This window comes from Streptomyces sp. NPDC059452 (genome assembly GCF_042750035.1).
GTDB lineage: Bacteria > Actinomycetota > Actinomycetes > Streptomycetales > Streptomycetaceae > Streptomyces.
This window is the reverse complement of record NZ_JBHYVE010000015.1, coordinates 111,307-168,719: the sequence shown is the minus strand read 5'-3', so window position 1 is coordinate 168,719 and position 57,413 is coordinate 111,307. Positions and strand designations below refer to the sequence as shown.

The 57,413-nt window shown below is 71.9% G+C and carries 46 protein-coding genes (1 of these 46 running past the window's edge); 18 read left to right on the top strand and 28 right to left on the bottom strand.

What is annotated here, in order from left to right:
- From gap to ACFW9Z_RS21040, 7 genes are all read right to left on the bottom strand, one after another.
- Positions 1 to 748, bottom strand: partial view of a type I glyceraldehyde-3-phosphate dehydrogenase gene (gap, locus tag ACFW9Z_RS21070; RefSeq protein WP_015607849.1) — the 5' portion only. It extends 263 nt beyond the left edge of the window; the window shows 748 of its 1,011 coding nt (coding positions 1-748); it begins with the start codon at positions 746 to 748; the stop codon falls past the left edge of the window.
- A gap of 239 nt (positions 749 to 987) precedes the next feature.
- A complete protein-coding gene (whiA, locus tag ACFW9Z_RS21065; protein ID WP_084745309.1) occupies positions 988 to 1,977 on the bottom strand; it encodes a DNA-binding protein WhiA in 990 nt (329 codons plus the stop codon).
- Positions 1,968 to 3,002 (bottom strand): uridine diphosphate-N-acetylglucosamine-binding protein YvcK, encoded by a 1,035-nt coding sequence (yvcK, locus tag ACFW9Z_RS21060; protein WP_384642957.1) that lies wholly within the window; start codon positions 3,000 to 3,002, stop codon positions 1,968 to 1,970. The genes whiA and yvcK overlap by 10 nt, the downstream gene beginning before the upstream one ends.
- Positions 2,999 to 4,009, bottom strand: coding sequence for an RNase adapter RapZ (gene rapZ, locus ACFW9Z_RS21055; protein WP_384642954.1), 1,011 nt, complete (start codon positions 4,007 to 4,009; stop codon positions 2,999 to 3,001). Before rapZ ends, yvcK begins: the two co-directional genes overlap by 4 nt.
- A complete protein-coding gene (gene uvrC, locus ACFW9Z_RS21050; RefSeq protein WP_384642951.1) occupies positions 4,006 to 6,036 on the bottom strand; it encodes an excinuclease ABC subunit UvrC in 2,031 nt (676 codons plus the stop codon). Before uvrC ends, rapZ begins: the two co-directional genes overlap by 4 nt.
- Positions 6,037 to 6,218: 182 nt before the next feature.
- Positions 6,219 to 7,130, bottom strand: a complete 912-nt coding sequence (locus tag ACFW9Z_RS21045) for a hypothetical protein (protein WP_384642948.1) — start codon at positions 7,128 to 7,130, stop codon at positions 6,219 to 6,221.
- A gap of 4 nt (positions 7,131 to 7,134) precedes the next feature.
- Positions 7,135 to 7,749 carry a papain-like cysteine protease family protein gene (locus tag ACFW9Z_RS21040; protein ID WP_384642945.1) on the bottom strand — a complete coding sequence of 205 codons (615 nt, stop codon included), beginning with the start codon at positions 7,747 to 7,749 and terminating at the stop codon, positions 7,135 to 7,137.
- A gap of 228 nt (positions 7,750 to 7,977) precedes the next feature.
- On the opposite strand from ACFW9Z_RS21040, the gene ACFW9Z_RS21035 reads away from it, so the two are divergent.
- Positions 7,978 to 8,907: a hypothetical protein gene (locus tag ACFW9Z_RS21035; protein ID WP_384642942.1), complete on the top strand. Its 930-nt coding sequence runs from the start codon at positions 7,978 to 7,980 to the stop codon at positions 8,905 to 8,907.
- A 42-nt stretch (positions 8,908 to 8,949) separates the two neighbouring features.
- Here the strand turns inward: ACFW9Z_RS21035 and ACFW9Z_RS21030 are convergent, their stop codons facing one another.
- The gene (locus ACFW9Z_RS21030) at positions 8,950 to 9,378 is read right to left on the bottom strand and encodes a Rieske (2Fe-2S) protein (RefSeq protein WP_384642939.1); all 429 of its coding nucleotides are present in this window, start codon (positions 9,376 to 9,378) and stop codon (positions 8,950 to 8,952) included.
- 222 nt (positions 9,379 to 9,600) lie between these two features.
- Positions 9,601 to 12,678: an excinuclease ABC subunit UvrA gene (gene uvrA / locus ACFW9Z_RS21025; protein ID WP_384642936.1), complete on the bottom strand. Its 3,078-nt coding sequence runs from the start codon at positions 12,676 to 12,678 to the stop codon at positions 9,601 to 9,603.
- A gap of 177 nt (positions 12,679 to 12,855) precedes the next feature.
- Between uvrA and ACFW9Z_RS21020 the strand changes: the two genes are divergently transcribed.
- The 3 genes from ACFW9Z_RS21020 to ACFW9Z_RS21010 all read left to right on the top strand — a co-directional run bounded on the left by ACFW9Z_RS21020 (position 12,856) and on the right by ACFW9Z_RS21010 (position 15,157).
- Positions 12,856 to 13,545 carry a maleylpyruvate isomerase family mycothiol-dependent enzyme gene (locus tag ACFW9Z_RS21020; RefSeq protein WP_384642933.1) on the top strand — a complete coding sequence of 230 codons (690 nt, stop codon included), beginning with the start codon at positions 12,856 to 12,858 and terminating at the stop codon, positions 13,543 to 13,545.
- A gap of 65 nt (positions 13,546 to 13,610) precedes the next feature.
- On the top strand, positions 13,611 to 14,267 hold the full coding sequence (locus ACFW9Z_RS21015; RefSeq protein ID WP_384642930.1) for an MBL fold metallo-hydrolase: 657 nt from the start codon (positions 13,611 to 13,613) through the stop codon (positions 14,265 to 14,267).
- A 92-nt stretch (positions 14,268 to 14,359) separates the two neighbouring features.
- A complete protein-coding gene (locus ACFW9Z_RS21010; protein ID WP_384642927.1) occupies positions 14,360 to 15,157 on the top strand; it encodes an alpha/beta fold hydrolase in 798 nt (265 codons plus the stop codon).
- A 134-nt stretch (positions 15,158 to 15,291) separates the two neighbouring features.
- On the opposite strand, the gene ACFW9Z_RS21005 is transcribed toward ACFW9Z_RS21010, so the two are convergent.
- The 5 genes from ACFW9Z_RS21005 to ACFW9Z_RS20985 form a co-directional block, all read right to left on the bottom strand.
- The gene (locus ACFW9Z_RS21005; RefSeq protein WP_384642924.1) at positions 15,292 to 16,311 is read right to left on the bottom strand and encodes a TerC family protein; all 1,020 of its coding nucleotides are present in this window, start codon (positions 16,309 to 16,311) and stop codon (positions 15,292 to 15,294) included.
- A 241-nt stretch (positions 16,312 to 16,552) separates the two neighbouring features.
- Positions 16,553 to 18,538 (bottom strand): TerD family protein, encoded by a 1,986-nt coding sequence (locus tag ACFW9Z_RS21000; RefSeq protein ID WP_384642921.1) that lies wholly within the window; start codon positions 18,536 to 18,538, stop codon positions 16,553 to 16,555.
- Positions 18,539 to 18,650: 112 nt separating this feature from the next.
- Entirely contained in the window at positions 18,651 to 19,229 is a 579-nt protein-coding gene (locus ACFW9Z_RS20995) for a TerD family protein (RefSeq protein ID WP_128847639.1), read from the bottom strand.
- Positions 19,230 to 19,383: 154 nt separating this feature from the next.
- Positions 19,384 to 21,513, bottom strand: a complete 2,130-nt coding sequence (uvrB, locus tag ACFW9Z_RS20990; RefSeq protein WP_384642918.1) for an excinuclease ABC subunit UvrB — start codon at positions 21,511 to 21,513, stop codon at positions 19,384 to 19,386.
- Between the two features lie 86 nt (positions 21,514 to 21,599).
- Entirely contained in the window at positions 21,600 to 22,247 is a 648-nt protein-coding gene (locus ACFW9Z_RS20985; protein ID WP_384642915.1) for an MHYT domain-containing protein, read from the bottom strand.
- A gap of 247 nt (positions 22,248 to 22,494) precedes the next feature.
- On the opposite strand from ACFW9Z_RS20985, the gene ACFW9Z_RS20980 reads away from it, so the two are divergent.
- From ACFW9Z_RS20980 to ACFW9Z_RS20970, 3 genes are all read left to right on the top strand, one after another.
- A complete protein-coding gene (locus tag ACFW9Z_RS20980; RefSeq protein WP_384642912.1) occupies positions 22,495 to 23,385 on the top strand; it encodes a glycerophosphodiester phosphodiesterase family protein in 891 nt (296 codons plus the stop codon).
- A gap of 142 nt (positions 23,386 to 23,527) precedes the next feature.
- Positions 23,528 to 24,085: a methylated-DNA--[protein]-cysteine S-methyltransferase gene (locus ACFW9Z_RS20975; protein ID WP_384642909.1), complete on the top strand. Its 558-nt coding sequence runs from the start codon at positions 23,528 to 23,530 to the stop codon at positions 24,083 to 24,085.
- A gap of 136 nt (positions 24,086 to 24,221) precedes the next feature.
- Complete coding sequence (locus ACFW9Z_RS20970; protein WP_384643072.1) at positions 24,222 to 25,424, top strand: MFS transporter; 1,203 nt, start codon at positions 24,222 to 24,224, stop codon at positions 25,422 to 25,424.
- 105 nt (positions 25,425 to 25,529) lie between these two features.
- Here the strand turns inward: ACFW9Z_RS20970 and ACFW9Z_RS20965 are convergent, their stop codons facing one another.
- Positions 25,530 to 25,892 (bottom strand): cupin domain-containing protein, encoded by a 363-nt coding sequence (locus tag ACFW9Z_RS20965; RefSeq protein WP_384642906.1) that lies wholly within the window; start codon positions 25,890 to 25,892, stop codon positions 25,530 to 25,532.
- Positions 25,893 to 25,996: 104 nt separating this feature from the next.
- Here ACFW9Z_RS20965 and ACFW9Z_RS20960 point away from each other — a divergent pair, with 104 nt between their 5' ends.
- Both ACFW9Z_RS20960 and ACFW9Z_RS20955 read left to right on the top strand, forming a co-directional pair.
- Entirely contained in the window at positions 25,997 to 26,926 is a 930-nt protein-coding gene (locus ACFW9Z_RS20960; RefSeq protein WP_384642903.1) for a pseudouridine-5'-phosphate glycosidase, read from the top strand.
- The gene (locus ACFW9Z_RS20955; protein ID WP_384642900.1) at positions 26,923 to 27,855 is read left to right on the top strand and encodes a carbohydrate kinase family protein; all 933 of its coding nucleotides are present in this window, start codon (positions 26,923 to 26,925) and stop codon (positions 27,853 to 27,855) included. Before ACFW9Z_RS20960 ends, ACFW9Z_RS20955 begins: the two co-directional genes overlap by 4 nt.
- Here the strand turns inward: ACFW9Z_RS20955 and ACFW9Z_RS20950 are convergent.
- A complete protein-coding gene (locus ACFW9Z_RS20950; RefSeq protein ID WP_384642897.1) occupies positions 27,852 to 28,496 on the bottom strand; it encodes a uridine kinase in 645 nt (214 codons plus the stop codon). The genes ACFW9Z_RS20955 and ACFW9Z_RS20950 overlap by 4 nt on opposite strands.
- A gap of 36 nt (positions 28,497 to 28,532) precedes the next feature.
- Positions 28,533 to 29,210, bottom strand: coding sequence for a winged helix-turn-helix transcriptional regulator (locus tag ACFW9Z_RS20945; protein WP_384642894.1), 678 nt, complete (start codon positions 29,208 to 29,210; stop codon positions 28,533 to 28,535).
- A gap of 86 nt (positions 29,211 to 29,296) precedes the next feature.
- On the opposite strand from ACFW9Z_RS20945, the gene ACFW9Z_RS20940 reads away from it, so the two are divergent.
- The gene (locus tag ACFW9Z_RS20940; protein WP_384642891.1) at positions 29,297 to 30,508 is read left to right on the top strand and encodes a pyridoxal phosphate-dependent aminotransferase; all 1,212 of its coding nucleotides are present in this window, start codon (positions 29,297 to 29,299) and stop codon (positions 30,506 to 30,508) included.
- A 426-nt stretch (positions 30,509 to 30,934) separates the two neighbouring features.
- Here ACFW9Z_RS20940 and ACFW9Z_RS20935 read toward each other — a convergent pair whose 3' ends face one another.
- From ACFW9Z_RS20935 to ACFW9Z_RS20925, 3 genes are all read right to left on the bottom strand, one after another.
- Positions 30,935 to 31,666: a hypothetical protein gene (locus tag ACFW9Z_RS20935; RefSeq protein ID WP_384642888.1), complete on the bottom strand. Its 732-nt coding sequence runs from the start codon at positions 31,664 to 31,666 to the stop codon at positions 30,935 to 30,937.
- An 85-nt stretch (positions 31,667 to 31,751) separates the two neighbouring features.
- Positions 31,752 to 33,008 (bottom strand): SWIM zinc finger family protein, encoded by a 1,257-nt coding sequence (locus ACFW9Z_RS20930; protein WP_384642885.1) that lies wholly within the window; start codon positions 33,006 to 33,008, stop codon positions 31,752 to 31,754.
- A 188-nt stretch (positions 33,009 to 33,196) separates the two neighbouring features.
- Positions 33,197 to 36,355 (bottom strand): DEAD/DEAH box helicase, encoded by a 3,159-nt coding sequence (locus tag ACFW9Z_RS20925; protein WP_384642882.1) that lies wholly within the window; start codon positions 36,353 to 36,355, stop codon positions 33,197 to 33,199.
- Between the two features lie 368 nt (positions 36,356 to 36,723).
- Between ACFW9Z_RS20925 and ACFW9Z_RS20920 the strand changes: the two genes are divergently transcribed.
- Together ACFW9Z_RS20920 and ACFW9Z_RS20915 are read left to right on the top strand one after the other, a co-directional pair.
- Complete coding sequence (locus ACFW9Z_RS20920) at positions 36,724 to 37,080, top strand: hypothetical protein (RefSeq protein ID WP_384642879.1); 357 nt, start codon at positions 36,724 to 36,726, stop codon at positions 37,078 to 37,080.
- A 107-nt stretch (positions 37,081 to 37,187) separates the two neighbouring features.
- Entirely contained in the window at positions 37,188 to 37,520 is a 333-nt protein-coding gene (locus tag ACFW9Z_RS20915) for a DUF6343 family protein (protein ID WP_384642876.1), read from the top strand.
- 44 nt (positions 37,521 to 37,564) lie between these two features.
- Here ACFW9Z_RS20915 and ACFW9Z_RS20910 read toward each other — a convergent pair whose 3' ends face one another.
- From ACFW9Z_RS20910 to rpsA, 4 genes are all read right to left on the bottom strand, one after another.
- Positions 37,565 to 37,933 (bottom strand): tetratricopeptide repeat protein, encoded by a 369-nt coding sequence (locus ACFW9Z_RS20910; protein WP_384642873.1) that lies wholly within the window; start codon positions 37,931 to 37,933, stop codon positions 37,565 to 37,567.
- A 78-nt stretch (positions 37,934 to 38,011) separates the two neighbouring features.
- The gene (coaE, locus tag ACFW9Z_RS20905; RefSeq protein ID WP_384642871.1) at positions 38,012 to 38,620 is read right to left on the bottom strand and encodes a dephospho-CoA kinase; all 609 of its coding nucleotides are present in this window, start codon (positions 38,618 to 38,620) and stop codon (positions 38,012 to 38,014) included.
- A gap of 93 nt (positions 38,621 to 38,713) precedes the next feature.
- A complete protein-coding gene (locus ACFW9Z_RS20900) occupies positions 38,714 to 39,652 on the bottom strand; it encodes a PAC2 family protein (RefSeq protein ID WP_384642868.1) in 939 nt (312 codons plus the stop codon).
- 292 nt (positions 39,653 to 39,944) lie between these two features.
- Complete coding sequence (gene rpsA, locus ACFW9Z_RS20895; protein ID WP_018512105.1) at positions 39,945 to 41,456, bottom strand: 30S ribosomal protein S1; 1,512 nt, start codon at positions 41,454 to 41,456, stop codon at positions 39,945 to 39,947.
- Between the two features lie 440 nt (positions 41,457 to 41,896).
- On the opposite strand from rpsA, the gene ACFW9Z_RS20890 reads away from it, so the two are divergent.
- The gene (locus ACFW9Z_RS20890) at positions 41,897 to 42,727 is read left to right on the top strand and encodes a class I SAM-dependent methyltransferase (protein WP_384642864.1); all 831 of its coding nucleotides are present in this window, start codon (positions 41,897 to 41,899) and stop codon (positions 42,725 to 42,727) included.
- 38 nt (positions 42,728 to 42,765) lie between these two features.
- Positions 42,766 to 45,348, top strand: coding sequence for an ATP-dependent helicase HrpB (hrpB, locus tag ACFW9Z_RS20885; RefSeq protein ID WP_384642861.1), 2,583 nt, complete (start codon positions 42,766 to 42,768; stop codon positions 45,346 to 45,348).
- A 45-nt stretch (positions 45,349 to 45,393) separates the two neighbouring features.
- Here the strand turns inward: hrpB and ACFW9Z_RS20880 are convergent, their stop codons facing one another.
- The 3 genes from ACFW9Z_RS20880 to ACFW9Z_RS20870 form a co-directional block, all read right to left on the bottom strand.
- Positions 45,394 to 46,368, bottom strand: coding sequence for a DUF3068 domain-containing protein (locus ACFW9Z_RS20880; RefSeq protein WP_384642858.1), 975 nt, complete (start codon positions 46,366 to 46,368; stop codon positions 45,394 to 45,396).
- A 65-nt stretch (positions 46,369 to 46,433) separates the two neighbouring features.
- Positions 46,434 to 46,571 (bottom strand): SPW_0924 family protein, encoded by a 138-nt coding sequence (locus ACFW9Z_RS20875; protein WP_384642855.1) that lies wholly within the window; start codon positions 46,569 to 46,571, stop codon positions 46,434 to 46,436.
- Between the two features lie 172 nt (positions 46,572 to 46,743).
- Complete coding sequence (locus ACFW9Z_RS20870; protein WP_384642852.1) at positions 46,744 to 48,492, bottom strand: lytic transglycosylase domain-containing protein; 1,749 nt, start codon at positions 48,490 to 48,492, stop codon at positions 46,744 to 46,746.
- Between the two features lie 189 nt (positions 48,493 to 48,681).
- On the opposite strand from ACFW9Z_RS20870, the gene ACFW9Z_RS20865 reads away from it, so the two are divergent.
- Positions 48,682 to 49,554 (top strand): DUF4184 family protein, encoded by an 873-nt coding sequence (locus tag ACFW9Z_RS20865; RefSeq protein WP_384642849.1) that lies wholly within the window; start codon positions 48,682 to 48,684, stop codon positions 49,552 to 49,554.
- A gap of 63 nt (positions 49,555 to 49,617) precedes the next feature.
- On the opposite strand, the gene polA is transcribed toward ACFW9Z_RS20865, so the two are convergent.
- The gene (gene polA, locus ACFW9Z_RS20860) at positions 49,618 to 52,329 is read right to left on the bottom strand and encodes a DNA polymerase I (protein ID WP_384642846.1); all 2,712 of its coding nucleotides are present in this window, start codon (positions 52,327 to 52,329) and stop codon (positions 49,618 to 49,620) included.
- A gap of 213 nt (positions 52,330 to 52,542) precedes the next feature.
- Here polA and ACFW9Z_RS20855 point away from each other — a divergent pair, with 213 nt between their 5' ends.
- The 3 genes from ACFW9Z_RS20855 (at position 52,543) to ACFW9Z_RS20845 (ending at position 57,269) form a co-directional block, all read left to right on the top strand.
- On the top strand, positions 52,543 to 54,843 hold the full coding sequence (locus tag ACFW9Z_RS20855) for an FdhF/YdeP family oxidoreductase (protein ID WP_384642843.1): 2,301 nt from the start codon (positions 52,543 to 52,545) through the stop codon (positions 54,841 to 54,843).
- 89 nt (positions 54,844 to 54,932) lie between these two features.
- Positions 54,933 to 55,403: a PaaI family thioesterase gene (locus ACFW9Z_RS20850; protein ID WP_384642840.1), complete on the top strand. Its 471-nt coding sequence runs from the start codon at positions 54,933 to 54,935 to the stop codon at positions 55,401 to 55,403.
- Between the two features lie 630 nt (positions 55,404 to 56,033).
- Positions 56,034 to 57,269: an ABC transporter substrate-binding protein gene (locus ACFW9Z_RS20845; RefSeq protein WP_384642837.1), complete on the top strand. Its 1,236-nt coding sequence runs from the start codon at positions 56,034 to 56,036 to the stop codon at positions 57,267 to 57,269.
- Positions 57,270 to 57,413 lie beyond the last annotated feature (144 nt).

Genomic DNA, 57,413 nt, shown 5'->3' with positions numbered 1-57,413 from the left:
CCAGGGTGACGACGAGGTCGGTGGCGGAGCCGGTCGGGACCGGGACGCGCATCGCGATGCCGTCGAGCTTGCCCTTGAGCTGCGGGAGGACCAGAGCGGTGGCCTTGGCGGCACCGGTCGTGGTCGGGATGATGTTCTCGGCGGCGGCGCGGGCGCGGCGCAGGTCCGAGTGCGGGAAGTCCAGGATGCGCTGGTCGTTGGTGTACGCGTGGACCGTCGTCATCAGGCCCTTGACGATGCCGAAGTTCTCGTCGAGAACCTTGGCCATCGGCGCCACACAGTTGGTGGTGCAGGAGGCGTTGGAGATGACGTGGTGGTTGGCCGCGTCGTACTTGTCCTGGTTGACGCCCATCACGATGGTGATGTCCTCGTCCTTGGCCGGAGCCGAGATGAGGACCTTCTTGGCGCCGCCGGCGATGTGCTTCTCGGCGTCGGCCTTCTTGGTGAAGATGCCGGTCGACTCGATGACGATGTCGACGCCCAGCTCACCCCAGGGGATGTCGGCCGGGTTGCGCTCGGAGAGCACCTTGATCGTGTGACCATCGACGGTGATGGTGTCGGCGGTGTGGCTGACCTCTGCCTTGAGACGACCCAGGATGGTGTCGTACTTCAGCAGGTGGGCCGTGGTCGCAGTGTCACCCAGGTCGTTGACAGCCACGATCTCGATGTCCGCACCCTGCTCAAGCAGCGCGCGGAAGTAGTTGCGACCGATGCGGCCGAAGCCGTTGATGCCTACGCGGATCGTCACGAACCGATCTCCTCGTATAGGTACGCCGGTTTCTGAAGCCGACGAGGTGTATAGGGATGTCCCCGACCGCTATCGACCCTACCTCTCCGAGGGCCCCGGGGTGACATCGACAGGGGCCGTACGCGCCACCGGAATACGGCGGGAGGCCCGTACTCCCCAGTAGGGTCACGGGCCTCCGTTCGCGCTTCGGGACGTTGGTCCCGATGACCGGGGACCAACGTCCCCTGTCCGTGGCCGAGTCAGCCGACCAGGCCGTCCGCAAGCTCCTCGCTGAGCGTGGCCTCCGTGCCGGGGATGCCGAGATCCTGGGCGCGCTTGTCGGCCATGGCGAGCAGGCGGCGGATCCGGCCGGCGACCGCGTCCTTGGTCAGCGGCGGGTCGGCGAGCGCGCCCAGCTCCTCCAGGGATGCCTGCTTGTGCTCCATGCGCAGCCGCCCGGCCGCCGCGAGGTGCTCGGGGACCTCCTCGCCGAGGATCTCCAGCGCGCGCCCCACCCGGGCCCCGGCGGCCACCGCCGCGCGGGCCGAGCGGCGCAGGTTCGCGTCGTCGAAGTTGGCGAGCCGGTTGGCCGTGGCGCGGACCTCGCGCCGCATCCGGCGCTCCTCCCAGGCCAGCACCGACTCATGGGCGCCGAGCCGGGTGAGCAGGGCGCCGATCGCGTCGCCGTCGCGGACGACGACCCGGTCCACGCCGCGCACCTCGCGGGCCTTGGCCGCGATGGAGAGCCGGCGGGCCGCGCCGACCAGGGCGAGGGCCGCCTCCGGGCCGGGGCAGGTGACCTCCAGCGAGGAGGAGCGGCCGGGCTCGGTGAGCGAGCCGTGCGCGAGGAACGCCCCGCGCCAGGCGGCCTCGGCGTCGCAGGTGGCCCCCGAGACCACCTGCGGGGGCAGTCCGCGGATGGGGCGGCCGCGGCCGTCCACCAGACCGGTCTGCCGGGCCAGCTGGTCGCCGCCCGCCACCACCCGGACGACATAGCGCGAGCCGCGCCGCAGCCCGCCGGGGGCCATCACGATCAGCTCCGAGCTGTGCCCGAAGATTTCGAGGATGTCGCGCTTGAGCCGGCGCGCCGCCATCGCGGTGTCCAGCTCCGCCTCGATCACAATGCGGCCGCTCACCAGGTGCAGCCCGCCCGCGAACCGAAGAATCGCCGAGACCTCTGCCTTCCTGCAGCAGGTCCGGGTGACGGGAAGCCGAGAGATTTCGTCCTTCACCGCTGGCGTCATCGCCATGGGCCGATCCTTCCATGCATCCGAAAAATACGGTCGTACGCGGCGGCCAACAGCTCCTGATCATGGACCGGAACGCCGTCGGGCGATGCCACCGGCGCCAGCTCGACCGCGGCTCCGAGCCGCTTGGCGGCGTCGTCGAGCGATTCGCGGTCGGGCACGGCTGCCTCGTCGGCCAGCACCACGTCCAAGGCGAGTTTAGGGGCGTGTCGTCCCAAAACCTCCAAATGACGCTGCGGTGAGAACCCCTCGGTTTCACCGGGCTGTGGTGCGAGATTCAACGACAGGACCTTGCGGGCCTTCGTGGTGACCAGTGCGTCGAGCAGTTCCGGCACCAGCAGATGCGGGATCACCGAGGAGAACCAGGAGCCGGGGCCGAGCACCACCCAGTCCGCGTCGAGCACCGCCTCGACGGCCTCCGGGACGGCCGGCGGGTCGGGCGGGACGACGTGCACGGACTGCACCTCGCCCGGGGTGAGCGCGACGGTGGCCTGGCCGCGCACGGTGACGATCGCGTCGGGCAGCTCGGGGTCGTGGCCCTTGACCAGCGCCTGGAGCTCCAGCGGCACGGCGGACATCGGCAGCACCCGGCCGTGCGCGCCCAGCAGCTTGCCGACCAGGTCCAGGGCCTGGACATGGTCGCCGAGCTGCTCCCACAGGGCCACGATCAGCAGGTTGCCGACCGCGTGCTCGTGGAGGTCGCCCTTGGACTCGAAGCGGTGCTGGATGACCCGGGACCAGGTGCGGCCCCAGTCGTCGTCCCCGCAGAGCGCGGCGAGCGCCTTGCGCAGGTCCCCGGGCGGCAGGACGCCCAGCTCCTCGCGCAGCCGGCCGCTGGAGCCGCCGTCGTCGGCGACGGTGACCACGGCCGTGAGGTCGCCGGTGATCCGGCGCAGCGCCGCCAGGGACGCCGAGAGGCCCATGCCGCCGCCGAGCGCGACGACCTTGGGCTGTCCACCGCGTTTGCGGCCGGAGAGCGCCGAGGTGGCCCGGCTCAGCCGCCGCATCCGCAGATTGCGACCGGTCACTCTCGCCCCATGTCCCGGTGGACGAGGACGGTCTCGATGCCTTCGGCGGCGAGGCGGGCCGAGAGCTTCTCCGACATGGCGACGGAGCGGTGCTTGCCGCCCGTGCAGCCCACGGCGATGGTCACGTACCGCTTGCCCTCGCGGCGGTAGCCGGCGGCGATCAGCTGGAGCAGCTCCGTGTACTGGTTGAGGAACTCCTTGGCGCCCGGCTGGTTGAAGACGTAGTCGGACACCTCCTCGTTGACGCCGGTGAAGGGGCGCAGCTCCGGGACCCAGTGCGGGTTGGGCAGGAAGCGGCAGTCCACGACCAGGTCGGCGTCGACGGGCAGGCCGTACTTGTAGCCGAAGGACATCACCGTGGCGCGCAGCTCCGGCTCGGACTCGCCCGCGAACTGGGCGTCCATCTTGGCGCGCAGCTCGTGCACGTTGAGGCTGGAGGTGTCGATGACCAGGTCGGCGTCGCCGCGCAGCTCGCGCAGCAGGTCGCGCTCGGCGGCGATGCCGTCGACGATGCGGCCGTCGCCCTGGAGGGGGTGCGGGCGGCGGACGGACTCGAAGCGGCGCACCAGGGCGTCGTCGGAGGACTCCAGGAAGACGATCCGCCGGGTGACGTGCTTGGCCTCCAGGTCCGCGAGGGATTCGCGGAGGTTGTCGAAGAAGCGCCGGCCGCGTACGTCGACGACGACGGCGATCCGCGCCACGTTGCCCTGTGAGCGGGCGCCGAGCTCCACCATGGTGGGGATCAGCGCGGGCGGCAGGTTGTCGACGACGAACCAGCCGAGGTCCTCCAGACACTTGGCGGCGGTGCTGCGGCCAGCGCCGGACATGCCGGAGATGATCACCAGCTCGGGGATGGCCGGCGCCACTGCCTCGCCCGTCTCGTTCGTGGTGTTCGTACTCACGTCTGCTGCTCCGTCTGCTCGGTCTGTTCGTTCGTGCTGCTGGTCGCCTGGGCGCTCGCTGCCGTCGCCTGCGTGGCCGTCGGCCCGGCGGGTGTGCTCGGTCATGACGTGCCCCCGTCGTCGTCTTCCATGATCTCTCCTGTGGCCGTGTTCACGGCAGGGGCCGCGGGAGCGGCCGAGGCGAGGGCGGCCGCCACCGCCTCGGCCGTCCTGCGCCCTATCCCGGGGACCTCGCAGATCTCCTCGATTGTCGCCTGCCGGAGCTTCTTCACGGAGCCGAAATGCTTGATCAGGGCCTGTTTGCGGGTCTCGCCGAGGCCCGCCACGTCGTCCAGGGGGCTGGAGCGGATGCGCTTGGCCCGCTTGGCGCGCTGGTAGGTGATGGCGAAGCGGTGGGCCTCGTCGCGAACGCGCTGGAGGAGGTAGAGGCCCTCGCTGGAGCGGGGCAGGACCACGGGGTCGTCGTCATCGGGGAGCCAGACCTCCTCCAGCCGCTTGGCCAGGCCGCAGACGGCGATGTCGTCGATGCCCAGCTCGTCCAGGGCGCGTTTCGCGGCGGCGACCTGGGGTTGTCCGCCGTCGACCACGACGAGCTGCGGCGGGTAGGCGAACCGCTTGGGGCGGCCGTCGTCCTCCCGGGGCTCGGTCCCGTCGGCCGGGACCGGGGAGACCTGTGCGGCGTCCGGGGCCTCCCCGGAGGCCTCCGGTGCCTGCTCCCACTCCCCCGTACGCTCCTTGTCCTGGAGGTAGCGCCGGAAGCGGCGGCCGATCACCTCGTGCATCGAGCGGACGTCGTCCTGGCCCTCGAAGCCCTTGATCTGGAAGCGGCGGTACTCGCTCTTGCGGGCGAGGCCGTCCTCGAAGACCACCATGGAGGCGACCACGTCGTCCCCCTGGAGGTGGGAGATGTCGTAGCACTCGATGCGCAGCGGGGCCGTGTCCAGGCCGAGCGCCTCCGCGATCTCCTCCAGGGCACGGGAGCGGGTGGTCAGGTCGGAGGCGCGCTTGGTCTTGTGCAGCCCGAGCGCCTGCTGGGCGTTGCGCTGGACCGTCGTCATGAGGTCCTTCTTGTCGCCGCGCTGCGGGATGCGCAGGCTGACCTGGGAGCCCCGGCGCTCGGCGAGCCACTGGGAGACCGCTTCGGTGTCCTCGGGCAGGGCGGGGACCAGGACCTCCTTGGGGACGGCGTCGCCGCGCTCCTCCCCGTACAGCTGCTGGAGGGCGTGCTCGACGAGGCCGGAAGTGTCGACCGCCTCGACCTTGTCGGTGACCCAGCCGCGCTGGCCGCGGACCCGGCCGCCGCGCACGTGGAAGATCTGGAGGGCGGCCTCCAGCTCGTCCTCGGCGACGGCGATCAGGTCGGCGTCGGTGGCGTCGGCGAGGACGACGGCGCTCTTCTCCATGGCCCGCCTGAGGGCCCCGGCGTCGTCCCGGAGCCGGGCGGCGCGCTCGTACTCCATCTCCTCGGCCGCCTGTGTCATGTCCTTCTCCAGGCGGCGGATGTAGGTGCCCGTGCGCCCGGCCATGAAGTCGCAGAAGTCCTCGGCCAGCTCCCGGTGTTCCTCGGGGGTGACCCGGCCGACGCAGGGGGCCGAGCACTTGCCGATGTAGCCCAGCAGGCAGGGGCGGCCGGTGCGGGCGGCGTTCTTGAAGACCCCGGCGGAGCAGGTGCGGACGGGGAAGACGCGGAGCATCAGGTCGACGGTCTCGCGGATCGCCCACGCGTGCCCGTACGGACCGAAGTAGCGCACGCCCTTCTTCTTGGCGCCGCGCATCACCTGGACGCGGGGGAACTCCTCGTTCAGCGTGACGGCGAGGTAGGGGTAGCTCTTGTCGTCCCGGTACTTGACGTTGAACCGGGGGTCGAACTCCTTGATCCAGGAGTACTCCAGCTGGAGCGCCTCGACCTCGGTGGAGACGACCGTCCACTCCACGGATGCGGCGGTCGTGACCATCGTGCGCGTACGCGGGTGGAGATTGGCCAGGTCCTGGAAGTAGTTGGCCACGCGCTGGCGGAGGTTCTTGGCCTTCCCGACGTAGATCACCCGGCGGTGCTCGTCGCGGAACTTGTAGACCCCCGGGGAGTCGGGGATCTGCCCCGGGCTGGGGCGGTAGCTGGAGGGGTCTGCCATGTCTCACACCCTACTTGCGGGGTGTGACAGTGCGTCGTCGTCCGGGGTACGGGGCGGTGTGCTCCGGGTACGCGGTGTGCTCCGGGGCGCCGGGGGGTGTCGGCGGCCCGGAGCACGGGTTCACGGCTCACATCGGGGGCGCTCCGGGTGCGTACCTGGCGTACGGCCCCGGAGCGCCCGGCTCAGGCGTCCGGCGCGGGGCGGTGCCGGGTACGGCTCCGGTGGCGTACGGCGGCGGCGCCGCAGAGGGCGAGGGCGAGCAGGGCCCCGGCGCCGGCCACCGCGGAGACGGCTCCCAGGGCGGTGCCGGGGGTGCCCGTTCCCGTACCCGCCGCGTTCGCGAGGGCGGGGGCGTTCTCCGGGGCCGGGGCGGGTGCCTCGGCCGCTGTGCCTGCCGCCGCCCCCGGGCCGTAGCCTCCCGCCCGGCCGGACCTCGCGTAGCCGGAGCCGGGCAGCTTGTCGCCGTACGCCTCCTTCACCCGGGCCCGGTAGGCGTTCAGAGTCGTCCCCTTCGCGCCCACGGCGACGCGCGCGTCCTCGTCCAGCGGGAGCACCCGGGAGGCGTCGTGGACGTACCAGGCGTCGATCTGCGGTTCGCGGAAGACCGTGCCGCCGGGAAGCGCGCGGGCCCCCTGTGCGGTGTAGCGGGCCTCGTCGTCGCCGGTCGCGATGTTCACGACCTGCCACTCCCCGCTCCCTCCCGCCCCGGGGACGGTCCACAGGGAGGCCTTCTGGCCGTCGGAGGAGACGGCGGTGGCGGCGAGGTAGTCCAGGGTGCTCGGCGCGGCCCCCTGCTTCCCGGCGACGAACGCGGCCGAGAGCGTGCGTACGGGGACGGTCCTCGCCTCGATGCGCGGTGCCGCCGCCGTACGGGCCACCGCTCCCTCCCGGGCGAAGAAGCGGGACAGGGTGTCCAGGGTGGCAGGTGCGGAGGCGGCCTCGTGGGCGGCTTCGAGCGTTGCTGCGGTCAGCTTCGGCGGGGCGGGCGTCCCGTCGGCGGGGGTTCCGTCGGCGGAGGCGACGGGCGCGGTGGCGAGCAGGGCGGTGGCGGCGAGAGCGGTGGCGACGGCGAGACGCCGGGTGGTCGCGGTCATGTCCTCACGCCCCGATCCGGTAGAGCGAGTGGGTCCAGGAGAACTGGTTGTTGTTCACGTACCAGGAGTGGGAGGCCCAGTTGTAGCGGTCGCTGGAGGGCCACGGGTCGCCCCAGTAGACCCAGCTGTTGGCGTCGTCGTACCCGTAGATGACGTGCATGTGCCCGCCGCCGGACGACCACTGGATACGGGTCTCGATGGGCCGCCGGGCCGATATCTCGCTCTGCACGGTCGGGTAGCGCAGCCAGCCGGTGACGTAACTGCCGGGCCGGACGCCGGTCCAGGAGAGGCCGGTCTGGACGTTGCCGAGGGTGGCCTGCGAGTTGGGGCACTCGGTGTTCTGGTTCCGGTTGAAGGAGGCGTTGCAGAACTGGTTCTGCGAGTAGTTGCGGCCGAACCAGGCGGCGATGGTGTTGCCGCCGGCCGCCCAGCACCAGTTGCTCTTCTGCTGGGCCTGCATGGTGATGTTGAGCCGCTGGGCGGCGGCGACGGTCTGGGACGCGGGCTCCGCTGTCGTGGCGGTGGCGGTGGCCGCGGGGACGGCGAGGAGGGCAGCGGCCAGCAGGGCCGTGAACGAGAACCTGCCGGACCTTCGGGGCCTGATTCTTCGGTTGCGCATGGCGTTCCTCCCAAGGCGGGGGGGGCGGGGATCGGAGGAGCGCGTCCGGACGCTGAGGAAAAGGATCGATCGTTGTCCGGAACAGGTCAACACGCTTCAATACGGAGTGACATCGCGGTGTGAACGGCACGGCGCCCGTGTGAACGGCGCGGCCCGGTCACCTGCTCCCCCGCATCCCCCGGGGGCGGTGTCGCCCCTCCCCCACGTGAACGTTCACCGGAGGCCCGCATGCGGCAGACCGAGACCGAACTGACGCAAGTACTGCACACCGGCCCCTTCCATCTGGCCCTGCGCACCGCCCTCTCGGTGCGCGGGCTGCCGCTCCACCGGGTGCAGCACCATCTGGCGCACCGGGGCGTCAAGCTCGGGGTGACCAGCCTGAGTTACTGGCAGCAGGGCGTACGCCGGCCCCGCCGCCCCGAGTCCCTGCGGGCCGTCCGCGCGCTGGAGGACGTGCTGGCGCTGCCGGACGACTCGCTCCTGCGGCTGCTGCGGAGCGACGACCGCGGTGCCGCGGACGGGGAGCGTCCGGTGGCGCGCTCGTACCGCTCGCTGCTGGAGTCCTCGGGGGCGGTGGAACGGCTGCTGGCGGCGATGGAGTCACCGGTGGACGGCGGGCTGCACACCGTGGACCACCAGGAGCGGGTACGGATCGGGGCGCGGCGCGAGCTGGCGGGCCGCACCTCGCTCCAGGTCGTCCGCGCGCACCGGGACGGGGTGGACCGCTATCTGGCCATCCACCGCGGTGATCCGGGGTGCGACCCGTCGCGGATCTCCGTACGGGCCGGGGAGAACTGCCGGACCGGGCGGGTCCGCTGGGACGCGGACGCGGGGGTGCTGGTGGCGGAGCTGCTCTTCGACACCCGGCTGCGGTCGGGCGAGACGTACCTCTTCGGTTACGGCTTCGAGGACGGTACGGGCGGGGCCGGCGGCGAGTATGTGCGCGGCTTCACCTTCGGCGGCGGGCAGTACGTGCTCCAGGTCGGCTTCGACGAGGCCGCGCTGCCGGTCCGCTGCCGCCGGTTCGAGCAGTCCTCGGCGGGCGCGGCGCGCGCGGCCCGCCGGGACCTCACGCTGACCGGCCGCCACCGGACGGTGCACGTGGTGGAGGAGGGGGTGCGGCCGGGGCTCGTGGGCATCGACTGGGACTGGGAGTGACGGCCCCGGGGACGGGGTGGCGTGGGCCGGGGGTGGGCGGGCTCAGGCTCCCGGGCCCGCGACGAGCTTTCCGCCCTCGGCCGTGACCGGGACGGCGGGCAGCGGCACGGTGGCCGGGCCCTGGACGACCTTGCCGGTGGTCGTGTCGAAGCGGCTGCCGTGGCAGGCGCAGTGGCCCTCGGTGCCCTCGATCTTGGTCAGGACGCAGCCGCCGTGGGTGCACTGGGCGCTGAACGCCTTGTACTCGCCCTTCGCCGGGCAGCTGACGACGAGGCGCTGCTCGCGGTAGAGCTTGGCGCCGCCGACGGGCACCTCGGAGGCTTCGCCGAGGTCGACGGGGGCGGTGGGGACGGGCGACTTGGCGTGACCGAGCTTGGACTCGGTCGAGCAGGCGGCCGCTCCCAGCCCGGCGGCACCGGCGAGCGCGGCGCCCTTCAGCACGGTACGGCGGGCGGCGGGCAGGCCGGGCATGCGGACTCCACGGATCGTTGTTCGGGGTGGCTCGGGCGTCGCCGGGCAGGCAGGGAGGAGGCGACGAGGGCCGTGGCCGCCCGTTTCCCCACTCGTTCCCCCCGGTGACGGAACCGACGATACCGGCGGGGAACGGACGGCCTGCGGGCGGGCCCGTCACCGCCGACGGCCGCCCCTCCGGAGCTGGGAGGGACGACCGTCGGCGGCTCTGTGCGGCCGAACTCACGCCTTGCGGGCGCGGGTCGCCTTCTTCGCGGCGGCGGCCTTGGTGGCGGTCGCCTTCGTGGTGCTCGCCTTCTTGGCCGTGGCCTTGGTGGCCGTGGCCTTCTTGGCTGCCGCCGCCGTGGCCTTCTTCGGCGCCGCCGTCTTCTTCGCCGCGGTCTTCCGGGCGGCGGTGGCGGTCTTACGAGCCGTCCCCGTCCCCCGCCCCGACGGCACCGCGGCCTCGCTGATCCGGTCCGCGTCCAGGATCCCCTGGAGGAACTTCCCGGTGTGGCTGGCGGGGACCGAGGCGACCTGCTCCGGCGTGCCTTCCGCCACGACCAGGCCGCCGCCGTTGCCGCCCTCGGGGCCCATGTCGATGACCCAGTCGGCGGTCTTGATGACGTCCAGGTTGTGCTCGATGACGATCACCGAGTTGCCCTTGTCGACCAGTCCGGAGAGGACCGTGATCAGCTTGCTGATGTCCTCGAAGTGGAGGCCGGTGGTCGGCTCGTCCAGGACGTAGACCGTACGTCCGGTGGAGCGCTTCTGGAGCTCGCTGGCCAGCTTGACGCGCTGCGCCTCTCCGCCGGAGAGGGTCGGCGCGGACTGCCCGAGCCGTACGTAGCCGAGGCCCACCTCGTTGAGCGTACGGAGGTGGCGCGCGATCGTCGGGACGGCTTCGAAGAACTCCAGGCCCTCCTCGATCGGCATGTCCAGCACCTCGGCGATGGACTTGCCCTTGTAGTGGACCTCCAGGGTCTCCCGGTTGTAGCGCGCACCGTGGCAGACCTCGCACGGAACGTACACATCGGGAAGGAAGTTCATCTCGATCTTGATCGTGCCGTCGCCGGAGCAGTTCTCGCAGCGGCCGCCCTTGACGTTGAAGGAGAAGCGGCCCGGCAGATAGCCGCGCACCTTCGCCTCCATCGTCTCGGCGAAGAGCCTGCGGACGTGGTCGAAGACCCCGGTGTACGTCGCCGGGTTGGACCGGGGCGTCCGGCCGATCGGCGACTGGTCGACGTGGACCACCTTGTCGACGAGGTCGTCGCCGTCGACGCGGGTGTGGCGGCCGGGGACCGACTTGGCGCCGTTCAGCTCACGGGCCAGGTGGGTGTAGAGGATGTCGTTGACCAGGGTCGACTTCCCGGAGCCGGAGACGCCGGTGACGGCGGTGAGCACGCCGAGCGGGAAGGAGACGTCGATGTCGTGGAGGTTGTTCTCCCGGGCCCCGTGCACCGTGAGGCTGCGGGCCGGGTCGACCGGGCGGCGGACGTCCGGCGTCGGGATGGCCCGCTTGCCCGACAGATACTGGCCGGTGATCGACTCCTTGTTGGCCAGCAGCTCCTTGAGCGAGCCGGAGTGGACGACCTTGCCGCCGTGCTCACCGGCACCGGGGCCGATGTCGACGACCCAGTCCGCGACCTTGATGGTGTCCTCGTCGTGCTCGACAACGATGAGCGTGTTGCCCATGTCGCGGAGGCGGACCAGGGTCTCGATCAGGCGGTGGTTGTCGCGCTGGTGCAGCCCGATGGACGGCTCGTCCAGGACGTACAGCACGCCGACCAGGCCGGAGCCGATCTGGGTGGCCAGCCGGATGCGCTGGGCCTCGCCGCCGGAGAGGGTGCCCGCCGCGCGGTTGAGCGAGAGGTAGTCCAGGCCGACGTCCACCAGGAACTTCAGCCGCTCGTTGACCTCCTTGAGGACCCGCTCGGCGATCTTCTTGTCGCGGGCGTTCAGCTTGAGGCGGCCGAGGAACTCGGCGCACTCGCTGATCGACATCGCGGAGACCTCGGCGATGGACTTCTCCATCACCGTCACCGCGAGAACGATCGGCTTGAGCCGGGTGCCCTCACAGGTGGGGCAGGGCACCTCGCGCATATAGCCCTCGAACCGCTCCCGGCTGGAGTCGCTCTCGGCCTCGGTGTGGCGCCGCTTGACGAACTGCACCGCGCCCTCGAAGGCGGGCGTGGTGTAGGCGCGCTCGCGCCCGTAACGGTTGCGGTAGCGGACCTCGGTCTGGATCTTGTGGCCGTACAGCAGGGCCTTCTTGGCGCGCTGGGGCAGTCCGGCCCAGGGGATGTCCGTACGGAAGCCGAGGGCCTTGGCGAGGGCGCCGATCAGCCGGCCGAAGTACTCCTTGGTGTGGCCGTGGGACCAGGGGTGGATGGCCCCCTCGTCGAGCGACTTCTCCTCGTCCGGAACGATCAGCTCCGGGTCGACCTCCATGCGCGTACCGATGCCCGTGCAGTCGGGGCAGGCACCGAAGGGCGAGTTGAAGGAGAAGGAGCGCGGCTCCAGCTCCTCGAAGGAGAGGTCGTCGTAGGCGCAGTAGAGGTGCTCGGAATACATCCGCTCGCGCTCGGGGTCGTCCTCGGGGAGGTCGACGAAGTCGAGCACGACCATGCCGCCGGAGAGGCCGAGGGCGGTCTCGACCGAGTCGGTGAGCCGGCGCTTGGCGCTGTCCTTGACGGTGAGGCGGTCGATGACCACCTCGATGGTGTGCTTCTCCTGCTTCTTGAGCGTGGGCGGCTCGGAGAGCTGGATGGTGGTGCCGTCGACCCTGGCCCGGCTGTACCCCTTGGTCTGGAGGTCGGCGAAGAGGTCGACGAACTCGCCCTTGCGCTCGCGCACCAGCGGCGAGAGCACCTGGAAACGGCTGCCCTCGGGCAGGCCGAGGACCTTGTCCACGATGGCCTGCGGCGACTGGCGGGCGATGGGCCGCCCGCACTCGGGACAGTGCGGCTTGCCGATCCGGGCGAAGAGCAGCCGGAGGTAGTCGTAGACCTCCGTGATGGTGCCGACCGTCGAGCGCGGGTTGCGCGAGGTCGACTTCTGGTCAATGGAGACGGCGGGGGAGAGACCCTCGATGAAGTCGACGTCCGGCTTGTCCATCTGGCCGAGGAACTGCCGGGCGTACGAGGAGAGGGACTCCACATAGCGCCGCTGGCCCTCGGCGAAGATCGTGTCGAACGCGAGGGACGACTTGCCCGACCCGGAGAGCCCGGTGAAGACGATGAGGGAGTCACGGGGGAGATCGAGCGAGACGTTTTTCAGGTTGTGCTCGCGCGCGCCACGGACGATGAGACGGTCGGCCACGCCGGTCCGCACCTTTCTGGAGAGAAACGGGGGAACTGAGCCCCCGTTCCAGGTTATGGGGGGCGCCACAGCGATGTGGGAAGCTTGGTCTCCTCCGAGCGTATAGCACGCACATTCGATTTACGGCCGTGCTCGGACACCTTCACCCGAATGAGTGGCGGAGCTAGGCTCGGCCGCATGATTGATCATGCGCACGACCTGGAAGCTGTACGCGAAGCGACCGATCGGCTGCTCAGCGAAGTGGGCAAGTGGGACAACGCCGCACTCGCCGAGCCGTCACGGCTGCCCGGATGGAGCCGGGGCCATGTTCTGGCCCACCTGTCACGTAACGCCGACGCGATCGGAAACGTTCTCCGGGGGCTGCCGATGTACGCGAGCAGCGAAACCCGGGACGCCGACATCGAGGCGGGCGCCGCGCGCCCCCTGGCCGAGCAGCTGGCCGACTTCCGGGAGAGCGCGGACGGCCTCCAGGCGGTGGCGGCGGAACCGGCGGACTGGTCCCGTACGGTCGCCCTCCGCAACGGCGTGACGGACTCCGCCTCCCGGGTCCCCTTCCGCCGCCTGATCGAGCTGGAGATCCACCACGTCGACCTGGACGTCGGCTACGAGCTGGAGGACCTGCCGGCCGACTTCACCGAGCGGGAGATCGTCTTCCTCACCGACCGCTTCACCGGCCACCCGGCCGTCCCCGCCACCACCCTGACCGATGAGGCGGGCCGCACCTGGACCACGGGCGGCGGGGCGGACGGTCCCGCCGTGTCGGTACGGGGAACGGCCGCCGACCTGCTCGGCTGGCTGGCGGGCCGCCGCGACGGCTCCGCGCTGGCCGTGACCGGAGGCGCGCTGCCCGCGCTGCCCCCGCTGTAGAAGGGTCCCTGCCGGGGTTCGGGACACCCCTCCGGCCCCGGCGGGAACGGATTAGGGTGAGCCGTATGACGTACAGCGGAGCGGTGAAGGTCGGCGGACCGGCGAGCGTGCACGAACTGGCGGATCTGATGATCTCCAAGGTCGCCGTGGGTGCCATGGACAACAACGCCTATCTGCTGCGCTGCCGGGCCACCGGCGAGCAGCTCCTGATCGACGCGGCGGCCGAGCCCGCCACCCTGCTGACGCTGATCGGTGACGACTCCATCGCGTCCGTCGTCACCACCCACCGCCACGGCGACCACTGGCAGGCCCTGGCCGAGGTGGTGGCGGCCACCGGCGCCCGGACGTACGCGGGCCGGTACGACGCCGAGGGCATCCCGGTCGCCACGGACGTCCTCGTGGAGGACGGCGACACGATCACCGTGGGCCGGGTCGAGCTGACCGCCCGCCACCTGACCGGCCACACGCCCGGCTCGATCGCCCTGGTCTACGACGACCCGCACGGGGCCCCGCACCTGTTCACCGGGGACTGCCTCTTCCCCGGCGGGATCGGCAACACGCGTCAGGACCCGGAGGCGTTCGCGAGCCTCCTGCACGACGTCGAGACGAAGCTGTTCGACCGGCTGCCCGACGAGACCTGGGTCTACCCGGGCCACGGCAACGACACGACCCTGGGCGCCGAGCGGCCGCATCTGCCGGAGTGGCGCGCGCGGGGCTGGTAGGCAGCGGACCGGGCACACGGCGGCCCGGGGGGGGTACGGCCCGGAGGCTGCGGCCCGGGGGCTGTGTCAGACCCGGGTACTAGGGTCCCGGCATGACCTTCACCAGCGCCTCCGCCGCCGCCCCGGAAGCGACCCGGGTCGATCTGGACCTCGACGGGCGCCGCCTGTCCTACCTCGACTTCGGGGGGCCCGGCCGGCCCCTGCTGGCCCTGCACGGCCACTTCTCGGAAGGGCGGACCTTCGCCCGGCTAGCCCAAGCGCTGGCCTCCGACTGGCGGGTCGTCGCCCCCGACCAGCGCGGCCACGGGGAGTCGGACCGCCCGGCGGACTACCACCGCCGGGGCTACCTCGCGGACGCGGTCGCGGTCCTCGACCATCTCGGCCTCGGCCGGGTCGTCGTCCTCGGCCATTCGCTGGGCGGTGTCAACGCCTATCAGCTCGCCGCACTCCACCCGGACCGGGTCCTCGCCCTGGTCGTCGAGGACATCGGGGCCGTCGTCGATGACGACCTGTCCTTCTGCCTCTCCTGGCCCCACCGGGCACCGGACCGCGCGGCCCTGATCGAGGGGCTGGGCGCCTCCGCCCCCTATCTGGCCGAGGCGATACGCGCGTACGACGACGGCTGGGGGCTGGCCTTCCGCCCGGAGGACATGGTCGCCTCGCAGCGCCTGCTCCAGGGCGACCACTGGGACGACTGGCTGGCCACGGACTGTCCGGCCCTCCTCGTCCACGGGGCCCGCAGCGGAACCCTCTCCGCCGGGCACGCCGAGGCCATGGCGGAGCGCCGCCCGCACACCCGCCTGGTGCGCCTGCCCACAGGCCATACGGTCCACGAGACCGATCCCGAGGGCTTCGCCGCCGCTGTCCGCGCGTTCCTCGCGGAGCTGTGACGACGGACCTTCGACAGGGGTGGACGGACCTTTGACGGGGGTATACGTACAGCGGCCGGGACGGACGGCTCCCGCCGTTCCGTCCCGGCCGCTGCCGGTGGTGGAGTCCCTGTACCGCCCGGGGCGGCCCCGGGTCAGCTGCTGACGCTCTCCGGCTGCTCGTCGGCCGCGTCGACGCTCTTGGCCTTCGCGGCCGCCTCGGCCTCCGCCGCCTCCTGCTTCTTGTTGGCGATCAGGCTGGTGATCGTGGTGACCACCAGGACGCCGCAGATGACGGTGAGGGAGAACGGGATGGAGATCTCCGGGACGTGCACCCCGGACTCGTGCAGGGCGTGCAGCACGAGCTTGACGCCGATGAAGCCGAGGATCACCGACAGGCCGTAGCTGAGGTGGACCAGCTTCTTCAGCAGACCGCCGATGAGGAAGTACAGCTGGCGCAGGCCCATCAGCGCGAACGCGTTGGCGGTGAAGACGATGTACGGGTCCTGGGTCAGGCCGAAGATCGCCGGGATCGAGTCCAGCGCGAAGAGCACGTCGGTGGTGCCGATGGCGAGCATGACCACCATCAGCGGGGTCAGGATCCGCTTGCCGTTGCGCTGGATGAAGAGCTTCGTGCCGTGGTACTGGTCGGCGACGCCGAAGCGCTGCTCGATCTTCTTGAGGAGACGGTTCTCCTCGAACTCCTCTTCCTCCTCACCGGCCCGCGCCTCCTGGATGAGCTTCCAGGCGGTGTAGATCAGGAACGCGCCGAAGATGTAGAACACCCACGAGAAGTTCGCGATCACGGCGGCACCGGCGGCGATGAAGACCGCCCGGAGCACCAGGGCGATCAGCACACCGATGAGCAGCACCCGCTGTTGGAGGTGGGAGGGCACCGAGAACTTCGCCATGATGAGGACGAAGACGAAGAGGTTGTCGACGCTCAGCGACTTCTCGGTGATGAAGCCCGCGAAGAACTCTCCGGACGCCTGGCTGTTGCCGAACACCAGCAGGCCGAGGCCGAAGAGGACGGCCAGCGCGATCCAGACGACCGTCCAGATACCGGCTTCCTTGGTCGACACGTCATGAGGCTTGCGCCCGATGAAGAAGTCGACGGCGATCAGGGCTGACAGACCAATGATGGTCACAGCCCAAAGGGTCCATGAAACGTCCACTGCGCCTCCGGCAGTTCGCTACGGCTACTGATCAGCGTCGTCGCTGCCGGAGGTCTCTTCCGCCCTGGCACACGGGATGTGTGCCGGGCCGACGCCCCGGGACCGGTCACGGTCCGTACTGACGGGAACGTCGCGTAAGGAGTACTCCCCTCCGTGGACCGAACAGTACAGGCAACACCAAGGATAGGTAAAGATAATAGTAAAGAGATAGTAAAATCTGCAGGTCAGAGGGCAGTTTCGGTCAGCGGCCGGCGGCTCTGCGGGCGGCCGTGACCGCCGCGAGGATCTGTTCCAGGACGCGGCTGCCCGGTGGGATCGTGAGCGGCTCGTACGTCCAGGCGTGACCGACCCAGGGGTCGGCGAGGTGGTTGTCGGCGACCGGGGTGATCCGCAGCAGCGAACGCCACAGCGGGTCGAGCACCGGCCCGTACGCACTCGCGTCCTCGCGGTCCGCGACCATCAGCAGGTGCACGCCGACCGAGGGGCCCTCGTCGGCCAGGTAGCGGAGCTGGGTGACGGCCCGGTCGTCGAAGCCGTGCGGGAAGTCGTTGACGATCAGGAGCTGTTCGCCGGTGTCCAGGTCGGGCGGGAGCGAGTCGGCCGCACCGGCCCGTACCGCCATCTGCACCAGGTCCACCCGGCGGGTGAGATGAGCGAGGACCGAGGCCACTCCCCCGGGCCCGGCGGCGGGCGGTCCGGCGAGGACGCCCGCGTCGACCAGCGGCGCGAGCGGGCCCGCCGCCGCGCCCGCCGGATCGATGACATGTACCGAGAACTCGCCGGGCGGATACACGGCGAGCAGCCGGGCCGCGTGCAGGACGGCGGTCTCCATCGCGAGGCGGCGCAGCCGGTCGCTGTCCATGAGGGCGGCGGCCTCGGAGGCCGTACGCCCGCTGTCCACCCACATCCCCCGCTCCAGCGGCAGCCGGACCAGCAGCGGGATGCGCAGGTCGGTGCGCTCGGGCAGATGGAGGTCACCGATGCGCAGGGCCATCGGCAGCTCCATCGGGATGCGGTGGGCGTGCCAGACGGGGTTGTCCCAGCCCGCGTACGCGGCGGGGAGCGCGGGCTCGACGACGGCCGCCTCGGCGGCCAGCTGGGCGAGGTCGCGGTCCAGCGCCTCCCGGGCCCGGGCGGTCAGCTCGTCGCGTTTGGCTCGGGCCTCCTCGCGGGCGCGGTCGCCCGCGCCGCCGATCCGGTTGCGCGGGTCGGAGAGGGAGCGGTCGAGCTCCTGGCCCATCCGGGACTCGGCGAAGTCCACGGCGCTGCGGTAGGCCGCGGCGGCGCGTGCCAGGTCCTCGAACATGCCCCAGATCTGGTTGTAGAGCCGCTCATCCATCGACCAGCCGGTCGCGTCCCCGGCCACCGGCTGCGCGGGCTGCCCGGGCTGGGCGGGAGGCGGGGTGGGCGGGGGTGAGGGCGGGGCGGCGTGCTGGCGACGGGGGTGCGCGTAGTTGATGGGGCCGCCGGGGGTGGAGGTGGAGGTGGAGGCCGTGGCGGGGTTCGGGCCAGTGCCGGGGGTGGTGCCCGGGGTGGGAGTGGTGCCTGAAGTGGTGCCTGCGCCGGGAGTGGTGCCGGAGGCGGCGCTCGGACCGGGGTGGTCCGGGCGGCCGGAGGTGTGGCGTACGCGGTCGCCTTCGGGGGTGCGGGGCGGCGGCGGGGCCACCGAGCGGGCCAGGGAGCGGGCGACGGCCTCCTGGATGGCGGCGGCCAGCTCGGCCGCCCCGGCCAGGCCCTGGTCGGCGAGCATCTCGGCCAGCCCGGCCGCGTACCCCTGTCCGACGGCCCGGACCTTCCAGGCGCCCTGGCGGCGGTAGAGCTCCAGGGCGCTGACCGCCGACTCGGCGTCCAGGCCGGTGAGCGTGAAGGTGGCGATCTCGGTGCCGTCGAGCCCGGTGACGGCGACGAAGGGCGCGGCGGTGGCGCCGAACCTGGCCGGTCCGCCGACGCCCACCGGGAGGGCGAGGAGCACGGTGACCCGGTGCACCTCCTCGGGGAGGGCTTCCAGGTCGACGGCGAGGCGGTGGTCGGCCGCGGCCTGCCGGGAGACCTCCAGCCCGGGGAGCTGGTGCGAGCCGGGGTGGGCGATCCACTCGACGCCGCGCACCGTGCCGCGCTCGTCGCCGAGGGTAGCCCCGGCCACGACGGGTGAACCCGCCGATACGCGGATCTCCAGACGGGTCTGGGGCAAGGTGTGGTTCTGCCCCCGGACCAGTTCGGCCGTCATGTGCGCTGTCCCCCTCGACGATGTGTGCTGCTTTGGGCCCCGCGCGGTGCGGCTCCCGGAGGCGGGTGCCCCCGGGAGCCGCACGTGCCGGTGCCGGCCTGATCCGGTCCGCCTACAGGTGGGGCAGGATGGACGGCATCAGGTCCTGGAACGTGCGGCCGTTGGCCGGGTTCCCGAGGGCCGTCATCTGCCATCCGCTGCCCGCACGGTGGACCTTCGCCATGATCTGGGCGGTGTACTGGCCGCCGCCGTCCAGCGTGTACCGGGCGAGCTCCTGGCCGTTGGTCTCGTCGACGATGCGACAGAAGGCGTTCTGGACCTCCTGGAACGTCTGCCCGGTGAAGGAGTTCACCGTGAAGACGATCTGGTCGATGTGGACCGGGACGCGCTGGAGGTCGACGAGGATCGCCTCGTCGTCGCCGCCGGAACCGGCACCGCCGACCAGGTTGTCCCCGGTGTGCTTGACCGAGCCGTCGTCACTGACGAGGTGGCGGAAGAAGACGACGTCGACCGGCTGCTTGTCGGCGAAGAGCACCGCCGAGGCGTCCAGGTCGATCTCCCGGGTGCGCGAGCCGAACAGACCGCGGCGCGGAGCCGCCTGCCAACCGAGCCCCATCCGTACCGCGGTCAGGGTCCCCCCGTCGCTCTTCTGCAGGTTGATGGCCTGACCCTTGGTCATATTGACCGTCACGCGCTGTCCCCTCTCGGCATTGCCCCGCAACCGTCCGTGTGCGGTTTCCCCGCACCCTACGCATTCCCCCCGGGACGGCAGCAGGTTCGGTCCGTTTTTGTGTCGGTCTTGCAACACACCGGGGTGGTGGAACCCGGCGCGGCCCCCGCCGGAATCAGGCGAGGCCCGCCTCCTTCATCTGGCGCAGCTCCTTCTTCAGCTCGCCCACCTCGTCGCGGAGCCGGGCGGCCACCTCGAACTGCAGGTCGGCGGCGGCGGCCCGCATCCGGTCCGTCATCTCCTCGATGATCCCGGCCAGTTCGGTCGCGGGACGGTTGCCGACCACCGCGCCGGGCGACGCCCCCCGGCCCTTCGCCCCGCCCTTGGCCGCCTTGACCCCGAGCGTCGGCACGGGGGCCTTGGCCTCCTTGCCCTGCCGGTAGCCGGTGCCGAGGAGCTGCTCGGTGTCGACCTCCTCGCGGTGGATGGTCGCGACGATGTCGTTGATCTTCTTGCGCAGCGGCTGCGGGTCGATGCCGCGCTCGGTGTTGTACGCGATCTGCTTCTCACGGCGGCGGTTCGTCTCGTCGATGGCCTGCGCCATCGCCGGGGTGACCTTGTCCGCGTACATATGGACCTGGCCGGACACGTTACGGGCGGCGCGTCCGATGGTCTGGATCAGGGAGGTGCCGGAGCGCAGAAAGCCCTGTTTGTCGGCGTCGAGAATGGCCACGAGGGACACCTCGGGCAGGTCCAGGCCCTCCCGCAGCAGGTTGATGCCGACCAGGACGTCGTACTCGCCGGAGCGCAGCTCGCGCAGCAGCTCGATGCGGCGCAGGGTGTCGACGTCGCTGTGCAGATACCTGACCTGGATGCCCAGCTCCAGGAAGTAGTCGGTGAGGTCCTCCGACATCTTCTTGGTGAGGGTGGTGACCAGGACCCGCTCGTCGCGCTCGGTGCGCTTGCGGATCTCGTGGACCAGATCGTCGATCTGCCCCTCGGTGGGCTTGACGACGATCTCGGGGTCGACCAGGCCGGTGGGGCGGATGATCTGCTCGACGAAGCCGTCGCCGCGCGAGAGCTCGTACTTGCCCGGGGTGGCGGAGAGGTAGACCGTCTGGCCGATCCGCTTCAGGAACTCCTCCCACTTCAGCGGGCGGTTGTCCATCGCGGACGGCAGCCGGAAGCCGTGGTCGACGAGCGTCCGCTTGCGGGAGGCGTCGCCCTCGTACATCGCGCCGATCTGCGGCACGGTGACGTGCGACTCGTCCAGGACGAGCAGGAAGTCCTCGGGGAAGTAGTCGAGGAGGGTGTTGGGAGCGGTGCCCGGGGACCGCTCGTCGAAGTGCATCGAGTAGTTCTCGACACCGGAGCAGCTGCCGATCTGGTGGAGCATCTCGATGTCGTACGTGGTGCGCATGCGCAGCCGCTGGGCCTCCAGCATCTTGCCCTGCTTCTCCAGCTCGGCCAGCCGCTCCTGGAGCTCCTCCTCGATGCCCCGGACGGCCTTCTGCAGCCGCTCGGGTCCGGCCACGTAGTGGCTGGCGGGGAAGACGTGCAGGGACCGGTCCTCGCTGATGACCTCGCCGGTCAGCGGGTGGAGGGTGGAGAGCGCCTCGATCTCGTCGCCGAACATCTCGATGCGGACGGCGAGCTCCTCGTAGACCGGGAAGATCTCGATGGTGTCGCCGCGGACCCGGAAGGTGCCCCGGGTGAACGCGAGGTCGTTGCGCGTGTACTGCATCTCCACGAACCGGCGCAGCAACTGGTCGCGGTCGGTCTCCTCGCCGACCTTGAGCTGGACCATGCGGTCCACGTACTCCTGGGGCGTACCGAGGCCGTAGATGCAGGAGACGGAGGCGACCACGACGACGTCACGCCGGGTGAGCAGCGAGTTCGTCGCCGAGTGGCGCAGCCGCTCGACCTCCTCGTTGATGGAGGAGTCCTTCTCGATGTAGGTGTCCGACTGGGGGACGTACGCCTCGGGCTGGTAGTAGTCGTAGTAGGAGACGAAATACTCCACCGCGTTGTTCGGCAGGAGCTCGCGGAACTCGTTGGCCAGCTGGGCGGCGAGGGTCTTGTTCGGCGCCATCACCAGCGTGGGGCGCTGCAGCTTCTCGATCATCCAGGCCGTGGTCGCCGACTTGCCGGTGCCGGTCGCACCGAGCAGGACGACATCCTTCTCACCTGCGCGGATGCGCCGCTCCAGCTCGGCGATGGCCGCCGGCTGGTCGCCGCTGGGCTGGTAGGGACTGACGACCTCGAAGGGCGCCACCGTACGTTCGATCTGGGAAACGGGCCGCATGGAACCACCGTACGGCCCCCCACTGACAACGGCCTCGGATCGGCGCCACCCGGACGGCCCCGCGCCCTCGCGAAGGCGCGGCGAGGTCACTCGGGCGGGAGGCCTGCGGTGGTGACGCCGGGTGCGGCGGGGTGCAGGTGCACATCGAGCGCGGCCATGCCGGTGTAGTGCATCCCGGTCACCGCGACGGCCATCATGACGCCCGCGCCCAGGCCGGAGAGGAGGGCGCGGGTGGAGAGGGCCGCCCGGAGCGCGGCGGTGGCGGCGGTCGCGGCGATCAGGACCGAGAGGACGACGAGGGGGGTCTCGTACGTGAAGTGCCCCCGGAAGCGGACGCCCGCCATGCCGAGGTAGTGCGTGGAGGCGATACCGAGGCCGGTGAGGGTGCCGCCCGTGATCAGCGCCATGCGGGTCACGCCCCGGTACCCGACAATGAAGAGGCCGATGCCGACCATCACGACGGCCACGGCGAGGCCGCCGAGGATGAAGGGCTTGTCGTGGGAGAGCGGTGCCTCCGCGACGGTGAAGCCCGTCATCGCCACGTAATGCATGGTCCAGATGCCGGAGCCGATGGACAGCGCACCGAGTGCCAGCCGGCCGGTCTTGAAGGAGCGTGCCGTGCGCAGGGACCTGACGGCGCAGTGGAGTCCGATGGCGGCCCCCAGACAGGCCGCGAGGAACGCCAGGCCCGGGATCGCGGGGCCGTGGGTGAATCTGTCGACCGTTCCCTGCACGCTGGCACGCCCTTCGCGAAAGCCCGGGTCCGAGGGGGGTCCGCAAGGGGCGAGTCCCGGCAGGCAGATAGAGATATAGGAAGCACATTTTATCGGCACGAGACCGTGGCACGGTCCCGTGGCGTGCTCCTCGGGCCACTCCGGTGGCGCAGATTCCGTTCATTCCGTGGCCACCGCCCTCCCGCCCCGTGTTGGTGGGCCGCTGCCAGTCTCGTGGTGACCGCACACTCCGATACGAGGAGTCCACGTGTTCGTACGCACCGCAACCGCCTCCACCGCCGCCGCGGCCGTACTCGGCGCCGGCGCCCTGCTGCTGCCCACCGCCCAGCCGCAGACCGCGGACGCCCGCACCCCGGACCGGCAGGCGAGCCCCCTCGTCGTGGCCCACCGGGGCGCGTCGGGTTACGCACCGGAGAACACGCTCGCCGCCGCGGACGCCGCGAGGGCGCTCGGCATCGACTGGGTGGAGAACGATGTCCACCGCACCAAGGACGGCGTGCTGGTCGTGCTGCACGACACCGGTCTGGCGCGCACGACGGACGTCGAGAAGGTCTTCCCCGGCCGTGCCCCGTGGGCGGTCAAGGACTTCACCGCCGCGGAGATCGCGAAGCTGGACGCGGGCAGCTGGTTCGGGGCCCAGTTCGCGGGGGTCCGGGTGCCGACGCTCACGCAGTTCGTGAAGCGCCTGGAGCGCAACCGGCAGAACCTGCTCCTGGAGATCAAGAGCCCGGCGAGCTATCCGGGCATCGAGCGGGACATCCTGAACGTGCTGCGCAAGGAGGGGTGGCTGGACCGCTCGCACGTACGGGACCGGCTGGTCATCCAGAGCTTCGGCGCCGCGAGCGTCAAGGAGGTGCACGCCCTGCGCCCCGACGTCACCACGGGCTTCCTGGGCACCCCGGCGGTGGCCGACCTCCCCGCGTACGCGGCGTTCACCGACCAGATCAACCCCTCGTTCGCGACGATCGGCGCCGACTACGTGGCGGCCGTGCAGCGGCTCAAGGGCCCGCACGGCAAGCGGCTGCGGGTGAACACCTGGACGGTCAACAGCGCGGCGAACGCGAAGAAGGCCCACGCGTACGGCGTCGACGGCATCATCACCAACTATCCCGACGTGGTGCGCGACGCCACGCGCTGACGCGGTGGGGCGGGACGGGGAGGGGCGGGACGGGGAGGGGCGGGACGGGGAGGGGCGGGCAGGAGCCGGGCGGCGGGCCGGTCCTGTCGGGTTTCCGCCGACGGGACCGGCGTTGTCAGTGGGCGGCCGTACCGTGGACGGCATGAACAGCTACGGGCTCGGTGGAGAGCCGGCCGTCGAGTGGTCCGTCGTGGAGAGCGCCATCGGGCCGCTGCTGCTCGCCGCGACCGCCACGGGCCTGGTGAGCGTGGTCTTCCACGCCCGCCCCGGCGTACGGGACGCGGCGCTCGCCCAGTTGCGGGCCCGGCTCGGCGCGGAGCCGGTGGAGGCGCCCGGCTCCGCGCGGCTGGCCGAGCCGATACGCCGGCTCGCGGCGTACTTCGCGGGCGAGCGGCAGGACTTCGGCCTCGATCTGGACTGGTCGCTGACGTCCGGCTTCCACCGCGAGGTGCTCCGCGAGCTGGAGTCCACGGTGCCCTACGGGACGGTCGTCGGGTACGGGGAGCTGGCCGCGCGGGTCGGCCGGCCGGAGGGCGCACAGGCGGTGGGGGCGGCCATGGGGTCCAACCCGCTGCCGGTGGTGGTGCCCTGCCACCGGGTGGTGGAGAGCGACGGGGGCCTCGGGGGGTTCGGGGGCGGGCTGGAGACGAAGCGGCAGTTGCTGGCGCTGGAAGGGGTGCTTCCGCAGCCGCTGTTCTGAACCGGTGCATCCGTACGGGTGCCTTCCGGGGTGCGGCTGATGGCACACTGCGCCGGTGACGCCACCCCTCCCCCGCTCCGCCGTCCCGCCGGTCACGGCCGCCGGGCTGCCCGCCCTCCAGCGCCGGATATCGGCCGTGCTCGTGGTCAGCCAGATCCTCGGCGGCCTCGGTGTGGCCATCGGGATCGCTCTGGCTCCGATGCTGGCCACCGAGGTGACCGGCTCCGAGGCGCTGTCCGGTCTGGCCCCGACCGCGTCCGTCGTCGGTACGGCGCTGCTGTCGCTGCCGCTGGCCGCCCTGATGGCCTCGCGCGGCCGGCGCCCCGGCCTGGTGCTCGCCTATCTGGTCGGTGCCATCGGCGGGGCTCTGGTGGTCCTCGGCACGGTGGTGCGCAGCTTCCCGTTGCTGCTGATCGGGATGGCCGCGTTCGGTGCCGGGTCCTCCGCCAATCTCCAGGCCCGGTTCGCCGCCGCCGACCTGGTCGGGCCGGAGCGGCGGGGCCGGGCGATCTCCACCGTCATCTGGGCCACCACGATCGGCTCGGTGCTGGGCCCCAACATCGCGGCCCCGGCGGGCCGGATCTTCCGGGGGACGCCGGTGCCCGAGACGGCGGGCCCCTACCTCTGGTCCGCCGCCGCCTTCCTGCTCGCGGGGGTGATCGTGGCGGTGCTCCTGCGCCCGGACCCGCTGCTCACCGCGCGGGCCCTGGCCCCGCAGAGCACCCAGGGCGAGCGGAAGAGGTCCCTGCAGGCCGGGGTCGCGGCCGTCCGGGAGTCGCCGATGGCCAAGCTGGCCATGGTGACCGTCGCCGTGTCGCACACCGCGATGGTGTCGATCATGGTGATGACCCCGGTCCATCTGGGCCGGCACGGTGCGGACCTCCAGCTGATCGGGCTGGTGATCAGCGGGCACATCGCGGGGATGTACGCGTTCTCGCCGGTGATGGGGTGGCTGGCCGACCGGTTCGGCAGGCTCTCCGTGATCGGCCTGACGGTCGGCCTGCTGAGCACTGCGGCGCTGCTCGCGGGCACCGCGGGGCCCCGGCACGGCCAGACCGCCGCAGGCCTGGTCGTGCTGGGCCTCGGCTGGTCGGCGGGGATGATCGCCGGTTCGGCGCTGCTCACCGACTCCGTACCGCAGGCCGCCCGGGCCGCCGTACAGGGCCTGTCCGACCTGACCATGAACGCGACGGCGGCCATCGGCGGAGCGACGGCCGGGGTGATCGTCGCCCAGTGGGGGTACGGCCCCCTGAACGCGATCGGTGCCGCACTGCTGCTGCCGGTGGCCGCGCTCGCGCTGCGCCGAAGCCTGAAGCCGTCGGGCGCCGGGGGTCGATGAGACGTGGGGCCCGGCAGCACCGAAGCCACAGGGCCTCAGGCCTCAGGCCTCAGGCCTCAGGGCCACGAAACCCCGGAGTCTCAGGGCCACGAAACCCCGGCGCCCTCAGAGGCTGATGTGGTACGCCTTGCGGAGCGTCTCGTGCACCGTCCAGGTCGTCCGGTCGCCCTCGCGCAGTACGCAGGCGTCCCCCGGCCCGATCTCCAGCGTCGCGCCGCCCTCGACCGCCACGGTCGCCCGGCCGCTGACCACCACGAACAGCTCGTTCGCCTCGGTGTCGGTGACTACTCCCGGGGTGATCTGCCAGATCCCGCGCACCTGCTTGCCGTCGGCGGACTCCCACAGCACCTTGCCCGTGACCACGGGGTCGCCCGAGACGATCTGTGCCGGATCGAGGGGTTCCGGTTCGAGGTCGGCGTCCGGGATGTGTACGGCGAAGGAGGCGGGGGCCTGGTCGTTTGTCGTCATGGCCGGTCACCTTAGCGACCACTTCCGGCCGAGCCCCACCAGGACCGGCCGGAACCCGTCCCCCCGTGGTTTGCGCCCCTCCCGCCCGCGACAGGGATGGGGGCATGCCTCAGAACATCGACACCTCCTACGAGCCGGTCCTCTCCGCCGAAGTGCGCGCGGCCCTGGCCGACGGGCTGCCCGTCGTGGCCCTGGAGTCGACGATCATCGCGCACGGGCTGCCGCGCCCCCGCAACCTCCGGGTGGCGGTCGAACTGGAAGGGATCGTCCGGACCTCCGGCGCGGTCCCGGCCACCGTCGCCGTCCTGGACGGGCGGGCCCATGTGGGTCTGGAGAAGGACCAGTTGGAGCGGGTCGCCGCCGACCCGGCAGTACGGAAGCTGGGCCACCGCGATCTCGCCCCCGCCCTCGCGCTCGGGGCGAGCGGAGCGACGACGGTCTCCGCGACGGCCTTCCTGGCGGCCCGGGCGGGCCTGCGCGTCTTTGCCACCGGAGGGCTCGGGGGCGTACACCGGGAGTGGGCCGAGAACCAGGACGAGTCGGCCGATCTGCGGCTGCTCGCCCGTACCGGGATCACCGTGGTCTGTGCGGGCGTGAAGTCGATCCTTGACGTCCCGGCGACGCTCCAGCGCCTGGAGACTCTGGGGGTGGGCATCCTCGGTTACGGCACCGGGCACTTCCCCGGCTTCTATCTGAGCAGCTCCGGCCAGCCGGTCGACTGGACCGTGCACAGCCCCGAGGAGGTGGTGGAGGTGATCCGGGCGAAGGAGGCGCTGGGCGGCCCGGAGGCCGCGCTGATCGTCGCCAACCCCGTACCGGAACAGGACCAGTTGGACCCCGCCCTGCACGACCGGGTGCTCGCGGAGGCGCTCGACGCGTGCCGGGAGCGCGGGATCACGGGGCAGGGCGTCACCCCGTTCCTGCTGGACCAGCTGATGCGGCGGACCGAGGGCGCGTCGCTGGAGGCGAACCTGGCGGCGGTGCGCGGGAACGTGCGGCTCGCGGCACGGATCGCGGCGGCGGCCGTACGGTGAGTCGCGCGGGGGCGGACCAGGCGCTTCCAGGGCCGGGCCGGGGGCTCCTGGTGGTGGGGGACGTGGTCACGGACGTGGTGGCGCTCCACGGCTCGGGGCTCGTCCACGGCACGGACAACGCGGCCCGTATCCGGTCCCTGCCGGGCGGTGCGGGGGCCAACGTCGCGTGCTGGGCGGTGCGTTCGGGGTGCCGGGACGTGGCGCTGGTGGCCAGGGCCGGGGCGGAGTCCGCCGACTGGCACCGGGAGGCGCTGGAGCGGGCGGGGGTGCGGGCGCTGCTGGCGGTGGACGAGGAGGTGGCGACCGCGACCGTCGTCTCCTTGGTGGACGCCGCCGCAGAGCGGACGTTCCTCACCGACAGCGGGGCCGTACTGCGGCTGGCCACCGACGACTTCGCGCCCTCGATGCTCGACGGCATGGGGTGGCTGCACCTCTCGGGCTATCTCCTGTTCGCCGCGACGAGCCGCGCCACGGCGCTGCTCGCTCTGCGTACCGCACGGGAACGGGGCGTTCCGGTGAGTGTCGATCCGGCGTCGGCGGGGTTCCTGGCGGAGCTGGGGCCGAAGCGGTTCCTGGAGTTCGCCGAGGGGGCCGAGCTGCTGCTGCCCAACGCCGACGAGGCCCGGCTGCTGACCGGACTGCCCGAACCGGCCGAAGCGGCGGCCGAGCTGAGCCGTGTGTTCCCCCGGGTCGCCGTCACCCTGGGCGCCGGGGGTGCGGTGCTGGCCGCCGGGGGCGCGGTGACGGGGCGGGTCCACGCCGGGCCGGTCCGCGAGGCGGTCGACTCGACGGGGGCGGGTGACGCGTTCACCGGCGGGTTCCTCGCGGCCCTGCTGGCCGGGGCGGACGATGCGGCCGCAGCGACGGAGGGCTGCCGGGCCGGGGCCGAAGCGGTGACCACGGTGGGCGGCCGCCCGCCCCTCCCCTAGGAACCCCCCAGCCCCGACCATGCCGGATGGTGCGGGTCGTCCGCGCGCACGACCACGTCCGCCTGCTCGGCGGGCGCCACCTCCTCCTCGTACCGGGCGAAAGCGGGCAGTGTCCACCGCTCCGCCTCCCCCGTACGCCGCCGCAACGCCCCCGGCGAGAGCCGCACATGGACGCTCAGCGCGAACGGGAACCAGCGCCCGAGCAGCAACGGACCGTGCACGATCACCACCCCGCCCTCCGGCAGCGGGTGGTACGGCGTACGGGTGGCCCGGTCGGTGACGGGGTCCCACAGGTCCGGCAGCACGCGCCCGGAGCCGCCCGCCTCCAGCGGCCCGAACACCTCGCGCCAGAGCGCGCCCGTGTCGAACCAGCTCTCGATGTACGAGTCCGGGTCCTCCTTGCCGTACTCGAAGCGCAGGCTCGCCGGGCGCAGGAACCCCTCGGTGGAGACGACCAGCACCGACCGGCCGCGCAGCCGCAGTTCACCGGCGACGCGTTCGGCCAGGTCAGCGGTGCGGGCGGCCGGGGCGCCGTCGATCCCGAGGGTGAGCCAGGGGGCTCCGTCGGCGGCGGAAAGCCCGTCGCTGTGCCGGGCCAGCTCGTCGGCCAGCCGTTCCCAGGTGATCGCTTCGAGTCGCACGTCTCCATCATCCATCGCTGACGACTCGGCCCCGCGTCACTCCCCCCGCAGCTCGGCGGCGAGCGGGCCCTCCCCCGCCACCTCGATCCGGCCGTCCTTGACCGCCTCCGCGAGGGTGACACCGCCGCGCCCCAGCTCCAGGCACAGCTCGGCGTCGAGGGTGATGCGGGCGTCGGGCCGGGGCGCCGGGCCGAACCCGTACGGCCCGTCCTCGGACTCCATCGCCGCTCCCGCCCCCGTACGGACATGGAACTCGCCCTCTTCCAGGCGCACTTCGAGGATGCCCTCCTGGGTGAGCCCGGCCAGTGCGGGCAGCAGCGGCAGGGCGAACCAGTGGGCGCGTACGGCGTCGGTGGGGCGGCGTTCGGTGAGGGCCGGGGCTCCCCACTCGGCCAGGGCGGCCAGGACGGGGAGCAGGCCGTGGCCACGCTCGGTCAGCTCGTAGACCGATGCGGCGGCGGGCGGCGGCAGCTTGCGGCGGACGGCGAGGCCGCCCTGTTCCATGTCCTTGAGGCGGGAGGCCAGGACGTCGGTGGAGACGCCGGGCAGGTCGGCGTGGAGGTCGGTGTAGCGGCGGGGTCCGGCGAGCAGTTCGCGGACGATCAGCAGCGTCCACCGGTCGCCGACGGAGTCGAGGGCGCGGGCGGTGGCGCAGAACTGGTCGTAGCTCCGGCGTCTGACGGGGCGTGCGGAAGCGGGCTGCTGACGTGGCATACGACGCAGTCTAGACATGTTGTTGGACTTTCCAAGCTCAAGCTTGGTAAAACCAAGTATCGCAGTTCGGCTCGGGGAGGCACCGCATGGAGTTCCGGCAGTCCAGCAAGCTCAACGAGGTCTGTTACGAGATCCGGGGCCCGGTCATCGAGCACGCCAACGCCCTGGAGGAGGCGGGCCACAGCGTGCTGAGGCTCAACACGGGCAACCCGGCGCTCTTCGGCTTCGAGGCGCCGGAGGAGATCGTCCAGGACATGATCCGGATGCTGCCCCAGGCCCACGGCTACACCGATTCGCGCGGCATCCTCTCCGCGCGGCGGGCGGTGGCCCAGCGCTACCAGGCCATGGGGCTGACCGAGGTCAACGTGGACGACGTCTTCCTCGGCAACGGGGTCTCCGAGCTGATCTCCATGGCGGTGCAGGCGCTGCTGGAGGACGGCGACGAAGTGCTGATCCCGGCCCCGGACTTCCCGCTCTGGACGGCGGTGACCACGCTCGCGGGCGGCAAGGCCGTGCACTACATCTGCGACGAGGAGTCCGACTGGAACCCGGACCTCGCCGACATGGCCGCCAAGATCACCGACCGCACCAAGGCCGTCGTGATCATCAACCCGAACAACCCGACGGGTGCGGTCTATCCGCGCGAGATCCTCGAAGGCATCCTGGATCTGGCCCGTCGGCACAACCTGATGGTCTTCGCCGACGAGATCTACGACCAGATCCTGTACGACGGGGCCGAGCACCACAGCGCGGCGGTCCTCGCCCCGGACCTGGTCTGCCTCACCTTCAGCGGGCTCTCGAAGACGTACCGGGTGGCCGGGTTCCGCTCCGGCTGGATGGTGGTGTCCGGTCCGCGGCAGCACGCCCGCAACTACCTGGAGGGCCTGACCATGCTGGCCTCCATGCGGCTGTGCCCCAACGCCCCCGCGCAGTACGCCATTCAGGCCGCGCTCGGCGGGCGGCAGTCGATCCGGGAGCTGGTGGCGCCCGGCGGCAGGCTGCACGAACAGCGCGACCGGGCCTGGGAGCGGCTGAACGAGATCCCCGGAGTCTCGTGCGTCAAGCCGAAGGGCGCGCTGTACGCGTTCCCGCGCATCGATCCGAAGGTGCACCCGATCATCGACGACGAGAAGTTCGTGCTGGACCTGCTGCTGCGGGAGAAGATCCAGGTGGTGCAGGGCACGGGCTTCAGCTGGCCGCGCCCGGACCACTTCCGCATCCTGACCCTGCCGTACGCCGACGACCTCGACGCGGCGATCAGCCGCATCGGCCGCTTCCTGAGCGGGTACCGGCAGTGAGCAGCCCTCCCGGGTCCGCCCCGGAAACGGGAGCGGGCCCGGAGGCGTAGCCGGCCTCCGGGCCCTGAGAGTGCCACCCATCTTGCACGCCGGCACGTTTAAGGGTCCGGGTCAGTCATGATGTCGTCGCGTCCTGCCTTTGGACCACCGCAGATCGGAGCTCTGCGGGCCGGACTTGAACCGGCATCTCGACGCGCGCGGGCCCGGGCCCGGTCGATCCGGCGATCGGCGGCGAATGCTGAGTCTGGAGCAAGAGTCTGAGATTGACGGCGGTCTGCCTCTGCCTGCTTGGGCTACTCCGGCCCGTGCCGGAGGGAGGAGTCGAACCTCCACTGGAACCGCGCCTTCACGACAAGCTTCAGTTTCAGCTTGCGCTCCTCGCGCACCCCGGTGGCCTTGATCGGCTGCCGGGGAATCCATGGTCGGTCACCCGAAGAGGTAACCGAATACCGCATCACCCACCCGCTGGTCGGTGACCTCGACGCCGTTGGCCTCCTCGCGGGCGAACTTCACGGCCTGCTGGAGCTTCTCGACCCGGTCCAGCAGCTCGTTGACGCGCCGCGCGGGCAGCGCCCCGGAGAACTTGACGGTCGTCCAGTAACCGATCGGGATGTCCTCGTAGTACACCTCGACCTGCGCCGGGTGCTTCTCGGTGGCCTCCGCCTTGACATGGTTGCGGGGCACCTTCTTCGTACGGAGCGTCCGGACCGGCTCCGTCTTCCAGGAGTCGGTGGACGGGTCCTGCACCCAGGCCTCGGCGGCGTCCAGCACCGGCAGCTTGCGGATGAAGGTGTTGAGGTCGGTCAGCTGCTTCTCCAGGAAGAGCAGATACGACACCGGCACCTCGGCCACCAGCACCCGGCCGTCGACCTTCACATCGGCCCTGGCCGAGCAGTTCGCCCAGTCCTTGGTGGCGGTCACATCGAAGAGCCGGGTCAGGGTGGTCGCGGTGTCCCGCAGCACGTCCTCGGCCTTGACCTGGACCAGCGTCGACTCGGGCGGAAGCTGTTCGCCCTCCTCGTCCTTGGGCTGGTAGGTCCGGGAGATCCCGGCGAGCAGTCCGGCCTTCTGGAGGCCGTGGTGTGCTGCCGTCAGGTCCTGGTGCGCCTTGGACTTGACGCCCTTCTCCACTGCGATGATCTGATTGAGTTTCGCCACGTCGAGGACGCTAGCAGCGCCAACTGGGCTGTGGCCAAGGGTTTTACCGTACGTACGTGTCGTCGGGGGCCGCCGACCCGTGCGCCTACCGGATGTACGGAGGGGGGTCCTCCATGTCCGGGACCGCGTCGCCGGTCAGCAGGGCTTCGAGGGCGGCCACCGGGTCGGGGTCCGGGGCGGCGCGGGGCCACCAGTCGTCGGCGCCGGGGTCGGACTCGTAGCCGTACCAGCGGGCGTCGTGGCCGAAGCGGAGCTGGAGCGAGCCGTCCGGGTGGGTGAGGTGGTTGCGCCAGGGCGTGAAGCGCGGGAACTCGGCGGCGGCCAGCAGGGGCCTGGCCCGGTCGAAGGGGCCGGCCGGGGGGTCCCAGGGCGTCTCCAGGACCGTGAGCCCCTCGGCGCCGCCCTGCCGCCAGGCGGCCACCGCGCGGGCCAGGTCGGTGGTGTTGCGGCCGGTGGCATGGGCGAGCTCGCGGTAGAGCGCGCGGGTGGTGGCGGTGAGCCCGGCGGTGGGGCGGGAGGCGGCGATCCGGACCGCGTCCTGCCAGGGGGTGAGCCCGGCGAGCGGATCGCGGCCCGTCGTCAGGAGGGCGTGGGCGCGGGCGGCGGCGTCGGTGGCGAGGTGGTCCAGGCCCAGCGGGTCGCGGGCACCCGGTAGATCCGGGTAGGACGGCGGCTGGCCCGGGTGCGGCGGGACGGGCAGAGGCGCCGGAAGCGGCGGCAGGTAGCGGTCCGCGAGGGCTTCCACCGCCGCGACCGACGGGACGGCGGGGGCGGCGGGGCGCTCGCGGGCGGAGTGCTCGGCGTTGCGGCGGCCCAGCTCCTCCAGCAGCTCGCGCTCGCCCCGGCCCCGCATCAGCAGCAGGACGAACGGGTCGCTGTCCAGCAGCCGCGCGGTCTGGAAGCAGAGGGCGGCGACATGCTTGCAGGGCCGTCCGTGGTCGGGGCACGTACAGCTCGGGTCCAGGTCGTTGCCGCCGGGCAGCAGCCGGATGTCGGCCTCCCGCGCGGTGTCGGCCAGGGAGTGCGGCATCTCCTTCGCCAGCAGCGCGGAGAGGTGGCCGGGGTGGGCGGCGACCGCGTCGAGCAGGGTGTCCCAGCCGGTGTCGGTGAAGGTGCGCAGGCGCAGCTCGGCGCGGTAGGGACGGGCGCGGCTGCCGTGCACATAGGCGACGACACGGCCGGGGGTGACGGTGATCGCGGCGACCTTGCCCTCGTCGGCGTACGCGCGGCCGCGGGCGAGCCGGGCCCCGTCCATCGACAGGGACTCCAGCGCGGCCACCCAGGCTCGGCCCCACCAGCTGTCCGCGAAGGGCTCGCCCTCCTGGGAGGTGCGGGCGGGCACCGCCTCGAAGGTGCGCCGCAGATCGTCGGGGCCCGGCCGGGAGCGGGGCGCCGCCGAACGGGAAGCGGCACCGGAAGCGGGGCGCGCGGCCGGACCGGGTGCCGCCGTACGCGGTGTCGAACCGGGCGGCGTACGGGGTACGGGACCGGGCGTCCTACGGGATGCCGGTCCAGACGTCGGGCGCGGGCTCATGCGGGCCTCCGCAGCGAGACGAGGTCGGCCAGATCGCGGTCGCTCAGCTCGGTGAGGGCGGTCTCGCCCGTACCGAGCACCGCGTCCGCGAGGGCCCGCTTGGACTCCAGCAGCTCGGCGATCCGGTCCTCCACCGTGCCCTCCGCGATGAGCCGGTGGACCTGCACGGGCTGGGTCTGCCCGATGCGGTACGCCCGGTCGGTGGCCTGCTCCTCCACGGCCGGGTTCCACCAGCGGTCGTAGTGGATGACATGGGCGGCCCGGGTGAGGTTCAGCCCCGTCCCGGCAGCCTTCAGGGAGAGCAGGAAGACGGGGACCTCGGCGGACTGGAAGCGGTCCACCATCCGCTCCCGCTCGGGCACCGGCGTACCGCCGTGCAGGAGTTGGGACGGGATCGCCCGGGAGGCCAGGTGGGCGGAGAGGAGCTTGGCCATCGTCACGTACTGGGTGAAGATCAGGACGGAGCTGTCCTCGGAGAGGATCGTGTCGAGCAGTTCGTCGAGCAGGGCGAGCTTGCCGGAGCGGCCGGTGAGCCGGGTGGGCTCCTCCTTCAGATACTGCGCCGGGTGGTTGCAGATCTGCTTGAGCGCGGCCAGCAGCTTCATGACGAGGCCGCGGCGGGCGATGCCCTCGGCCCCCTCGATCTGCGCCATCGTCTCGCGCACGGCCGCCTCGTAGAGCGTGGCCTGCTCCCGGGTGAGGGAGACGGGGTGGTCGGTCTCCGTCTTGAGCGGCAGCTCGGGCGCGATGCCGGGGTCGGACTTCTTGCGGCGGAGGAGGAAGGGGCGGACCAGCCGGGCGAGCCGCTCGACCGCCTCCTCGTTGCCCAGGCCCGCGGCCGTGCCGGTGTTCTCCACGATCCGGGCGTGCCGGGCCCGGAACGCCTTGAGCGGGCCGAGCAGTCCGGGGGTCGTCCAGTCGAGCAGGGCCCAGAGCTCGGAGAGGTTGTTCTCCACGGGGGTGCCGGTCAGGGCGACCCTGGCCGGGGCGGGGATGGTGCGCAGGGCCTTCGCGGTGGAGGAGTGCGGGTTCTTGACGTGCTGGGCCTCGTCGGCGACGACCAGACCCCAGGTGTGCGCGGCGAGTTGGGGCGCGCTGGAGCGCATGGTGCCGTACGTGGTGAGGACGAAGCCGCCGTCCTGCTCGCCCAGGGTCCGGTCGGTGCCGTGGAAGCGGCGGACCGGGACACCGGGGGCGAAGCGGTTGATCTCCCGGTGCCAGTTGCCGAGGAGGGAGGCGGGGCAGACGACGAGCGTGGGGGCCTGCTGGGCGCGGTGCAGATGCAGGGCGATGAGGGTGATCGTCTTGCCCAGGCCCATGTCGTCGGCGAGACAGCCGCCGAGCCCGAGCGAGGTCATCCGGTCCAGCCAGGCGAGCCCGCGCAGCTGGTAGTCGCGCAGGGTCGCGTCGAGCCCGGGCGGCGGTGCGATCGTCGTGCGGTCGTCGAGGATGCGCGTACGGAGGGCGGCGAGGGCTCCGGCGGGGACGGCCTCGACCTGCTCCCCGTCCACCTCGGCGCTCCCGGTGAGGGCGACGGCCAGCGCGTCCACCGGGTCCAGCAGCCCCAGCTCCCGCTTGCGGGCCTTGCGGACGAGGGCGGGATCGACGACCACCCACTGGTCGCGCAGCCGCACCACCGGGCGGTGGGCCTCGGCGAGGGTGTCCATCTCGGCCTCGGTCAGCCGCTCGTCGCCCAGGGAGAGCTGCCAGTCGAAGGAGAAGAGCTGCTCGGCGTCGAAGAAGGAGGTTCCGTCGGTGGCCGATCCGGGCGCGGGCCGCACGACGGCGGCCGCGGTGAGCGAACGGGCCAGCTCGCGGGGCCAGTGGACCTGGACCCCGGCGGCCGCCAGCCGGGCGCCCGCGTCACTCAGCAGCTCGTACAGCTCGTCCTCGGTGATCGCGAGCACGTCGGGGACGGGCTGCTCCAGCAGCCGCTCCAGCGGGGCCCAGACCCGGGCGGCCCTGCGCAGCGCCAGCACCGCGTCGACCCGGGCGCGCGGGCCGAAGGGCTCACCCGCCATGCCGTTCCACAGGGCGGCCGCGTCGACCACGTACGTGGGATCGGCGAGGCTGTGGACCTGCACGACGGCCGCGGCGGCATGACGGGCCGCCGGGTCGTCCGGATGCACCGCAGGCGCTGCGTGCACTGCATGCTCCGGGCGCACTGCATGCTCCGGGTGCTCCGGGTGCTCCAGGTGCTCCAGGTGCTCCAGGTGCTCCGAAGCGTCCTCCCCGGAGGCCGTGACGGCGTAGGTGTCGGCGGTGTCGAACAGCTCGTACGCGGAGAGGTCCAGCCGCAGCGAGACCCGTACGCCCGCGTCCAGGCCGGAGGCCACCTCGACGGCCCAGGCGGCGGCGTGGGGCAGGTGCTGGGGCTCACGGGCGGCGAAGGGCGCGCCCATCGCGAAGGCGGCGGCCGGGGTGCGCGGGAGCGTGTCGGCGACCGCGTCCAGGAAGGAGCCGATCAGCGCCTCCGGGTCGGGGAGCCGGAGCGGATCGAGGTCCGGGAGCGGCACCGCGTACCCCTCGGGCGGCAGCGCCGCGGCGGTGGCCCGCAGGTGCGCGATGTCCTCGGCGTCCCGTGGGCCCGCCCGCCAGGCGTCGTGGCCGCCCGCCGTGAGGCCGGGCAGCAGCCTGCCGCGCGCGACCAGGTGGAGGGCGTGCAGTGCGGCCGCGCCCCAGCAGCGGGTGGCGGGGTGGGCGGACGCCTGGTGCCGGGCGCGGACGAGCACGGGCAGCGCGTCGGCCACGGAGAGCAGTGCGGCGGGCACCTCGGCGCTCCGGGCACCGGACGACCCGCCCGGGCCCGCCGCCCCGTCCCGGCGGACGACCGTGAGCTCCGCCGCGCGGTACGGCACACCGTCGGCCGGGGCCCGGTCATCGGCGTAGGCCTCGTCCGCGTAGGCGAAGGAGGACCCGTCCCGCCCGGCCGTATCGGCGTCCGCGTGCGGGTCCCAGAAGGCGATCCGGCCGTCCCGTGGGACCTGCCCCGGCAGGAAGACCGCCGCACAGCGCAGCAGGCTGCCGACGTCCGCACTGCGCAGCTCACCGCCGTGCGGTTCCTGTGCGTCGTTCCGCGCCTCACCACCGCGCGAGTCCCCCGCGACATTCCGCAGCTCGCCACCGCGCAGGTCCTGCGCGTCCCGTGCCGCCATTCCGGCCACCCCCTCCCACCGATTCGCTCAGTCGGCCAGCACAGCTCATGCTGACTCTGCGAGTCTAGGCGCGAGGTCTGACAATGCTTCCCCCGGCCGCGTCACCGCAGCTCAGAGCGGTATACGGGGCGCTCGACCCCGACCCGGAACCGGCCACGCTCAGTGATCGGCGACCGGCACCCCGCCCAGGTGGGCGGTGCGCATCCGACATTCCGCTTCTCGCCCGGTCGGCCGCGCACCGGATGCCGGGGCGGTGGGGAGCGGGCAGGGTGGCCAGCGCCAGCACGTCTCCCCGGCGCAGCGATGAGAGCCGGAGACGTACCGATGAGAGCCGGACGAGCACCGGACGAGCAGACGAGGACCCGCCCATGTCCGTGACCGCGCCCGATCCCCGCCGCCGACGCCGTCTCGGCGCCGTCGCCGCAGCCTCGCTCCTCGCCCTCACCGCCTCCGGCTGCTCCGGCCTCGGCCGTACAGCGGTCGGCCCGGTGACGTACCACACCGACCGCGAGGCCGTGGTGCAGGTGAACAGTCCTTCGGTGCGCGGCTGCCACCGGCTGGCCCCCGCCGGGGCCCGCGAGGTCGAGAACGGCACGCTGGTCGACATCATCCTCTACCCGAGCCGCGACTGCACCGGCGGCGGGACGGCCTACGTGGCCACCACGTTCAGCGATGTGGCGGCCGAGAGCGGCCCGCCGTGGCGCAGCTACACCTTCGTGCACTGAGCGACCCGCAGGCGGAGACGGCCGCATGCCCGCAGGCGGAGACGGCCGTCTGAAGGACCAACGGTCCGCCCCGCGCCCTCGGCTCCCCTCCCCGGCCTCCCGGGTACATGCTGGAGGGTGAGGTGATCGTGATGCGTACCGGCAGTGAGCCCGCGACCGCCCGCAGTCCGTTGCGGATGCGGCTCTGGCTGAGCCTGTGGGGAACGTTCTGGGCGCTCTTCGGTCTGCTGGCCTTCTCCCTCACCGGACGGCCGGGGTGGGCGATGGCCTGCGCGGTGCTCCTGGCCCTCACGCTCCTGGACCTCTGCGTGGTCACGTACCGCATGCGCCAGGGGGCGCATTTCCAGCCGGGCCGGGACGTCCCGCCGTACGAACCCGACCGGGGCGGACGCCCCCAGTGGCGCAGGCCCGACCCCGGAGACCGTACGAAGCCACCGTGACGAAGCCCCCATGACGGCGGCGAGGTCGAAACAGCCGCGCGCGGTCAGCCCTCCGCGTCGAACCTGGCCGCCTTCAGGTACTCCGGCTTCGGGTCCAGCGCCGCCGCGAGCCGGAAGTGCCGCATCGCCTGGTCCGGGCGGCCCGCCCGCTCGAAGGTGCGGGCCAGCGCGTAGTGGGCGAAGGCGTTGTCCGGCTCACGCTCCAGCACCAGCTCGAACTCCAGCTCGGCCGGGCGGAGTTGGGCGGAGGCGAAGAAGGCGCGGGCCCGCAGCAGCCGGGCGGCGGTGTTCTCCGGGTGGGCGGCGATCACCGAATCGAGCAGTTTGACCGCGCCCCGGGGGTCCCGGGCGTCGAGCAGTTGCTCAGCAGCGCGGAAGTCGATGACATGGGTTTCGGGGTTGCTCTCGGGCACGGTCGCATCCTTCCCTTCGCTCCCGCGTTTCCAACGTCCGCCCCGGTGCGGGTATTCCGGCGCGGGAGCCGGTACGGGTCAGCGGCTGGTGGCCGCCGCCCTGCGCAGCAGTTCCTCCCAGACCCCCCGGATCTGCGGCTCCAGCGCCTCCAGCGGCCCGTCGTTGTCCACGGTCAGATCGGCGACGGCCAGGCGCTCCTCGCGGGTGGCCTGGGCGGCCATCCGGGCGCGGGCGTCGGACTCGGTCATTCCGCGCAGGTTCACCAGCCGGTCGAGCTGGGTCTCGGGGGACGCGTCCACCACCACGACCAGGTCGTAGAAGGGGGCCAGGCCGTTCTCCGCCAGCAGCGGTACGTCGTGGATGACGACGGCGTCCGCCGCGGCCTCCCCTTCCAGCTCGGCGGCGCGGGCGCCGACCAGGGGGTGGACGATCGCGTTCAGCGCGGCGCGGCGGTCCGGGTCGGCGAAGACGATCGCGCCGAGCGCCGGGCGGTCCAGGGTGCCGTCGGCGGCCAGGACGTCCGGCCCGAACTCCTCGACCACGGCCGCGAGCCCGGGCGTCCCGGGCTCGACGACCTCGCGCGCGATACGGTCGGAGTCGATCAGCACGGCACCGTACTCGACGAACCGCCGCGACACTTCGCTCTTGCCGGCGCCGATCCCGCCGGTCAGGCCCACTTTCAGCATGGGCCGCAGCCTACGGGCCCGGCCGGGACGCGCAACGGCCGCCCTCCCGCCCGGTGGCTCGGTGGCTCAGCCGTCGCCCTCCTGCCCGGTGGCTCAGGCGTCGCCCTCCCGCTCCGCGAGGAAGCGCTCGAACTCGCGGCCGATCTCGTCGGCGGACGGCAGGTCGACGGGTTCGGCGACGAGGTTGCCCCGGGTCTCGGAGCCGGCGACCGCGTCGTACTGGTGCTCAAGGCCCTCGACGAGGGAGACCAGCTCCTCGTCGCCCTGGCCGATCTGCCGGTCGATCTCGGTCTGGGTGCGGTGGGCCTCGGTGCGCAGGGAGTGCGCGAGGGCCGGCAGGACCAGGCCGGTCGCGGCGGTGATCGCCTCCAGCGCGGTCAGGGCCGCGTCCGGGTAGGCGGAGCGGGCGACGTAGTGCGGGACGTGGGTGGCGACCCCGAGGACGTCGTGGCCGGACTCCATCAGCCGGTACTCGACGAGGGACTCCGCCGAGCCGGGCACCTGGGCCTCGTCGAAGGGGCTGCGGTGGCCGGGCATCAGGTCCGTGCGGTTGCCGTGCGGGGTGATGCCGACGGGGCGGGTGTGCGGGACGCCCATGGGGATGCCGTGGAAGTTGACCGTGAGGCGGACGCCGAGGCGCTCGACGATCTGCTCGACGGCGGCGGCGAACCGCTCCCACTCGACGTCCGGCTCGGGGCCCGACAGCAGCAGGAAGGGCGCTCCGGTGGCGTCCTGGACGACCCGGACCTCCAGGGTCGGAGCCTCGAAGGACGTCCAGCGGTCGCGCCGGAAGGTCAGCAGGGGCCGGCGTGCGCGGTAGTCGACGAGCCGGTCATGGTCGAAGCGGGCCACGACCTGGTGGGGCAGCGTTTCGAGCAGGCCGTCGACGATCTGCTCGCCGGTCTCGCCCGCGTCGATGTATCCCTCGAAGTGGTAGAGCATGACCAGGCCGGCCGACTCCTGGGCCAGCGCCATGTCGACGACGGCCAGGCCCTTCGGCTCCCATTCGTACAAACTCTGCGGATCAGGCACGGTTACCGCTCCTCCTCGTGTTCCTTCGGAAGAACGCGGCCGACTCCATGAGCATTCCCCGCGACCACACTTTCCGGCAACGGAGCTTCACGGCCCGTCAGTTATCGGTCCAGACCTTGACGGGTCCGTCGCCGTCCCTACCGTCACCGGCGGCAGCGGGCTGACCGGCATCGCCGTGATGCCCTGATCAGCACCCCGATACGCGAGTGAGGCCCGCCCCCCGAAGGGAACGGGCCTCACTCAGTGCTCTACAGCTCTACCGCAGCCGATGGAGCCACCGGGGTCCGGAGCGTCAGCTCTGGCCGCCCGCCAGCTTCTCGCGCAGGGCAGCCAGGGCCTCGTCCGACGCCAGGGCGCCGGAGTTGTCCGCCGACTCCGAGGAGTACGAACCGCCACCGGAGCCGCCCGAGGCGGCCGGAGCGGCGCCGGCCGGGGCGGCAGCACCCTCGGCAGCGGCGGCCTCGTCGGCCTCGCGGGACTTGATGACCTGGGCCTGGTGCTGCTCGAAGCGCTGCTGCGCCTCGGCGTACTGGGTCTCCCAGACCTCGCGCTGCGCCTCGAAGCCCTCGAGCCAGTCGTTGGTCTCGGGGTCGAAGCCCTCGGGGTAGATGTAGTTGCCCTGGTCGTCGTACGACGCGGCCATGCCGTACAGCGTCGGGTCGAACTCGACCGAGGCCGGGTCGCCACCGAAGGACTCGTTGGCCTGCTTCAGCGAGAGGCTGATGCGGCGGCGCTCAAGGTCGATGTCGATGACCTTGACGAAGATCTCGTCGTTGACCTGGACGACCTGCTCCGGGATCTCCACGTGGCGCTCGGCCAGCTCGGAGATGTGGACCAGACCCTCGATGCCCTCGTCGACGCGGACGAACGCACCGAACGGAACGAGCTTGGTGACCTTACCCGGGACGACCTGACCGATCTGGTGCGTCCGGGCGAACTGCTGCCACGGGTCTTCCTGCGTCGCCTTGAGCGACAGGGAGACGCGCTCGCGGTCCATGTCGACGTCGAGGACCTCGACGGTGACTTCCTGGCCGACCTCGACAACCTCGGAGGGGTGGTCGATGTGCTTCCAGGAGAGCTCGGAGACGTGCACGAGACCGTCGACGCCACCCAGGTCCACGAAGGCACCGAAGTTGACGATGGAGGAGACGACGCCGGAGCGGACCTGACCCTTCTGCAGGGTGGTGAGGAACGTCTGGCGAACCTCGGACTGGGTCTGCTCGAGCCAGGCACGGCGGGACAGGACCACGTTGTTGCGGTTCTTGTCCAGCTCGATGATCTTCGCCTCGAGCTCCTTGCCCACGTAGGGCTGGAGGTCGCGGACACGACGCATCTCGACGAGCGACGCCGGGAGGAAGCCGCGGAGGCCGATGTCGAGGATGAGACCACCCTTGACGACCTCGATGACGGTACCGGTGACGATGCCGTCTTCTTCCTTGATCTTCTCGATGGTGCCCCAGGCACGCTCGTACTGAGCGCGCTTCTTCGAGAGGATCAGGCGGCCTTCCTTGTCCTCCTTCTGAAGGACCAGGGCCTCGATCTCGTCGCCGACCTTGACGACCTCGTTCGGGTCGACGTCGTGCTTGATCGAGAGCTCGCGGCTCGGGATGACACCTTCGGTCTTGTAACCGATGTCGAGGAGAACCTCGTCCCGGTCAACCTTGACGATGACACCGTCAACGATGTCGCCGTCGTTGAAGTACTTGATCGTCTCGTCGATCGCCGCGAGGAACGCGTCCGCGTCGCCGATGTCGTTGACCGCAACCTGCGGAGTGGTGGCGGTGGTCTCGGTGCTGCTCGTCATGTGGGAAAGGGCTCCGGTACGGACAGAGAGTCGTAGGTACTGCTACGCCGAAAGCCCGTATCGCCTCTGCAGAAGCCGGACAGCCTGGAAAGCGCGCAATCCGTTTCCGGAGAGACGCCTCGACAACCGAGGGGACATGCAACAGACGCGAGCGCGGCCTGCTAGGTCTGAGGCGCGCAGGCTCGCAGCGCAACTTGTAGCATACGGGGGCAGCCGGACAGGGTCAATGCACGCAGGCGCGGACCGGGGGCACAGCGGCCCGGTATCGGCCCTGTTCCGGAGCAACTCCTGTTCTCCGAGGCGTGTTCGGGCCGATCGACCCGAACACAATACGGCAGGGCGGCAAGGCGTCGCGCACACGTGCCCGTAACCCGGTACCACCCTGGTGCCTGGTACGTACCGCGTGCGGCGAGTGAAGGCAAACTACAACGACGGGCACGATGAGCCAAGAGATCCACGGGACCTGCTCCTACGAAACGGCCGAACCCGAAGCCACCCGCCGCGCGGCGGACGAGGCCGAGAGCAGCCGGGCCAGCCGCGGGTGGTGGGACCGCAACGCCGACGAGTACCAGATGGACCACGGCGGCTTCCTGGGGGACGACCGCTTCGTCTGGGGCCCGGAAGGGCTCGACGAGGCCGAGGCCGCCCTCCTGGGGCCCGTCGAGGCCCTCAAGGGCCTCGACGTCCTGGAGATCGGCGCCGGGGCCGCGCAGTGCTCGCGCTGGCTGGCCGGACAGGGCGCCCGCCCGGTGGCCCTCGACCTCTCCCACCGGCAGCTCCAGCACGCCCTGCGCATCGGCGAGGGCATCCCGCTCGTCGAGGCGGACGCGGGCCGGCTCCCCTTCCGGGACGCCTCCTTCGACCTGGCCTGCTCGGCGTACGGGGCGGTGCCCTTCGTCGCCGACCCCGTCCAGGTCTTCCGCGAGGTCCACCGCGTGCTGCGGCCCGGCGCGCGCTGGGTCTTCTCCGTGACGCACCCGATCCGCTGGGCGTTCCCCGACGAGCCGGGGCCCGAGGGCCTCTCCGTCGCCGCCTCCTACTTCGACCGCGTTCCCTACGTGGAGCAGGACGAGCAGGGCAACGCCGTCTATGTGGAACACCACCGCACGCTCGGTGACCGGGTGCGGGACGTGGTGGCGGGTGGGTTCCGGCTGCTCGACCTGGTCGAACCGGAATGGCCGGAGTGGAACGACCAGGAGTGGGGCGGCTGGTCCCCGCTGCGCGGCAACCTGATCCCGGGCACGGCGATCTTCGTGTGCGAGCGGGACTGACGTCTCCCTGGGAGAGGTCCGCGTACGACACTGGGACCGTGATCCGCACCGAAGCCCTGGACCGTCTGCCCGTCCGCACCGCCGTCCCCGCCCTTGAGCGCGCGCTCGACGACCGGGGCGTCGCCGTCCTGTGCGCCCCTCCCGGCACCGGCAAGACGACCCTCGTGCCGCTCGTCCTGGCCGGGCTGACCGGTGGCGGGCCCGTACGCCGGGTCGTGGTCGCCGAGCCGCGCCGGATCGCCGCGCGGGCGGCGGCGCGGCGGATGGCCTGGCTGCTCGGGGAGCGGCCCGGCGGCCGGATCGGTTTCACCGTGCGCGGGGAGCGCGTGGTGGGGCGGGAGACGGTGGTGGAGGTCGTGACCACCGGGGTGCTGCTCCAGCGGCTCCAACGGGACCAGGAGCTGGCCGGGGTCGATGTGGTGATCATCGACGAGTGCCATGAGCGCCATCTGGACGCCGACACGGTGGCCGCCTTTCTCCTGGACGTACGGGAGGCGATCCGGCCCGATCTGCGGCTGGTGGCGGCATCGGCGACGACGGACGCGGAGGGGTGGGCCCGGCTGCTGGGCGACGCGCCGGTCATCGAGGCACAGGGCGTGTCGCATCCGGTGGAGGTGGTCTGGGCCCCGCCCGCACGCCCCGTCAAGCCTCCGCACGGGATGCGTGTCGATCCGGCGCTGCTGACGCATGTGGCGGCCACCGTGCGGCGGGCCCTCGCGGAGCGGGAGGGGGACGTGCTCTGCTTCCTGCCCGGTGTCGGGGAGATCGCGCGGGTGGCCGGGCAGCTCGCCGGGGTCGACGCCGAAGTGCTCCAGGTGCACGGGCGCGCCCCGGCCGCCGTGCAGGACGCGGTACTCGCCGGGTCCTCCGAGGGGCGGCGGGTGGTCCTGGCGACCTCGGTGGCGGAGTCCTCGCTGACGGTCCCCGGGGTGCGGGCCGTCGTCGACTCGGGCCTCGCCCGGGAACCCCGTACCGACCACGCCCGGGGCCTGAGCGCCCTGACCACCGTACGGGCCTCCCAGGCGGCCGGACGGCAACGTGCGGGCCGGGCCGGGCGTGAGGCGGCCGGGGCGGTGTACCGGTGCTGGGAGCAGGCCGAGGACGGGCGGCTCGCGCGCTTCCCCTCGCCGGAGATCAAGGTGGCCGACCTCGCCGCGTTCGCGCTCCAGGCGGCGTGCTGGGGCGATCCGGACGCCTCCTCGCTCGCCCTGCTGGACCCGCCGCCCGCCGGGGCGATGGGCGCCGCCCGCGAGGTGCTGAGCGCGATCGGGGCGGTGGACGCGACCGGCCGGGTCACGGAACGCGGCGTACGGATGTCCCGGCTCGGGCTGCACCCACGGCTGGCCCGCGCCCTGCTGGACGGCGCCCGGGAGGCCGGGGCGCGGCGGGCCGCCGAGGTGGTGGCGCTGCTGAGCGAGGAGCCGCCGAGGGAGTACGGGGACGATCTCGCGGCGGCGCTGCGGACCGCCCGCCGGGGCCAGGACGGGTACGCGGGGCGCTGGAAGCAGGAGGTGCGGCGGCTGTCGTCCCAGGTGGACGGGACGGGCTCCGGCTCCGGCTCCGGGAAATCGCCGGGCTCCGGCTCCGGCGGCGCACCCTCGGGAACCGGCGGCTGCGGTTCCGGGCCCACCGCGGGCGGCCGCTCCGACGACGCCGTCGTCGGGCTCGTCGCCGCGCTGGCCTTCCCTGAGCGGGTGGCACGGGCCCGGGGCGACGGGGCCTTCCTCATGGTGTCGGGAACGGGCGCGGAGCTGCGGGACGGGTCGCGGCTGCGCAGCGCGCCCTGGCTGGCCGTCGCCGTCGCGGACCGGCCCTCCCACGCGGCCTCCGCCCGGGTCCGGCTGGCGGCCGTGGTCGACGAGGACACCGCGCTCCTGGCCGCCGGACACCTGCGGGTGCGGGGCGAGGAGGTGCGCTGGGTGGACGGTGAGGTGGTGGCCCGGTCGGTGGACCGGGTCGGGGCGGTGGAGCTGGCGGTACGGCCCCTGAAGCAGCCGGACGCGGAACTGGTGCGCGGGGCCCTGGTGGAAGGGCTGCGGCGGGAGGGTCTTGGGCTGCTGCGGTGGACCCGGGACAGTGAGCAGTTCCGGCTCCGCCTGGCGTTCCTGCACCGGGTGGTGGGGGCGCCGTGGCCGGACGTGTCGGACGCGGCGCTGCTGGCGGAGACCGGGGCGTGGCTGGAGCCGGAGCTGTCGCGGGCCCGTCGGCGCTCGGACCTGGGCCGGATCGACGCGGGCCAGGCGCTGCGCCGGCTGCTGCCGTGGGCGACGGGTGAGGCGGTGCGGCTGGACGAGCTGGCGCCGGAGCGGATCGAGGTGCCGAGCGGCTCCCGTATCAGGGTCGAGTACGGCGGCGAGCAGCCCGTACTGGCCGTCAAGCTCCAGGAGCTGTTCGGGCTGAGCGAGACGCCCCGGGTGGCCGGGGTCCCGGTCCTGGTCCACCTCCTCTCCCCCGCCGGGCGCCCGGCGGCCGTCACGGCGGACCTGGCGTCGTTCTGGCAGGACGGCTACAAGGCCGTACGGGCGGAGCTGCGCGGGCGCTACCCGAAGCATCCGTGGCCGGAGGACCCCGCGACCGTACAGGCCACGCGGTACACCTCGGCGCGGCTCAAGCGTTCATAACACCCTCCGGCCACCCTCAAGCGTTCGTAACACCCTCCGGCCGCCTCAAGCGTTCACAACACCCTCCGCGCCCTCCGGCCGCCGCGAGCGCGCCTCCAGCCACAGCGCGAGCGTGAGCAGGCCGATGCCCAGGCCCAGGAAGCCCCAGGGCAGGTAGGAGGTGAGGAGAAGGACCAGGACGCGCTGGGACTTCACCAGCTCGACCGTGTCCACGATGTAGTCCTCGCGCATCTTCACATGGCCGGAGAAGGCGGTGACGGTGTCCTCGGACATGCCCATCTTCTTCGCGTCGCGCAGCTCCTCCTCGTGGATCTCCTCGCCGTTGACCGGCGCCCCGGTGACCGGCTCGACCCAGAACATGCGCTTGGTGGTGTACCAGCGGGTCATGCCGGTCTGCGCGATCTGCTCGGCGGTGACCCCCGCGATGGGCATCTTCTTCGGCATCGGGACCTTCGTCCACGGGACCGTCTGCTCGAAGTAGTAGACCTCCAGGCCCCGGAAGGTGCGGGTGCCCTTGTAGTGGATGGGGGCGGTGGTACGGGTCTGGGCGTCGAAGTACGCGTAGTCCCGCTTCTCGGTGAGGAAGGGCCACTTGAACTCGATGCCCTCGCGGCGGACCGGGTCGCCGTCGACCATCTCACCGGTGGCGTTGACGGGGGCCTGGGTATGGGCGTCGAAGATGTACCGCTCGGGGATCTCGGAGACCATCTTGCCGTCGGGGCCCTCGATGTAGGAGAGCGCGTCCCAGACGACGACGTCCCGCCCGGCGCTGCGCTCGATCTTCTCGGACTCCTCCACGTTGCCCTTGAGCGTCTGGACGATGGTGACCTTCTCGACCTCCTTCGCCTTGAGGGTCGTGTAGTCGAGGAGGACGGCGGGTTTCGCCTCCAGGACGACCTCCTGGTACTGGTTCGGCGGGACCTTGGCCAGGCGCGGGAAGGCGTACCAGCGCAGCAGCGGTGACAGGGCGGCGAAGAAGACGGCGAGGGCCAGGAGTACGAGACCGGCTCGGCGGCGCATGGCGGTGACCTCTTCCCTCTGCGGGACTACTTCTTCGGGTCTGCTTCGGAGCTACTTCTTCGGAGCTACTTCTTCGGGCCCGGGACCGTGGTGAGCAGCGGTTCGGGCGAGGTCTCGCCGGCCGGGGCCCCGACGGCGGAGACCGTGAACACGAGCGCGAGGGCGGCGGCCAGTCCGATGGCGGCGGCGACGAGAGCACGCATGCCCGACCTCCCGGAAGATGATCCGACGGTGGCGACCTGATGGGCCGTCAGGGGTGGGGCACCGTAGCAACCGGGGCGCGAGATGAGAACAGAAGAAGCGCGGTACGGGAACACAGAAGCGGACAGCCCCCGCGCCGGGTGGGCACGGGGGCTGTCGGTGGAGCGCGGTGGGTCAGGCTTCGGGGGTCTGCGTCTCCTCCGGGGCCTGGACGGTGAGCTCGATGACGACCGTGGCGCCGCCCTCGGTGGTGAGGAGCAGCCGGTACGTGCCCGGGTTCGCGTCGGCGAAGAGGGCCGGGAGCCGGAGCAGGCCGTCGGCGTCCGTCGTGAGGGCCAGGGTGCGCAGCGGCTCGCCCGCCGCGTCCTTGAAGTACGGGCCCTTGTCGTTCTCGACGGGCTTGTCGCCGTCCGCGATCAGCGTGGCGGTGACGGCCACCCCGGCGGCGGCAGCGCCCTTGTACGTGGCCTTGAGGGTGACGGCGTCCACGAACTGCGTCCCGGGCGCGGCGACGAGCGCCTTGCCGTCGGTCCGAACGATCGCGTCGGCCTGGCGGGCGGTGACGCTCGCCGCGTAGGTCAGGGTGCGCGGCCGGACGGTGCCCGCGGTGGCGGTCACCGTGAACTCGCCCGCCTTCTCGCCCGCGTCGAGCACGGGCGCGGTGGCGGTGCCGTCGGCCCGCGTGGTCACCGTGACCGTCTTCCTGCCGCCCTCGAAGAGCGTGCCGGTGGTCCCGGTGACGGTGAAGGTGACCGGCACCTCGGCCATCGGTGCGCCCAGCGCGTTCCTGGCCCGTACGGAGACGCGCTCGTCGAACGTCCCGCCCGCGGGGGCGGTGAGGGGGCCGGTGCCCGCGTTCTCCAGGGAGCCGAAGGTCTCGGCCGGGGACGGGGTCGGCTTCGGGGGCGTCGGCGTGGGAGGCGGGGTGGGCGTCGGGGTCGGGGGCGGCGTCGGGCTGGGCGTCGGGCTGGTGGAGCCGCCACCGCCGGGCTTCGTGGCGCCGGGGCCCGGCTTCGTCGTGCCCGGCTTGGAGGGCGACGGTGAGGGCTGCGCGCTCGGCGTCCGGCTGGGGTCGGGGCTCGGGGACGGGATGCTCGGCGCGGTGGGGAGGATTCCGCTGCCGTCGGGCACCTCGTGCGTGCCGCGCTGGTAGTACGCGAACCAGGACCGGACCGTACGCAGGTACTCCGTCGACTGGTTGTAGCTCAGCACCGCCCGGTCGAGATCGGCGGCGACGGCGAGGTTGCGGCCGCCCGCGCAGAGGTAGCGCCCGGCGGCCAGCGCCGCGTCATAGATGTTGTTGGGGTCCTTGCGGCCGTCACCGTTGGCGTCCTGGCCCCAGATCGCCCAGGTCGACGGGATGAACTGCATCGGACCGACCGCCCGGTCGTGGACGGCGTCGCCGTCGTACGCCCCGCCGTCGGTGTCCTTGATCAGTGCGAAGCCCTGGCCGTTGAGAGCCGGGCCGAGGATCGGGGTGGGGGTGGTGCCGTTCGCGTCGACCTGGCCGCCGCGGGCCTGGCCCGACTCGACCTTGCCGATGGCCGCGAGGAGCTGCCAGGGCAGCCGGCAGGCCGGGTCCGTGGTCGCGACGGACCGCTCGGCCTGCTTGTACGCGGCCAGGACCGTCGCCGGAATACCCGCTTCCGCACTGCCGGTGGCGACCGGGAGATTGCTGGACGAACCGGGCCGGTCGGGCGTGACGAGCGGCGGAAGGTCCGTGTAGTACGGGGAGTTGCCGGTGGCCGCACCGCCATCGGAGCCGCCCGCCTCACCGCCGGCCGCCTGCTGGTCCCCGCCCGCCGGCCCTTCGGCCAGCGGAGCCGCGGGTGCCTGGGAGGCCGCGAGCGCCGCCACGGCGGCCGCTGCCACCGCGGTGGTCGTGGCTCCCTTGCGCAGACGTCGGCGAATGTGCGCTGCCATACGTTCCGGTCCCTCCCCCTCGACGGCTGCTCGCGCTCCCCAGCACGAGGACTCCAGCGACCCTACGGCAACTTGTGACGCCCGAGCACCGCACCCTGACCGGTTCTTACTGTTTTTTCACGTTCCCGTAAGCACGTTGTCCCAGGGGGCAACGGAGGGTGCCCTAAGCGTTCCCGCATACTTGCCGCCATGCCGTTCACGCTCAGCCATGCCGCCGCCGTGCTCCCGGTCGTCCGCCGCGACGGGACCGGCCGCTGGGGGCTGATCCCCTCCGCCCTCGTCGCCGGTTCGTTCGCGCCCGACATCACCTACTTCGCGGACACGGTGATCCCCGGGGCCATGGGGTTCGGCTGGTTCACCCACACCTTCCTCGGCGTGGTCACCGTGAACGTGCTGATCGCCGCCGTGCTCGTGGCGGTCTGGGTGGCGCTGCGCGAACCGCTGGTGGCGCTGCTTCCGGTACGCGTACGGGGCCGCGTCCACTCCTACGTACGGGGACAGCGGTGGACCCGGGAGTCGTTCGGGCCGTCCGCCTGGCTGTGGTTCATACGGTCCGCCGTGCTCGGGGCGGCCACGCATGTGGTGTGGGACGCGTTCACCCACCACAGCCGGTGGGGGACGGAGCTGCTGCCGTTCCTCAACCGGAGCGTCGGCGGCTTCCCGCTCTACCAGTTCGCGCAGTACGGCAGCTCGGCGGTGGCCCTCGTGGTGCTCGGCTGGTTCGTCACCACCGGTCTGCGGCGCACGGCCGCCGTCCCGGTGCCGGAGGCGCTCCCGGAGCTCGGCCGGGGCGAACGGTGGGGCGCGCTCGGCCTGCTGGCCGCCTGTGTGCTGCTGGGCACCGTCCACCGCTGCGTGCGCTGGTACGCCCACTTCGGGCAGGTGGAGAACCTGCTCGACCTCGTCCCGACCGCCTGCTTCGGCGCGGGCGCCGGACTGGCGGCCGGGCTGCTGCTGTACGGGGTGTGGATACGGCTGCTGCGCGGACGACAGCCGAAGAAGGGCCCGGGGCAGGGGTCCGGGGCGGACGGGTCCCCGGTGGAAGCGGCTGCCGACCGGTGAGCGGAGCCGACGGGGAGGGCCCGGAACCGCGATGCGGATCCGGGCCCTCCGGTCTCCCGTGGCTCAGTGGGCCGCCGACTCCCAGTCCGTGCCGACGCCGATCGAGACGTCCAGCGGGGCGCGCAGCTCGACGGCGTCGGCCATCTCGTGGCGCAGGATCCGCTCCACCTGCTCCCGCTCGCCCTCCGCGATCTCCAGCACGATTTCGTCGTGCACCTGGAGCAGCATCCGCGAGGTCAGCTCCGCCTCCCGCAGCGCCCGGTCCACCCGCAGCATCGCCACCTTCACGATGTCGGCGGCCGTGCCCTGGATCGGGGCGTTGAGCGCCATCCGCTCGGCGGCCTCACGGCGCTGGCGGTTGTCGCTGTTGAGGTCGGGGAGATACCGGCGGCGGCCGAGGATCGTCTCGGTGTATCCCGTGGCCCTGGCCTCCTCGACGACCCGGTGGAGATAGTCCCGTACCCCGCCGAACCGCTCGAAGTAGGTGTCCATCAGCACCCGCGCCTCGGCCGGGTCGATGTTCAGCTGCTGGGAGAGGCCGAACGCGGAGAGGCCGTAGGCCAGGCCGTACGACATGGCCTTGATCTTGCGGCGCATCTCCGGGTCGACGGCGCTCTTGTCGACGCCGAAGACCTGCGAGGCGACCGTGGTGTGCAGGTCCTCGCCGGAGGTGAACGCCTCGATGAGACCGGCGTCCTCGGAGAGGTGCGCCATGACCCGCAGCTCGATCTGGCTGTAGTCAGCCGTCATCAGCGTCTCGAAGCCCTCGCCGACGACGAAGCCCCGGCGGATCGCCCGCCCCTCGTCGGTGCGGACGGGGATGTTCTGGAGGTTGGGGTCGGTGGAGGAGAGCCGGCCGGTCGCCGCCACCGTCTGGTTGAACGTGGTGTGGATGCGTCCGTCGGCGGCGATCGTCTTGATCAGGCCCTCGACCGTGACGCGGAGCTTCGCCTGCTCGCGGTGGCGCAGCATCAGGACCGGCAGCTCGTGCTCGGTCTGCGCAGCCAGCCAGGCCAGCGCGTCCGCGTCCGTCGTGTACCCGGTCTTGGTCTTCTTCGTCTTCGGCAGGCCCAGCTCGCCGAAGAGGATCTCCTGGAGCTGCTTGGGCGAACCGAGGTTGAACTCGCGGCCCACCGCCGCGTGCGCCTCCTTCACCGCCTGCTGCACGGTCCCGGCGAACTGCTGCTCCATGGACTCCAGATGGGCCCGGTCGGCGGCGATGCCGTGCCGCTCCAGCCGGGCCAGCAGGATCGAGGTCGGCAGCTCCATGTCGTACAGCAGCTCGGTCGCGTTGACCTCCTGGAGGCGGGTCGTGAACGCGTCCCCGAGGTCCAGCACCGCGCGGGCCTGCGCCATCAGGGCGTCCTGCTCGGCCCGGTCGTCCGCGCCGAAGGCCAGCTGCCCGTCGGAGGCGGCGGCCGGGGCCAGCTCGCGGCCCAGATACTCCACGGCCAGCGCGTCCAGGGCGAAGGAGCGGCGGCCCGGCTTCACCAGATACGCGGCGAGCGCGGTGTCCATCGCGACGCCTTCGAGCCGCCAGCCGTGCTCGGGGAAGACCCGCATCACGTTCTTCGCGTTGTGCAGCACCTTCGGCCGCTCCGGGTCGGACACCCAGGCGGCGAACGCCCGCTCGTCGGCCTCCTCCAGCTGCGCCGGGTCCAGCCAGGCGGCGGCCCCGCCGGCGGAGGCGAGCGCGACCTCGGTGACCGTACCGGCGCCCAGGGACCAGGTGTCGACGGTCATCACACCGAGCGGCTGCGCACCGTGCGCCTCCAGCCACGGGCCGACCTCACCCGCGCCGAGCACCACCCCGTCCAGCTCGATACCGGCGGCGGGTGCGGGCGGCTCGGCCTCCGCCGCGCCCGGGTCGACGGCGAGAAGACGCTCGCGCAGGCTCGGATTGCGGATCTCCAGTATGTCCAGGACACCGGTGACCGCCGTGCGGTCGTACGGGGCGCGCTCCAGGTCGGCCGGGGACTTCGGCAGCTCCACGTCCCGGACCATCTCGGTCAGCACCCGGTTCATCTTCACCGCGTCCAGGTGGTCCCGGAAGTTCTGCCCGGCCTTCCCCTTGACCTCCTCGGCCCGCTCCACCAGCTCGGCGAACGAACCGAACTGGTTGATCCACTTCGCGGCCGTCTTCTCACCGACCCCGGGGATGCCCGGCAGGTTGTCCGACGGGTCGCCGCGCAGGGCGGCGAAGTCCGGATACTGCTGCGGGGTGAGCCCGTACTTCTCGAAAACCTTCTCCGGGGTGAACCGGGTCAGCTCGGAGACCCCCTTGGTGGGGTACAGCACGGTCACGTTCTCCGTGATCAGCTGGAAGGAGTCCCGGTCACCGGTGACGATCAGCACCTCGAACCCGGCCGCCTCGGCCTGGGTCGCCAGCGTCGCGATGACGTCGTCCGCCTCGAACCCGTCCACCGCGAACCGGTCCGCGCGCATCGCGTCCAGCAGCTCGCCGATCAGCTCGACCTGCCCCTTGAACTCGTCGGGGGTCTTGGAGCGGTTCGCCTTGTACTCCGGGAACTCCTGCGCCCGCCAGGTCTTGCGGGACACGTCGAACGCGACCGCGAAGTGCGTGGGCGCCTCGTCACGCAGGGTGTTCGCCAGCATCGACATGAAGCCGTACACGGCATTCGTCGGCTGCCCCACCGCCGTCGTGAAATTCTCCGCGGGCAGGGCGAAGAACGCCCGGTACGCCAGGGAGTGCCCGTCCATGAGGAGCAGGCGCGGTCGGTTGTCTGCCGTCTTCTTCGATGCCGTCTCAGCCACGCCCCCGATCCTGCCACGGCCCACTGACAATCCGGACCGGGCACGACCCCGTACAGCCCTCACACACCCGCTGTACGACCCCCGCCCGCCCGTGCACGACCCGCGCCCGCCCCGTGACACACCGCCCGGCCGGGTGCGATGTCAGTGGTGCGTGACAGGATCGATACCGAGGCAGAACGCCCGCGGAAGAAGCGCTCGAAGGGGAGCAGCATCATGGCCAGCAAGCCGCCGACCGGTGACCCGGTCCAGGACGCCCCGCAGGTCGAGGCGGCCCCGCACGCCGCCGCCGGGCTGCCCGCCGTCGCTCACTCCCTGCGCATCGCCCAACAGCAGATGGGCGTACGCCGCACCGCGCGGACCCTCCTCAAGGTCAACCAGAAGGACGGCTTCGACTGCCCCGGCTGCGCCTGGCCCGAGGGCGAGAAACGGCACACCGCCGAATTCTGCGAGAACGGGGCGAAGGCCGTCGCCGAGGAGGCGACGCTGCGCCGCGTCACCCCCGACTTCTTCGCCGCCCACCCCGTCGCCGACCTCGCCGAGCGCAGCGGGTACTGGCTGGGCCAGCAAGGCCGGATCACCCAGCCGGTGTACCTCCCCGAAGGCGCCGACCGGTACGAGGCCATCACCTGGGAGCGCGCCTTCGCGGTCATCGCCGAGGAGCTGACCGCGCTCGGCTCCCCCGACGAAGCCCTCTTCTACACCTCGGGCCGCACCAGCAACGAGGCCGCGTTCCTCCTCCAGCTCTTCGCCCGCGAGTTCGGCACCAACAACCTGCCGGACTGCTCCAACATGTGCCACGAGTCGTCCGGTTCGGCGCTCACCGAGACCATCGGCATCGGCAAGGGCAGCGTCTCCCTGGAAGACCTCCACCAGGCCGACCTGATCATCGTCGCCGGACAGAACCCCGGCACGAACCACCCCCGGATGCTCTCCGCCCTGGAGAAGGCCAAGAACTCCGGAGCGAGGATCATCTCGGTCAACCCGCTCCCCGAAGCCGGGATGGAGCGGTTCAAGAACCCCCAGACGCCGCTCGGCATGCTCAAGGGCACCCCGCTCAACGACCTCTTCCTCCAGATCCGCATCGGCGGCGACCAGGCCCTCTTCCGCCTCCTCAACAAGCTGATCCTGGCCACCGAGGGCGCCGTCGACACCGCGTTCGTCACCGAACACACCCACGGCTACGAAGAGTTCGCCAAAGCCGCCGAAGCCGCCGACTGGGACCAGACCCTCACCGCCACCGGCCTCACCCGCACCGAGATCGAACAGGCACTCGCCCTCGTCCTCGCCTCGGAGCGCACCATCGTCTGCTGGGCCATGGGCCTCACCCAGCACAAGCACTCCGTGCCCACCATCCGCGAAGTCGTCAACTTCCTCCTCCTGCGCGGAAACATCGGCCGCCCCGGCGCCGGGGTCTGCCCCGTGCGCGGCCACTCCAACGTCCAGGGCGACCGCACCATGGGCATCTTCGAACGGCCCGCACCGGCCTTCCTCGACGCCCTCGACAAGGAGTTCGGCATCACCTCGCCCCGCCACCACGGCTACGACGTGGTGCGCTCCATCCAGGCCCTGCGCGACGGCGAGGCCAAGGTCTTCTTCGCCATGGGCGGCAACTTCGTCGCCGCCACCCCCGACACCGCCGTCACCGAGGCCGCCATGCGCCGCGCCCGCCTCACCGTCCATGTGTCGACCAAGCTCAACCGCTCCCACGCCGTCACCGGCACCCGCGCGCTGATCCTGCCCACCCTCGGCCGCACCGACAAGGACGTCCAGGCGGGCGGAAAGCAGTTCGTGACGGTCGAGGACTCCATGGGCATGGTCCACGCCTCCCGCGGCAACCTGGCCCCCGCGAGCCCCCATCTGCTCTCCGAACCGGCGATCGTGGCCCGCCTCGCCCGCGCGGTCCTCGGCACCCGGTCCCGTACCGACTGGGAAGCCTTCGAGCGGGACTACGCCACCATCCGCGACCGCATCTCCCGCGTCGTCCCCGGCTTCGAGGACTTCAACGCCCGCGTCGCCCGCCCCGGCGGCTTCACCCTCCCCCACGCCCCCCGCGACGAACGCCGCTTCCCCACCGCCACCGGCCGCGCCAACTTCACCGCCGCCCCCGTCGAGTTCCCCGAACTCCCCGCAGGCAGGCTCCTGTTGCAGACCCTGCGCTCCCACGACCAGTACAACACCACCATCTACGGCCTGGACGACCGCTACCGGGGCATCAAGGGCGGCCGCCGGATCGTCATGGTCAACCCCGACGACGCGGACACCCTCGGCCTGCCCGACGGCTCCTACACCGACCTCGTCAGCGAATGGAAGGACGGTGTGGAGCGCCGCGCCGAGGGCTTCCGCGTCGTCCACTACCCCACCGCCCGGGGCTGCGCCGCCGCCTACTACCCCGAGACCAACGTCCTGGTCCCGCTCGGCTCCACCGCCGACACCAGCAACACCCCGGCCAGCAAGTCCGTCGTCATCCGCTTCGAGAGCCCCCGGGCCACCGAGAGCCCCCGGGCCACCGACTGAAAACCGCCACTCCCTAAGCGTCCGCTCAGCCGTCTGATAAGAACAGTGCAGACAGCAATGAACCAGCGCAGACGATCGGAGCCGGACCCATGGGCGAGCAGACCGCACCCCTCTTCCCGCAGGAAGTCATCGACGAGTACGCGGCCCTCGGCGTCGACCTCCCCGCCCTCTTCTCCGCCGGCCACCTCGGCGAACGCATGGGCGTGACCATCGTCGAGGCCGCCGCCGACCGCGTCGTGGGCACCATGCCCGTCGAGGGCAACACCCAGCCCTACGGCCTCCTGCACGGCGGCGCCTCCGCCGTCCTCGCCGAGACCCTCGGCTCCATCGGCTCCATGCTCCACGGCGGCGCCACCAAGCTCGCCGTCGGCGTCGACCTCAACTGCACCCACCACCGGGGCGTCCGCAGCGGCCTCGTGACCGGCGTCGCCACCCCCGTACACCGGGGCCGCTCGACCGCCACGTACGAGATCGTCATCACCGACGAACAGGACAAGCGGGTCTGCACCGCCCGCCTCACCTGCCTCCTGCGTGACGCCCCCACCCCGGACGCCCGCTGACACCAGCACCCCGCGTCACCCCCGCACCACCCCCGTACCGCCCCGCAAGGCCACCCTGCCCGGCCGGAATCGCACCTCGCATTCCGGCCGGGCAGCGCCATATCCCCACCAATTCCAGCGGTGTTGACCAGCACACTCGGTCAACACCCTTGACGGCACACGGCGTTCCATGAGCCACTCAGCAGCCACATTGGCCTCAGCGGACTCGAACGCACCTTCGCCGTCGTGACACTCCGTAACAAGCACGAGATGCGAAAACCAGCCGCCCACCCCGGCCCGAGGCCCCCGGGGCGCCCCGACACGCCCGACGCCGCCACCTCCCCGCGTCAGCACCATGATCACCCCAAGCCCCTTAGCAGAGCTGCGCGTTCTCAGCATGTGGTCACTCCGCACTCCGTGCCAAAGCCACCCATCTGCACCCAGGAACCTCAAGCCTTGCTCAAGGGCATAACAAGAGAGTCACATCCGTAGCCGACCCGTCCCGGAGGCCCCCGGCTGCGCTTAGAGTCACCGCCAGTCACCGCGCCGCCGGGCGTGTCTGCTGCACGGCCCCCTGTACCACCCCAGTACGGCCCGGCGATCGACACGGCACCTCATGCAGAGGAGGCCGCGCCAGGGAAAGGACCTTTCGTGCGACACCGTTCTTTGCTCATACTCACCGCCGCGCTCACCACCGGAGCGCTCACGCTCACCGCCTGCGGTTCGCGCGACGACAGCAACAGCAACAGCGGCGACGGCGGCGGCAACCAGACCGTCGTCATCGGCCTTGACGCCCCGCTGACCGGCGACCTCTCCGCCCTCGGCCTCGGCATCAAGAACTCCGCCGACCTCGCCGTCAAGACGGCCAACAAGAACAAGACCGTCCCCGGCGTCACCTTCGAGATCCAGGCCCTCGACGACCAGGCCCAGCCGTCGTCGGGCCAGCAGAACGCGACCAAGTTCGTCGCCAACAAGAAGGTCCTGGGCACCGTCGGCCCGCTGAACTCCTCCGTCGGCGAGTCCATGCAGAAGGTCCTGGCCGACGCCAAGCTCGTCCAGGTCTCCCCGGCGAACACCTCGCCCTCCCTCACCCAGGGCCAGGACTGGAACGGCGGCACCAAGGCCCGCCCGTTCGCCTCCTACTTCCGCACCTCCACCACGGACGCCGTCCAGGGCCCGTTCGCGGCGCAGTACCTCTTCAACGACGCCAAGAAGAAGAACGTCTACGTCATCGACGACAAGAAGACGTACGGCGCCGGCCTGGCCGCCACCTTCAAGGCCGAGTTCGAGAAGCTCGGCGGCAAGGTCGCCGGCACCGCGCACATCGACCCCGAGACCAAGGACTTCTCCTCGGTCGCCACCCGGGTCAAGAGCTCCGGCGCCGACGTCGTCTACTACGGCGGCGAGTACCCCGCGGCCGGCCCGCTCAGCAAGCAGATCAAGAAGGCCGGCGCCAAGATCCCGCTCGTCGGCGGCGACGGCATCTACAGCGGCGAGTACATCAAGCTCTCCGGCAAGGAGGGCGTGGGCGACCTCGCCACCTCCGTCGGCGCGCCGATCGAGACCCTCCCGTCCGCCAAGGAGTTCGTCGCGAACTACGAGAAGGGCGGCTACAAGGAGCCCTTCGAGGCGTACGGCGGCTACTCCTACGACGCCACCTGGGCGATCATCGAGGCCGTCAAGGCGGTCGTCGAGGCCAACGACGGCAAGCTCCCGAGCGACGCCCGCGCCAAGGTCGCCGAGGCCGTCGGCTCCGTCGACTTCGACGGCGTCACCGGCAAGGTCTCCTTCGACGAGTTCGGTGACACCACCAACAAGCAGCTCACCGTCTACGAGTACAAGGACGGCGACTGGGCGGCTGTCAAGTCCGGCGAACTGACCAGCTGACACCCACCAGCCTGACCCACCACCGGCCGCGGGGGGGGGGGGCCCCCCACCCCCCCCCCCGCCCGGCCAACCACCCCCAAAACCCAAACCCCTAAAGCCCCCCCCCCCACAATAAAGGCCATGGGGGCCCCCCCCCGGGGGGGC

Coding starts and splice junctions, on each gene's coding strand:
- ACFW9Z_RS20960 (WP_384642903.1), top strand. CDS start 25,997: ATGCCTCAGAACATCGACACCTCCTACGAGCCGGTCCTCTCCGCCGAA.
- ACFW9Z_RS21040 (WP_384642945.1), bottom strand. CDS start 7,749: ATGCGCAACCGAAGAATCAGGCCCCGAAGGTCCGGCAGGTTCTCGTTC.
- uvrC (WP_384642951.1), bottom strand. CDS start 6,036: ATGGCAGACCCCTCCAGCTACCGCCCCAGCCCGGGGCAGATCCCCGAC.
- rapZ (WP_384642954.1), bottom strand. CDS start 4,009: ATGACCGAGCACACCCGCCGGGCCGACGGCCACGCAGGCGACGGCAGC.
- ACFW9Z_RS20855 (WP_384642843.1), top strand. CDS start 52,543: ATGGCCAGCAAGCCGCCGACCGGTGACCCGGTCCAGGACGCCCCGCAG.
- uvrB (WP_384642918.1), bottom strand. CDS start 21,513: ATGCGGCCCGTTTCCCAGATCGAACGTACGGTGGCGCCCTTCGAGGTC.
- ACFW9Z_RS20925 (WP_384642882.1), bottom strand. CDS start 36,355: ATGGCGGCACGGGACGCGCAGGACCTGCGCGGTGGCGAGCTGCGGAAT.
- ACFW9Z_RS20945 (WP_384642894.1), bottom strand. CDS start 29,210: ATGCCACGTCAGCAGCCCGCTTCCGCACGCCCCGTCAGACGCCGGAGC.
- ACFW9Z_RS20865 (WP_384642849.1), top strand. CDS start 48,682: ATGCCGTTCACGCTCAGCCATGCCGCCGCCGTGCTCCCGGTCGTCCGC.
- ACFW9Z_RS21010 (WP_384642927.1), top strand. CDS start 14,360: ATGACCTTCACCAGCGCCTCCGCCGCCGCCCCGGAAGCGACCCGGGTC.
- ACFW9Z_RS21000 (WP_384642921.1), bottom strand. CDS start 18,538: ATGACGGCCGAACTGGTCCGGGGGCAGAACCACACCTTGCCCCAGACC.
- whiA (WP_084745309.1), bottom strand. CDS start 1,977: ATGGCGATGACGCCAGCGGTGAAGGACGAAATCTCTCGGCTTCCCGTC.
- ACFW9Z_RS21045 (WP_384642948.1), bottom strand. CDS start 7,130: ATGACCGCGACCACCCGGCGTCTCGCCGTCGCCACCGCTCTCGCCGCC.
- ACFW9Z_RS20920 (WP_384642879.1), top strand. CDS start 36,724: ATGTCCGTGACCGCGCCCGATCCCCGCCGCCGACGCCGTCTCGGCGCC.
- ACFW9Z_RS21020 (WP_384642933.1), top strand. CDS start 12,856: ATGATTGATCATGCGCACGACCTGGAAGCTGTACGCGAAGCGACCGAT.
- ACFW9Z_RS21015 (WP_384642930.1), top strand. CDS start 13,611: ATGACGTACAGCGGAGCGGTGAAGGTCGGCGGACCGGCGAGCGTGCAC.
- ACFW9Z_RS20915 (WP_384642876.1), top strand. CDS start 37,188: ATGCTGGAGGGTGAGGTGATCGTGATGCGTACCGGCAGTGAGCCCGCG.
- ACFW9Z_RS20875 (WP_384642855.1), bottom strand. CDS start 46,571: ATGCGTGCTCTCGTCGCCGCCGCCATCGGACTGGCCGCCGCCCTCGCG.
- coaE (WP_384642871.1), bottom strand. CDS start 38,620: ATGCTGAAAGTGGGCCTGACCGGCGGGATCGGCGCCGGCAAGAGCGAA.
- ACFW9Z_RS20890 (WP_384642864.1), top strand. CDS start 41,897: ATGAGCCAAGAGATCCACGGGACCTGCTCCTACGAAACGGCCGAACCC.
- rpsA (WP_018512105.1), bottom strand. CDS start 41,456: ATGACGAGCAGCACCGAGACCACCGCCACCACTCCGCAGGTTGCGGTC.
- ACFW9Z_RS20850 (WP_384642840.1), top strand. CDS start 54,933: ATGGGCGAGCAGACCGCACCCCTCTTCCCGCAGGAAGTCATCGACGAG.
- ACFW9Z_RS20975 (WP_384642909.1), top strand. CDS start 23,528: ATGAACAGCTACGGGCTCGGTGGAGAGCCGGCCGTCGAGTGGTCCGTC.
- ACFW9Z_RS21030 (WP_384642939.1), bottom strand. CDS start 9,378: ATGCCCGGCCTGCCCGCCGCCCGCCGTACCGTGCTGAAGGGCGCCGCG.
- ACFW9Z_RS21035 (WP_384642942.1), top strand. CDS start 7,978: ATGCGGCAGACCGAGACCGAACTGACGCAAGTACTGCACACCGGCCCC.
- ACFW9Z_RS20940 (WP_384642891.1), top strand. CDS start 29,297: ATGGAGTTCCGGCAGTCCAGCAAGCTCAACGAGGTCTGTTACGAGATC.
- ACFW9Z_RS20880 (WP_384642858.1), bottom strand. CDS start 46,368: ATGCGCCGCCGAGCCGGTCTCGTACTCCTGGCCCTCGCCGTCTTCTTC.
- ACFW9Z_RS20870 (WP_384642852.1), bottom strand. CDS start 48,492: ATGGCAGCGCACATTCGCCGACGTCTGCGCAAGGGAGCCACGACCACC.
- ACFW9Z_RS20965 (WP_384642906.1), bottom strand. CDS start 25,892: ATGACGACAAACGACCAGGCCCCCGCCTCCTTCGCCGTACACATCCCG.